The organism is Pseudothauera lacus (assembly GCF_003034845.1).
Lineage (GTDB): Bacteria > Pseudomonadota > Gammaproteobacteria > Burkholderiales > Rhodocyclaceae > Pseudothauera > Pseudothauera lacus.
Genome location: NZ_PZKC01000007.1, coordinates 1 through 55,860 on the forward strand (window position 1 = coordinate 1; position 55,860 = coordinate 55,860).

General features: G+C 66.6%; 55 protein-coding genes (1 of these 55 only partly in view). 23 read left to right on the plus strand and 32 right to left on the minus strand.

Going from position 1 to position 55,860, the window contains the following annotated elements:
* Together C8261_RS17330 and C8261_RS17475 are read left to right on the plus strand one after the other, a co-directional pair.
* Positions 1 to 410, plus strand: a 410-nt coding sequence (locus tag C8261_RS17330; RefSeq protein ID WP_181358916.1) for a hypothetical protein, incomplete at its 5' end; no start/stop codon positions are given.
* A 157-nt stretch (positions 411 to 567) separates the two neighbouring features.
* Entirely contained in the window at positions 568 to 1,491 is a 924-nt protein-coding gene (locus C8261_RS17475) for a DUF6708 domain-containing protein (RefSeq protein WP_219905178.1), read from the plus strand.
* A gap of 39 nt (positions 1,492 to 1,530) precedes the next feature.
* Here the strand turns inward: C8261_RS17475 and C8261_RS09720 are convergent, their stop codons facing one another.
* Entirely contained in the window at positions 1,531 to 2,520 is a 990-nt protein-coding gene (locus tag C8261_RS09720) for a hypothetical protein (RefSeq protein WP_181358917.1), read from the minus strand.
* Positions 2,517 to 3,101 (minus strand): CAP domain-containing protein, encoded by a 585-nt coding sequence (locus C8261_RS09725; protein WP_181358918.1) that lies wholly within the window; start codon positions 3,099 to 3,101, stop codon positions 2,517 to 2,519. Before C8261_RS09725 ends, C8261_RS09720 begins: the two co-directional genes overlap by 4 nt.
* Positions 3,102 to 3,267: 166 nt before the next feature.
* Between C8261_RS09725 and ubiB the strand changes: the two genes are divergently transcribed.
* From ubiB to dsbD, 12 genes are all read left to right on the plus strand, one after another.
* Positions 3,268 to 4,797, plus strand: a complete 1,530-nt coding sequence (gene ubiB, locus C8261_RS09730; protein ID WP_107493519.1) for a ubiquinone biosynthesis regulatory protein kinase UbiB — start codon at positions 3,268 to 3,270, stop codon at positions 4,795 to 4,797.
* 10 nt (positions 4,798 to 4,807) lie between these two features.
* Positions 4,808 to 5,710, plus strand: coding sequence for an arginase family protein (locus C8261_RS09735; protein WP_181358919.1), 903 nt, complete (start codon positions 4,808 to 4,810; stop codon positions 5,708 to 5,710).
* Positions 5,711 to 5,856: 146 nt separating this feature from the next.
* Positions 5,857 to 7,317, plus strand: coding sequence for a sodium:solute symporter family protein (locus C8261_RS09740; protein WP_107493521.1), 1,461 nt, complete (start codon positions 5,857 to 5,859; stop codon positions 7,315 to 7,317).
* A 92-nt stretch (positions 7,318 to 7,409) separates the two neighbouring features.
* Entirely contained in the window at positions 7,410 to 8,423 is a 1,014-nt protein-coding gene (ubiU, locus tag C8261_RS09745; RefSeq protein WP_107493522.1) for a ubiquinone anaerobic biosynthesis protein UbiU, read from the plus strand.
* 123 nt (positions 8,424 to 8,546) lie between these two features.
* The gene (locus C8261_RS09750; protein ID WP_107493523.1) at positions 8,547 to 9,443 is read left to right on the plus strand and encodes a U32 family peptidase; all 897 of its coding nucleotides are present in this window, start codon (positions 8,547 to 8,549) and stop codon (positions 9,441 to 9,443) included.
* Positions 9,444 to 9,469: 26 nt separating this feature from the next.
* The gene (ubiT, locus tag C8261_RS09755) at positions 9,470 to 10,015 is read left to right on the plus strand and encodes a ubiquinone anaerobic biosynthesis accessory factor UbiT (RefSeq protein WP_107493524.1); all 546 of its coding nucleotides are present in this window, start codon (positions 9,470 to 9,472) and stop codon (positions 10,013 to 10,015) included.
* Between the two features lie 54 nt (positions 10,016 to 10,069).
* Positions 10,070 to 11,152, plus strand: a complete 1,083-nt coding sequence (locus C8261_RS09760) for a VanZ family protein (RefSeq protein WP_107493525.1) — start codon at positions 10,070 to 10,072, stop codon at positions 11,150 to 11,152.
* A gap of 24 nt (positions 11,153 to 11,176) precedes the next feature.
* Positions 11,177 to 11,497, plus strand: a complete 321-nt coding sequence (locus C8261_RS09765; RefSeq protein WP_107493526.1) for a (2Fe-2S) ferredoxin domain-containing protein — start codon at positions 11,177 to 11,179, stop codon at positions 11,495 to 11,497.
* Positions 11,494 to 12,150 (plus strand): alpha/beta hydrolase, encoded by a 657-nt coding sequence (locus C8261_RS09770; protein WP_107493527.1) that lies wholly within the window; start codon positions 11,494 to 11,496, stop codon positions 12,148 to 12,150. Before C8261_RS09765 ends, C8261_RS09770 begins: the two co-directional genes overlap by 4 nt.
* A 21-nt stretch (positions 12,151 to 12,171) precedes the next feature.
* Positions 12,172 to 12,783, plus strand: a complete 612-nt coding sequence (locus C8261_RS09775; protein ID WP_107493528.1) for a glutathione S-transferase — start codon at positions 12,172 to 12,174, stop codon at positions 12,781 to 12,783.
* Positions 12,784 to 12,793: 10 nt separating this feature from the next.
* Positions 12,794 to 13,135 (plus strand): divalent-cation tolerance protein CutA, encoded by a 342-nt coding sequence (cutA, locus tag C8261_RS09780; RefSeq protein ID WP_107493529.1) that lies wholly within the window; start codon positions 12,794 to 12,796, stop codon positions 13,133 to 13,135.
* Positions 13,136 to 13,145: 10 nt separating this feature from the next.
* The gene (gene dsbD / locus C8261_RS09785; protein ID WP_107493530.1) at positions 13,146 to 15,029 is read left to right on the plus strand and encodes a protein-disulfide reductase DsbD; all 1,884 of its coding nucleotides are present in this window, start codon (positions 13,146 to 13,148) and stop codon (positions 15,027 to 15,029) included.
* An 18-nt stretch (positions 15,030 to 15,047) separates the two neighbouring features.
* Here dsbD and C8261_RS17335 read toward each other — a convergent pair whose 3' ends face one another.
* The gene (locus C8261_RS17335) at positions 15,048 to 15,233 is read right to left on the minus strand and encodes a hypothetical protein (protein ID WP_107493531.1); all 186 of its coding nucleotides are present in this window, start codon (positions 15,231 to 15,233) and stop codon (positions 15,048 to 15,050) included.
* Between the two features lie 195 nt (positions 15,234 to 15,428).
* Here C8261_RS17335 and C8261_RS09795 point away from each other — a divergent pair, with 195 nt between their 5' ends.
* From C8261_RS09795 to nusB, 4 genes are read left to right on the plus strand one after another with little or no spacing between them, the layout of a single operon-like run.
* Positions 15,429 to 16,034, plus strand: a complete 606-nt coding sequence (locus C8261_RS09795; RefSeq protein ID WP_107493532.1) for a riboflavin synthase — start codon at positions 15,429 to 15,431, stop codon at positions 16,032 to 16,034.
* Positions 16,031 to 17,122 carry a bifunctional 3,4-dihydroxy-2-butanone-4-phosphate synthase/GTP cyclohydrolase II gene (gene ribBA / locus C8261_RS09800; RefSeq protein WP_107493533.1) on the plus strand — a complete coding sequence of 364 codons (1,092 nt, stop codon included), beginning with the start codon at positions 16,031 to 16,033 and terminating at the stop codon, positions 17,120 to 17,122. Before C8261_RS09795 ends, ribBA begins: the two co-directional genes overlap by 4 nt.
* A gap of 35 nt (positions 17,123 to 17,157) precedes the next feature.
* Positions 17,158 to 17,628 carry a 6,7-dimethyl-8-ribityllumazine synthase gene (gene ribH, locus C8261_RS09805; RefSeq protein ID WP_107493534.1) on the plus strand — a complete coding sequence of 157 codons (471 nt, stop codon included), beginning with the start codon at positions 17,158 to 17,160 and terminating at the stop codon, positions 17,626 to 17,628.
* Positions 17,625 to 18,065, plus strand: a complete 441-nt coding sequence (nusB, locus tag C8261_RS09810) for a transcription antitermination factor NusB (protein ID WP_107493535.1) — start codon at positions 17,625 to 17,627, stop codon at positions 18,063 to 18,065. Before ribH ends, nusB begins: the two co-directional genes overlap by 4 nt.
* A gap of 70 nt (positions 18,066 to 18,135) precedes the next feature.
* Here nusB and C8261_RS09815 read toward each other — a convergent pair whose 3' ends face one another.
* Both C8261_RS09815 and C8261_RS09820 read right to left on the minus strand, forming a co-directional pair.
* Complete coding sequence (locus tag C8261_RS09815; RefSeq protein WP_107493536.1) at positions 18,136 to 19,482, minus strand: DEAD/DEAH box helicase; 1,347 nt, start codon at positions 19,480 to 19,482, stop codon at positions 18,136 to 18,138.
* 491 nt (positions 19,483 to 19,973) lie between these two features.
* The gene (locus C8261_RS09820; protein WP_107493537.1) at positions 19,974 to 20,252 is read right to left on the minus strand and encodes an HU family DNA-binding protein; all 279 of its coding nucleotides are present in this window, start codon (positions 20,250 to 20,252) and stop codon (positions 19,974 to 19,976) included.
* A gap of 492 nt (positions 20,253 to 20,744) precedes the next feature.
* Between C8261_RS09820 and C8261_RS09825 the strand changes: the two genes are divergently transcribed.
* Positions 20,745 to 22,790 (plus strand): LTA synthase family protein, encoded by a 2,046-nt coding sequence (locus C8261_RS09825; protein ID WP_219905179.1) that lies wholly within the window; start codon positions 20,745 to 20,747, stop codon positions 22,788 to 22,790.
* Positions 22,791 to 22,885: 95 nt separating this feature from the next.
* Here the strand turns inward: C8261_RS09825 and C8261_RS09830 are convergent, their stop codons facing one another.
* The 16 genes from C8261_RS09830 to paaG all read right to left on the minus strand — a co-directional run bounded on the left by C8261_RS09830 (position 22,886) and on the right by paaG (position 39,209).
* A complete protein-coding gene (locus C8261_RS09830; protein WP_107493539.1) occupies positions 22,886 to 23,476 on the minus strand; it encodes a hemerythrin domain-containing protein in 591 nt (196 codons plus the stop codon).
* 120 nt (positions 23,477 to 23,596) lie between these two features.
* Positions 23,597 to 24,361 (minus strand): ABC transporter ATP-binding protein, encoded by a 765-nt coding sequence (locus tag C8261_RS09835; protein ID WP_107493540.1) that lies wholly within the window; start codon positions 24,359 to 24,361, stop codon positions 23,597 to 23,599.
* Entirely contained in the window at positions 24,358 to 26,172 is a 1,815-nt protein-coding gene (locus C8261_RS09840) for a branched-chain amino acid ABC transporter ATP-binding protein/permease (RefSeq protein ID WP_107493541.1), read from the minus strand. Before C8261_RS09840 ends, C8261_RS09835 begins: the two co-directional genes overlap by 4 nt.
* Positions 26,169 to 27,206, minus strand: coding sequence for a branched-chain amino acid ABC transporter permease (locus C8261_RS09845; RefSeq protein WP_107493542.1), 1,038 nt, complete (start codon positions 27,204 to 27,206; stop codon positions 26,169 to 26,171). The genes C8261_RS09840 and C8261_RS09845 overlap by 4 nt, the downstream gene beginning before the upstream one ends.
* A gap of 125 nt (positions 27,207 to 27,331) precedes the next feature.
* Complete coding sequence (locus C8261_RS09850; RefSeq protein WP_107493543.1) at positions 27,332 to 28,480, minus strand: ABC transporter substrate-binding protein; 1,149 nt, start codon at positions 28,478 to 28,480, stop codon at positions 27,332 to 27,334.
* Positions 28,481 to 28,606: 126 nt separating this feature from the next.
* Positions 28,607 to 29,824 (minus strand): 3-oxoadipyl-CoA thiolase, encoded by a 1,218-nt coding sequence (gene pcaF / locus C8261_RS09855; RefSeq protein ID WP_107493544.1) that lies wholly within the window; start codon positions 29,822 to 29,824, stop codon positions 28,607 to 28,609.
* A 66-nt stretch (positions 29,825 to 29,890) separates the two neighbouring features.
* Complete coding sequence (locus tag C8261_RS09860) at positions 29,891 to 30,526, minus strand: TetR/AcrR family transcriptional regulator (protein ID WP_107493545.1); 636 nt, start codon at positions 30,524 to 30,526, stop codon at positions 29,891 to 29,893.
* Between the two features lie 265 nt (positions 30,527 to 30,791).
* Positions 30,792 to 31,859 (minus strand): 1,2-phenylacetyl-CoA epoxidase subunit PaaE, encoded by a 1,068-nt coding sequence (paaE, locus tag C8261_RS09865; RefSeq protein ID WP_107493546.1) that lies wholly within the window; start codon positions 31,857 to 31,859, stop codon positions 30,792 to 30,794.
* Positions 31,860 to 31,893: 34 nt separating this feature from the next.
* Positions 31,894 to 32,385 (minus strand): 1,2-phenylacetyl-CoA epoxidase subunit PaaD, encoded by a 492-nt coding sequence (gene paaD / locus C8261_RS09875; protein ID WP_107493547.1) that lies wholly within the window; start codon positions 32,383 to 32,385, stop codon positions 31,894 to 31,896.
* Between the two features lie 250 nt (positions 32,386 to 32,635).
* Entirely contained in the window at positions 32,636 to 33,406 is a 771-nt protein-coding gene (gene paaC / locus C8261_RS09880) for a 1,2-phenylacetyl-CoA epoxidase subunit PaaC (protein WP_107493548.1), read from the minus strand.
* Between the two features lie 16 nt (positions 33,407 to 33,422).
* A complete protein-coding gene (paaB, locus tag C8261_RS09885) occupies positions 33,423 to 33,710 on the minus strand; it encodes a 1,2-phenylacetyl-CoA epoxidase subunit PaaB (protein ID WP_102040662.1) in 288 nt (95 codons plus the stop codon).
* Between the two features lie 227 nt (positions 33,711 to 33,937).
* Positions 33,938 to 34,942 (minus strand): 1,2-phenylacetyl-CoA epoxidase subunit PaaA, encoded by a 1,005-nt coding sequence (paaA, locus tag C8261_RS09890; RefSeq protein ID WP_107493549.1) that lies wholly within the window; start codon positions 34,940 to 34,942, stop codon positions 33,938 to 33,940.
* Between the two features lie 52 nt (positions 34,943 to 34,994).
* Entirely contained in the window at positions 34,995 to 36,317 is a 1,323-nt protein-coding gene (paaK, locus tag C8261_RS09895) for a phenylacetate--CoA ligase PaaK (RefSeq protein ID WP_107493550.1), read from the minus strand.
* Between the two features lie 68 nt (positions 36,318 to 36,385).
* Complete coding sequence (paaI, locus tag C8261_RS09900; RefSeq protein ID WP_107493551.1) at positions 36,386 to 36,850, minus strand: hydroxyphenylacetyl-CoA thioesterase PaaI; 465 nt, start codon at positions 36,848 to 36,850, stop codon at positions 36,386 to 36,388.
* Complete coding sequence (paaH, locus tag C8261_RS09905; protein ID WP_107493666.1) at positions 36,843 to 38,324, minus strand: 3-hydroxyacyl-CoA dehydrogenase PaaH; 1,482 nt, start codon at positions 38,322 to 38,324, stop codon at positions 36,843 to 36,845. Before paaH ends, paaI begins: the two co-directional genes overlap by 8 nt.
* A gap of 57 nt (positions 38,325 to 38,381) precedes the next feature.
* Positions 38,382 to 39,209: a 2-(1,2-epoxy-1,2-dihydrophenyl)acetyl-CoA isomerase PaaG gene (gene paaG, locus C8261_RS09910; RefSeq protein ID WP_107493667.1), complete on the minus strand. Its 828-nt coding sequence runs from the start codon at positions 39,207 to 39,209 to the stop codon at positions 38,382 to 38,384.
* Between the two features lie 216 nt (positions 39,210 to 39,425).
* Between paaG and paaN the strand changes: the two genes are divergently transcribed.
* On the plus strand, positions 39,426 to 41,096 hold the full coding sequence (paaN, locus tag C8261_RS09915) for a phenylacetic acid degradation protein PaaN (protein WP_107493552.1): 1,671 nt from the start codon (positions 39,426 to 39,428) through the stop codon (positions 41,094 to 41,096).
* 405 nt (positions 41,097 to 41,501) lie between these two features.
* Positions 41,502 to 42,107, plus strand: coding sequence for a phenylacetic acid degradation protein PaaY (paaY, locus tag C8261_RS09920; RefSeq protein ID WP_107493553.1), 606 nt, complete (start codon positions 41,502 to 41,504; stop codon positions 42,105 to 42,107).
* Positions 42,108 to 42,174: 67 nt separating this feature from the next.
* Here paaY and C8261_RS09925 read toward each other — a convergent pair whose 3' ends face one another.
* Positions 42,175 to 44,061, minus strand: a complete 1,887-nt coding sequence (locus C8261_RS09925; protein WP_235864890.1) for a putative bifunctional diguanylate cyclase/phosphodiesterase — start codon at positions 44,059 to 44,061, stop codon at positions 42,175 to 42,177.
* Positions 44,062 to 44,231: 170 nt separating this feature from the next.
* The gene (locus C8261_RS09930; RefSeq protein ID WP_146161673.1) at positions 44,232 to 45,452 is read right to left on the minus strand and encodes a methyl-accepting chemotaxis protein; all 1,221 of its coding nucleotides are present in this window, start codon (positions 45,450 to 45,452) and stop codon (positions 44,232 to 44,234) included.
* Between the two features lie 662 nt (positions 45,453 to 46,114).
* On the opposite strand from C8261_RS09930, the gene C8261_RS09935 reads away from it, so the two are divergent.
* Entirely contained in the window at positions 46,115 to 46,414 is a 300-nt protein-coding gene (locus C8261_RS09935; RefSeq protein WP_219905180.1) for a hypothetical protein, read from the plus strand.
* An 81-nt stretch (positions 46,415 to 46,495) separates the two neighbouring features.
* On the opposite strand, the gene C8261_RS09940 is transcribed toward C8261_RS09935, so the two are convergent.
* Both C8261_RS09940 and C8261_RS09945 read right to left on the minus strand, forming a co-directional pair.
* Positions 46,496 to 47,941 carry an MFS transporter gene (locus C8261_RS09940; RefSeq protein ID WP_219905181.1) on the minus strand — a complete coding sequence of 482 codons (1,446 nt, stop codon included), beginning with the start codon at positions 47,939 to 47,941 and terminating at the stop codon, positions 46,496 to 46,498.
* Positions 47,938 to 48,627 (minus strand): SAM-dependent methyltransferase, encoded by a 690-nt coding sequence (locus C8261_RS09945; protein ID WP_219905182.1) that lies wholly within the window; start codon positions 48,625 to 48,627, stop codon positions 47,938 to 47,940. Before C8261_RS09945 ends, C8261_RS09940 begins: the two co-directional genes overlap by 4 nt.
* Before the next feature lie 125 nt (positions 48,628 to 48,752).
* Here C8261_RS09945 and C8261_RS09950 point away from each other — a divergent pair, with 125 nt between their 5' ends.
* On the plus strand, positions 48,753 to 49,646 hold the full coding sequence (locus C8261_RS09950) for a LysR family transcriptional regulator (RefSeq protein ID WP_107493670.1): 894 nt from the start codon (positions 48,753 to 48,755) through the stop codon (positions 49,644 to 49,646).
* Between the two features lie 440 nt (positions 49,647 to 50,086).
* Here the strand turns inward: C8261_RS09950 and C8261_RS09955 are convergent, their stop codons facing one another.
* The 7 genes from C8261_RS09955 to C8261_RS09985 all read right to left on the minus strand — a co-directional run.
* Entirely contained in the window at positions 50,087 to 51,091 is a 1,005-nt protein-coding gene (locus C8261_RS09955; protein ID WP_107493557.1) for a DUF4917 family protein, read from the minus strand.
* A gap of 19 nt (positions 51,092 to 51,110) precedes the next feature.
* Complete coding sequence (locus C8261_RS09960; RefSeq protein ID WP_235864891.1) at positions 51,111 to 51,905, minus strand: hypothetical protein; 795 nt, start codon at positions 51,903 to 51,905, stop codon at positions 51,111 to 51,113.
* Between the two features lie 123 nt (positions 51,906 to 52,028).
* Positions 52,029 to 53,750, minus strand: a complete 1,722-nt coding sequence (locus C8261_RS09965; RefSeq protein ID WP_107493558.1) for an ABC-three component system protein — start codon at positions 53,748 to 53,750, stop codon at positions 52,029 to 52,031.
* Positions 53,747 to 53,995 (minus strand): ABC-three component system middle component 6, encoded by a 249-nt coding sequence (locus tag C8261_RS09970; RefSeq protein ID WP_107493559.1) that lies wholly within the window; start codon positions 53,993 to 53,995, stop codon positions 53,747 to 53,749. Before C8261_RS09970 ends, C8261_RS09965 begins: the two co-directional genes overlap by 4 nt.
* On the minus strand, positions 53,992 to 54,912 hold the full coding sequence (locus C8261_RS09975; RefSeq protein ID WP_107493672.1) for an ABC-three component system protein: 921 nt from the start codon (positions 54,910 to 54,912) through the stop codon (positions 53,992 to 53,994). Before C8261_RS09975 ends, C8261_RS09970 begins: the two co-directional genes overlap by 4 nt.
* 23 nt (positions 54,913 to 54,935) lie before the next feature.
* The gene (locus tag C8261_RS17830; protein ID WP_328588074.1) at positions 54,936 to 55,283 is read right to left on the minus strand and encodes a type II toxin-antitoxin system RelB/DinJ family antitoxin; all 348 of its coding nucleotides are present in this window, start codon (positions 55,281 to 55,283) and stop codon (positions 54,936 to 54,938) included.
* A 144-nt stretch (positions 55,284 to 55,427) separates the two neighbouring features.
* Positions 55,428 to 55,860, minus strand: partial view of a restriction endonuclease gene (locus tag C8261_RS09985; protein ID WP_107493560.1) — the 3' end only. The gene runs 521 nt beyond the window's last position; 433 of the gene's 954 nt are visible here — the last part of the coding sequence; its start codon lies beyond the right edge, outside the window; it ends in the stop codon at positions 55,428 to 55,430.

Below are 55,860 nucleotides of genomic sequence, written 5' to 3' on the forward strand. Positions count from 1 at the left end.
AGGGCCCGGCCGCGCTGCCCCCGGTGCGCCACTACCTGAGCGTGCGCCGGCGCGGCCTGCGCGCCTTCGTCGATGTGCTGGGCATGATGCGCGCCACGCCCATCGCCACCCTCACCTCATCCGGCCGCCCTCCTCGCGAACGCACCCTGGCCGCGGCCCTGATCGCCGGCATCGGCCTGCTCGCGCCGGTGTTGATGTGTTTCCAGATCGCCCATGGCATTGCCATGCATACCTGCCGCACCCCGCACTGGCCTGCCACCCATGAAGCGCTCGCCGCCAGCGGCGGCCCCATGCGCCCGCCTCCGGGCGCGAGCCCCGACCACCAGCCCCTGCAGCGCCACGAGCAGTTCATCGGCGCCTTCTGGCTGCTGTGCGCCATCGCCGGCTGGGCATGGCTGATCGGCAGGTGAAGGGCTGATGGTCATGGGCGGGCAGGCACGCCACCGGTCAACGCAGCGCCGAGGTACTGGGGCGACCAACACCCCTGTCCGCCATGCGGCCTGGACCGAGGAGGTGACCTGGCCCTTCGCCCCCCCGGGCCGGCATTGAGAAGGCAGATACGGACTTATGGAGTTTGAAGGGCTGATCAGTTCCTACCCCGCGAATCGTCCACTCACGCGCGAGGAAATCGAGGATTACCTGCCTGTCGACCGGCGCAACGATGTCGAGCCGCAGTCGCAGCTGGCGGCCATACGTGCAAACTCGACCTTTCTGGAGCTCACCGACAAGTTCTTCGGAGCGAAGGGGCAGGCAAGCCTGGTCGCGTTACTGGTCATCGGCATTTCCATCCTGGCCATGGCTGCGGCACTGATCAGTGTCGTGGACGGCATTGAGCAGGCGAGCCAGCAAGAGATGCTTGATGGGATGGCATTCCTCGCCATGACAACGCTGATCTTCATGCCGCTCTTTGGTGCAGGCCTCTGGTTCTTGCTGAGCGAGTCCTTTTCCCTCACTCATTTCCCCATCCGTTTCAACCGCAGAAACCGCATGGTGTACGTCTTTCGAACCAACGGCAGCGTGCTTTGCGCACCGTGGGACGAGCTCTTCTTCACCCTCTGCCGGCAACCCCGGGGAGGCGGGTTGAGCCTGTGGGAGGTCAGGGCCCATGTCCTCGCCAGCGACGGCACGACGGTGCGCGAGACCTTCGCACTTCCCTTCGCTGCGAGACGCCACGAGCCGGCGCTGCTGTCACTGTGGGAGTTCGTCCGCCGCTACATGGAGGACGGTCCTCAGGACACTGTGCCGCGCATCGCACGCCTCACCCCGATCAGCCAGCAGCGGGAGCGCTTCTGGCATGGTTGCCGACGCCTGTGGTCAGAGTTGGTTGGCGGAGCACCGATGCCGGTCATGTTCGGCCTCCTGGCGCCACTCTTCACCCCTCTCGCCATCACCCGCCAGTTCGCCAAATGGACCAGCCGCATTCCGGTCTGGCCCGCGGAGGTCGAGGCCGCGTGCGAGATCGCCGCGGACGACCCGTACGTCAAGGAGTAACGTGCCTGTTCAGGGCAGCCCCATGGCGGGGCTCACCACTCACTCCGCGGGCTGCGGCACAGGCACGAGGCGGTTGAGGCGGGATTGCAGCAGGGCAGCGGCCACCGGAGGCAGGAACAGGGCCCACAGGCTGGTGCCGAGCACTGAAGGAGGGGCTGGCAGGCCGTTTTCCTGGTACTTGCGCTGCAGGACCTCGGCAAGACTGGCGACGGCGAAGAGCCACAGGAAGGGGATGAAGATGCCGCCGAGCAATGCCCCGCGCGGCGACATCAAAGCGCGCGATGGCGCCACCGCGGCGACTTCGCCATGCACGCGATACAACCAGTAGAGGCCATAGAACGGCACCAGGAAGAGCAGCGCGACCTGCAGCGGCGGCCTGCTCCGGGGGGTGAGTGCGTAACCCCGCTCCGGCGGCGGGCCGGCAAACATCTGCGCCGGCAGGGTGAGCAGCAGCGCGGCGCTGACCAGCACTGCAACTGCCGCCAGGTAAGGCACGCTGCGCATCTCCCAGAGGTCGTAGCTGACCCCTGCGAGCCCGTTGCTCAGCGTGCCGCCCGCAAACCCCAGCGTGGCGACGATGCCGAACGGGATGAGATAGGCTTCCGCGCCGCCTCGCCCGCCGGCGATGACGGCGGGCAGGATGAACACGAGCGCTCCGCCAGCGAGCCCGTGCAAAGCCCAGCCGATGGACATGCCCCAGAGCGGCAGACCTTCCTGCATCACCACCAGCAACCCGCAGAAGGTCAAGGCGGCCAGCAGCACCATTGCAAGCAGAGGCTTCCACTTGATCGCCAGCCACGCCAGCGGCAGGCACAGCAGGGCCGACACGGCGCCGACCTGCCGGGTGTTGCCGAGCTCTGCCAGGCTTAGCCCGGAGCTGATGCGCAGATCCAGCAGTACCGAGCCCCGCGCGGCGCCGGAAAACACGTCGACAAGCACATAGGCGATCAACAGCGCCCAGAAGCGCCAGCTGCTGAGCTGATCAGCCCAGGTCCAGGACGCCGGTGGCGGCGCGGCGGCGGCCATCAAGCGGCGTGGCTCGGGCCGGCGGCGGCGCGACGGCGGGCGGCGAGGCCCAGCAGACCCAGCCCGGCGAGCAGCATGGCGTAGGCGTGGGGCTCGGGAACGGGGGCGAGGGTGCCGAAGTTCTGCACCCAGTAGTGGCGGTAGTCGCTGCTGCCGAGGTAGTAGTAGCCGACGCCGATGCCCAGCCAGTCGGGGTTGAGGATGTTGGCACGGTGGCCTGCGCTGTCCATCCAGCCGGCCACCACGGCGGCCGCGGTGCTGTAGCCGGCGGCGATGTTCTCGCCGATGCCGGCCAGCGGGTAGTAACTGTAGATGCGCTCGCTCCAGACGCCGCCGTCGCAGCTGTTGTGGGAGAAGCAGCCGTTGCTGGCCATGTCGTGGGCGTGGGCGCGGGCAGCTGCCTGCAGGCGGCTGTCAAAGCTCAGCGCACCGAGGCCGGCGTTGGCACGCTCCAGATTGACCAGCTCGATGACCGCGCCTTCGAACTCGGCGGAGAAGTAGTCGGCCTGCGCGACCGCCGGCAGTGCGGCGGTGGCGGCGAGGACGGCGGCGGGGAAGGCGGCGAGAAGGCGCTGGACGGGCATGGGATGAGTCCTCCGGTTTATGGCTGCAGCATTATGAGAGCACAATGACATGCACACAAGTGTGCCGCGCAGCGCGCGGTGCGCGGCATGCCGGCGGCGCCCCTGCTCGACGGCATGGGCCTGCCTCCGATACAGTTCTGCATTTGCCCACTCCGCCCCTCCTCCCGTGCGCCTGTTCCGCCTGATCAAGATCGTTTCCGTCGGCCTGCGCTTCGGCCTCGACCGCATGGTGCTCGATGCCGACAGCAGCGGCCGTCTGGCGCGCCTGTGGAACGTGCTGTTCTTCTGGCGCCGTTTTCGCGAACCGCGCGCGGTGCGCCTGCGCCGTGCGCTGGAGTCACTGGGGCCGATCTTCGTCAAGTTCGGGCAGATGCTGTCCACCCGCCGCGATCTGCTGCCGCCGGATCTCGCTGACGAACTGGCGCTGCTGCAGGACCGCGTGCCGCCCTTCCCCACCGCACAGGCGCTGGCGCTGCTGGAGGGTTTCTACGGCCGCCCGGTGGACGAGGTGTTCCGCGATTTCGAGCGCACCCCGGTGGCCTCTGCCTCGGTGGCGCAGGTCCATTTTGCCCGCCTGCCGGATGGCACCGAGGTGGCGGTGAAGGTGCTGCGCCCGGGCATCGAACGCGTCATTGCCCATGATCTGGCGCTGCTGGAGGTGGCGGCGATGCTGCTCGACCGCCTGTGGCCGGAGGGGCGGCGGCTGAAGCCGCGCGAGGTGGTGGCGGAGTTTGCCAAGCACCTCGCCGACGAGCTCGACCTGATGCGCGAGGCCGCCAACTGCTCGCAGCTGCGGCGCAACTTCACCGAGTCGCAACTGCTGATCGTGCCCGAGGTGTATTGGGACTGGTGCGGCAAGTCGGTGATGGTGATGGAGCGCATGCACGGGGTGCCGATCTCGCAGACCCAGGCGCTGCTGGCGCAGGGCACGGATCTGTCGAAGCTGTCGCGCGCGGGGGTGGAGATCTTCTTCACCCAGGTCTTCCGCGACGGCTTCTTCCATGCCGACATGCACCCCGGCAACATCTTCGTGCATGCCGACGGGCGCTACATCGCGCTCGACTTCGGCATCATGGGCACGCTCACCGATGTCGACAAGAACTACCTGGCGACCAACTTCCTGGCCTTCTTCAAGCGCGACTACAAGCGCGTCGCGCAGGCCCACATCGACGCCGGCTGGGTACCCGCGAAGACCCGCGTGGACGAGTTCGAGAGCGCCATCCGCGCGGTGTGCGAGCCGATCTTCGACAAGCCGCTGAAGGACATCTCCTTCGGCAAGACGCTGCTGCGCCTGTTCCAGACCGCGCGCCGCTTCGAGATGGAAGTGCAGCCGCAGCTGGTGCTGCTGCAGAAGACCCTGCTCAACATCGAGGGGCTGGGCCGCCAGCTCGACCCCGAGCTGGATCTGTGGAAGACCGCCAAACCTTTCCTGGAACGCTGGATGAACGAGCAGATGGGCTGGCGCGCGGTGCTGCGCGGGGTGCGCGAAGAGGCCCCGGCATGGGCCGGCACGCTGCCGCAACTGCCCCGCCTGGTGCATCACGCGCTGACCGAACCGTCGCGCCAGCAGCTCGCCATTCGCGACGAGCTCGACCGCCTCAACACCACCCAGCGCCAGCAAAGCCGCATCCTCGCCATTGTCGGCCTGCTGCTGGCGGCACTGGTGGGACTGGAAGTGCTGCGCCTGCTCGGCTGAGCTCAGAGCCGTGGCGAGCGTTTCCCGCACCCTCGCCGTGGTCGCCGCCGCGTCCGCCGCCGGCGCACCGCGCCGCGGCCCCGAGCAGGGCCCCGGGGCGTTGCTCGGGGCCGGCCTCACCCAGGCCTTGCAGGACGCTGGCTGTGCGATGGCCGGCACCACGCTGCTGGAAGCGCAGGACGCCCCCGCCTGCGGCACGCCGATGCACCAGCGTCTGCAGGCCTGCGCCGACTATGCCCGGCGTCTGGCGGAGCGCATCGCCACGCTCCCTGCGGCGCACACCGCGCTGGTAATCGGCGGCGATCACGCGGTGGCCGCAGGCAGCTGGCGCGGCGTCGGGGTGCGCCAGGGCGATGGCGGCGCACCGGGACTGTTGTGGATCGACGCCCATCTCGACAGCCACACCGACGCCACCACCCATTCGGGCAACATCCACGGCATGCCGCTGGCGGCCCTGCTCGGCGAGGGCGCGGCGGCACTGACCGGGCTGCGCGGCCCCGCGCTCGACCCGGCGCGCACCTGCGTTCTCGGTGCGCGCGCCTGGGAGGGCGAGGAGCGCGCCCTGCTGCAGCGCCTCGGCGTACGCATCTTCGAGATGGCGGAGATCCGCCGGCGCGGCCTCGACGCGGTGTTTGCCGAGGCGCTGCGGATTGCCCGCGGCAAGGGTGGCGGCTTCGGCGTCAGCCTCGACCTCGACGCCATCGACCCGCAGCAGATGCCCGCCGTGCTGTGCCCGGAGGCCGGCGGCATCGATGCCGGCGAACTCGCCACGGCGCTGCGCACCCTGCGCGGCTGCGCCGATCTGCGCGCACTGGAAATCACCGAATACGTGCCCGCGCTGGACCCCGATGGGGGCTGCGCGCGACTGGTGATCGACCTGGCCTGCGCGGCACTGGGGCGGCGATCCGGCTGATGCACCACCGTTGTGCGCCATAAGCGGCAACTTGCGCGCAATTGGGTGCCGTTTCATCGCGTTTTACCCCCACGGCAGCGGTATTCGTTGCTACACTTCGCCCCGCTGAATTCCACCCCTCGTTGAACCGTGCGGAGAGGCCGCCCATGCTGCTCTGGCTCGTTGTCGCCTACCTCGTCATTTCCATCGGCATCGGCCTGGTGGCCGCCACCAAGGTGCACAACGCCCGCGACTACATCGTCGCCGGCCGCAACCTGCCGATGTACATCGTGCTGGCCATGGTGTTCGCCACCTGGTTCGGCGCCGAAACCGTGCTCGGCATCTCCGCGACCTTCATCGACGAGGGCTTCCGCGGACTGATCTCCGACCCCCTCGGGGCCTCGATCTGCCTGGTGCTGTTCGGCCTCATCTTCGCCCGCCCGCTGTACCGCATGAATCTGCTCACCCTGGGCGACTTCTTCCGCGTGCGCTACAACCGCAGCACCGAACTGATCCTCTCGCTGTGCATCATCGCCTCCTACCTGGGCTGGGTGGGCGCGCAGATCGCCGCGCTGGGCCTGGTCTTCAACGTACTCTCCGACGGTGTGGTGACCATGAACCAGGGCATGGTGATCGGCGCCGCGGTGGTGCTGCTGTACACCCTGTTCGGCGGCATGTGGTCGGTGGCCATCACCACCTTCGTGCAGATGATCGTCATCGTCGCCGGCCTGCTCTACGTCACCTGGCTGGCGGGCGACATGGCCGGCGGCTTCAATACCGTGATCGAACGCGCTGCGGCCGACGGCAAGTTCGAGTGGCTGCCCAGCCTCGACGCCCTCGACATGCTGGCGTGGACCGCCGCGCTGCTCACCATGGCGCTGGGCTCGATCCCGCAGCAGGACGTCTTCCAGCGCGTCAATTCGTCGAAGAACGAGCGCATCGCGGTGTGGGGGACCACGCTGGGCGGGGTGAGCTACTTCTTCTTCGCCGCGGTGCCGCTGTTCCTCGCCTACTCGGCGACGCTGATCGACCCCGGGATGGTCGAGCGCCTGATGGACGAGGACACGCAGCTGATCCTGCCGCACCTGATCGTCAACTACATGCCCTTCGCCGCCCAGGTGATCTTCTTCGGCGCCCTGCTGTCGGTGATCATGAGTACCGCCTCGGGCACCCTGCTGGCACCGTCGGTGACCTTCTCGGAGAACATCCTGCGCGGCTTCATCCCCAACATGAGCGACCGCCAGTTCCTGTGGAGCACGCGCATCACCGTGGCGGTGTTCGCCGTGCTGGTGACCATCTACGCCACCTCCACCGAAACCACCATCCACCACATGGTGGAGAACGCCTACCGCGTCACCCTGGCCGGCGCCTTCGTGCCGCTGGCCGCCGGGCTGTTCTGGAAGCGTGCCAACAACCTCGGCGCCGCGCTGGCGATCGCCTTCGGCATGGCGACCTGGCTGCTGCTCGAATTCACCGTACCGGAAGGCGACGTCGAACCGCAGCTGATCGGCCTGGTTGCGGCCATCATCGGCATGCTCATCGGCGGCTACCTCGGCCCGCAAAGCCATCACCGCCCGCACGCCGGCCACCATCGCGCCGCTGCCGCCACGCACCACGTCGCACGCTGAGCGCAGGCGCCGCGACCCGCCCTTGACCCCGGTCAACGCACGGGCGCGGCACAGCGAATAAGGTTGCGGGGCTTTTTTCGCCCCGCAACCAAATGAACCCCTCCCAACGCATCGAACTGGTCTGTCCGGCAGGCAGCCTGCCCGCGCTCAAGACCGCCATCGACCACGGCGCCGACTGCGTCTACCTCGGCTTCAAGGACGCCACCAACGCGCGCAATTTCACCGGGCTCAACTTCGACCCGGCGAGCATGCGCGAAGGCGTGCGCTACGCCCACCAGCGCGGCCGCAAGGTGCTGCTGGCGCTCAACACCTACCCGCAGGCCGGCAACTGGGGCGACTGGACCGCCGCGGTGGACCGCGCCGCCGAGATGGAACTGGACGCGGTCATCCTCGCCGACCCCGGGCTGATGGCCTACGCCGCCAAGACCCATCCGCAGCTGCGCCTGCACCTCTCGGTGCAGGGCTCGGCAACCAGCTACGAGGCGATCAATTTCTACCATGAGCGCTTCGGCATCCAGCGCGCGGTGCTGCCGCGCGTGCTCTCGCTGGCCCAGGTGGAACAGGTGATCGCCAACACCCCGGTGGAGATCGAGGTATTCGGCTTCGGCGGGCTGTGCGTGATGGTGGAAGGGCGCTGCGCGCTGTCGGCCTACGCCACCGGCGAGTCGCCCAACTGCAACGGCGCCTGCTCGCCCGGCAAGCATGTGCGCTGGGAGCAGACCCCGCAGGGCATGGAGACGCGGCTGAACGGCATCCTCATCGACCGCTTCGCCGACGGCGAGCGCGCCGGCTACCCCACGCTGTGCAAGGGCCGCTTCGACGTCAATGGCGAGACCTACTACGCCATCGAGGAGCCCACCAGCCTGAACACCCTCGAACTGCTGCCCGAGATCGCCCGCGCGGGCGTGCGCGCGATCAAGATCGAGGGCCGCCAGCGCAGCCCGGCCTACGTTACCCAGGTCACCAAGGTGTGGCGTGCGGCGCTCGACCGCGTGATGGCCGACGCCGACAACTTCACCGTGCAGCCGGCGTGGATGGCCGAGCTCAACAAGGTCTCGGAAGGCCAGAGCCACACCCTGGGCGCCTACTACCGGCCGTGGAAGTAAGCGCGCGTACGCACCGATACCACACCGTTCGGGCTGAGCGTGTCGAAGCCCGATTGCCTCCGCCGGGAATCGCCCTTCGACATGCTCAGGGCGAACGGTGGCGGAAAGACCAATGAGATTGCCATGAAACTCGCCCTCGGACCCCTGCTCTACTACTGGCCGCGCCAGGCCACACTGGATTTCTACGCCGACATTGCCGACAGCACGGTGGACATCGTCTACCTCGGCGAGACGGTGTGCTCGCGCCGCCATGAACTGCGCCTCGACGACTGGCTGGAAGTGGCCGGCGTGCTCGCCGCGGCCGGCAAGGAGGTGCTGCTGTCCACCCAGGCGCTGATCGAGTCCGAATCGGACCTCAAGGCCCTGCGCCGCATCGTCGCCCAGGGCGAGTTCGGCGTCGAAGCCAACGACATGGGCGCGGTGCGCCTGCTCGCTGCGGCCGGGCGCCGCGACTGGGTCGCCGGCCCCACCCTGAACGTCTTCAACCCCGCCACCCTCGGCCTGCTGCAGGACGCCGGTGCGCGACGCTGGGTGATGGCCCCGGAAATGTCCGGCGCAGCCCTCGCCGACCTGCTCGCCGGCATGGAGCAGACCCCGCAGACCGAGGTCTTTGCCTGGGGACGCCTGCCGCTGGCGCACTCCGCGCGCTGCTTCACCGCCCGCCACTTCAACCTGCAGAAGGACACCTGCGAGTTCCGCTGCCTGGGGATGAGCGAAGGCATCGTGCTGCGCACCCGCGAAGGCGAACCCTTCCTCACCCTCAACGGCGTGCAGACCCAGTCGGCGCGGGTCTACAATCTGCTCGGCGACCTGCCCGCCCTGCGCGCCCACGCCGGCGTGCTGCGCATCAGCCCGCAGGGCGAGCATACCCGCGCGCTGGTGGACACCTTCCGCGCCGCGCTGGCCGGCGAGCTCAGCCCGGCGGCGGCGCTGGAGCACAGCCGCCAGTGGATGAACGACGCCCCGTGCAACGGTTTCTGGCACGGACGCCCCGGTGTGGAACAATACGTCGCTGCGTAACCGCCCCCTTCCTGGATCCCCGCCCCATGCCCGCCCTGCCCGCCCTGCCCGATCTGGCCACCCTGCAGAACGCCGCCCGCCGCCTGCCCACCTTCGTGCTGCCGCCCGCGGTGGCCCGCATCGTCGCCCGCCTGCCGCAGCAGCCGCCCACCCTCGCCCTCACCGCAGCGCTCAACCTCGCCCTCGGACGCATCCTGCCGCGCGAGGACCTCGCCCCGCTGAACGGCCGCCGACTGCGCCTGCGCGTACTCGACGCCGGCCTGACACTGGACTTCGGCCTTGGCGAGAAGGGTTTCCGCACGCTGCCGGCGGGCGCTGCCCGCCCCGACCTCACCCTCAGCGCCACGGTGCGCGACTTCATCGCCCTCGCCGCCCGCGAAGAGGACGCCGACACGCTGTTCTTCAGCCGCCGCCTGGTGATGGAGGGCGACACCGATCTCGGCCTGCTGGTCAAGAACACCCTCGACGCGGTGGACTGGGAGGCCGTCGACGCCCGCTGGTCGCCCGCCGCACTGCTCGCCCGCCTGCCCCTGCCGGCGCTGTTCGCGACGCGCCCGCGCACGGCCGCCTGATGCCCGCCGTGGCGCCTCCCGCGCCCACCGCCGGCTGAGTGCACGGGCAAAGCGATGGCGCGTACCGCCTCTGCCCTGCCGGTCCACCTCGCCCTCGCCTATGCAGGGCTGGTGGCCTACGCCTGCCTGCACCCGTTCACCGGCTGGCAGGGCAGCGGCCTTGCCCCCTTCGACTTCCTGCTGGCGCCGTGGCCGAAGTACTACGAGGTGGACGACATCGTCCTCAACGTGCTCGGCTACCTGCCGCTCGGTTTCGTCACCGCGGCGGCGCTGCCGCGGCGCTGGGCCGCGCTGCTGCGCATCGTGCTGGCGACGCTGCTGTGCGCCCTTCTCAGCCTGGGGCTGGAGACCGCGCAGAACTTCCTCCCCACCCGCGTCGCCTCCAACATCGACCTCGGTGCCAACGCCGCCGGCGGTCTGCTCGGTGCCCTCCTCGGCACCCTCCTCGGCAACTGGCTGTTCGGCGAGCAAGGCTGGCTGCAGCGCTGGCGCGCGCGCCGCATCGTGGGTGGCCACATGGGCGATGCCGGGCTGATGCTGCTGGGCCTGTGGCTGCTCACCCAGCTCACCCCCGACGGCCTGCTGTTCGGCAGCGGCGACCTGCGCCAGGCCCTCAGCCTGCCCAGCCCGGTGCTGTTCCAGCCCGCCGCCTTCATCCGCCTGGAGGCCGCCCATGTCGCCGCCACCGTGCTCGCCGCCGGCCTGCTGGCACGCTGCATGATGAGCGCTCCGAGCATCTGGCCGATCCTGCTGCTCCTCGCGCTGGCCTGCGGCGCCAACACCCTGGCGACCTTCTCCTTTTTTTCCACCGACGATCCGCTGGCCTGGCTCACCCCCGGCGCACGACTGGGTCTCACCATCGGCCTCCCCCTGCTCGGCGCCAGCCTGCTGCTGCCGCGGGTGATCCAGCACGCGCTGGCCGGCGTCGCGCTGCTGGCAGCCACCCTGCTGGTCAACCTGATGCCCGCCAATCCCTACCTGCCACTCAACCCGGCAATGCTCGACTCCGGCCACTTCCTCAACTTCCACGGTCTCACCACGCTGGTGACCAGCGCCTGGCCCTTCCTCGCCCTCGCCTACCTGTCGGCCCTCGGCCTGTGGCGCGGCGAGCACCTGAACGGCGGCCGACGCTTATAATCAGCGGATTCCACGGGAGTCCGCATGAGCTATTTCAAGCACCATGTCTTCTTTTGCTGCAACCAGCGCCAGGCCGGCGAAAGCTGCTGCAACGACCATAACGCCAGCACCCTGCAGACCCACGCCAAGGAGCGCATCGCCGCGCTCGGCCTGAAGGGGCGCGGGCAGGTGCGGATCAACAAGGCCGGCTGCCTCGGGCGCTGCGACGACGGCCCGGTGCTGGTGGTGTACCCGGACAACGTCTGGTACACCTACGTCGACCAGGAAGACATCGACGAGATCATCGACAGCCACCTTGCCGGCGGGCGCATCGTCGAACGCCTGCGCCTGAAGGACGCCCCGTGAGCCGCCCCGCCCCCACCGAGAGCGTGCTGCTGCGCGGTGGCGCCGGCGCCATCGATGCGCTCATCGACAGCCCCGCGACGGTGCGCGGCATCGCCGTGGTCTGCCACCCCCATCCGCTCTACGGCGGCGCCAACACCAACAAGGTGGCGCACACGCTGGCGCGCAGCCTGCGCGATCTCGGCTACGCCGTAGTGCGGCCGAACTTCCGCGGCGTGGGCAGGAGCGAAGGCACGCACGACCACGGCAACGGCGAGACCGAGGACATCCTCGCCGTGCTCGGCTGGGCACAGTCGCGCTGGGGCAGCCTGCCGCTGGCGCTGGGCGGCTTCTCCTTCGGTGGCTTCGTGCAGTGCCGCGTGGCCAATCGCCTCGCCGGCAGCCTCACCCCGGTGCAGCGCCTGGCGTTGGTCGGCATGGCCGCCGGCAGCGCCGCCGACGGCGCCCGCCAGTACGACACCCCGGCGCTGCCCGAAGGACTCTCCAGCCTGATCGTGCATGGCGAGGCCGACGACACCGTACCGCTCGCCAACGTGCTCGACTGGGCACGCCCGCAGGAGCTGCCGGTGGTGGTGGTGCCCGGCGCCGACCACTTCTTTCACGGCAAACTGCACATCATCCGCGAACTCATCGCCCGCAACTGGACTCCACTGTAGATCGCCCCCGGGAGCCTGACCATGAAACTGTTTGCCTCGCTGACCAGCCCGTACGCCCGCAAGATCCGCATCCTGCTTGCCGAGAAGGGCCTGCCCTTCGAGCTGGTGGTGGATTCGCCGTGGGAAGCCAACACCCGCATCCCCGCGCTCAATCCGCTCGGCAAGGTGCCGGTGCTGATCACTGACGGCGGCGAAGCCTTCTTCGACTCTCCGGTCATCGCCGGCTACCTGGAAACGCTCGGTGCCGCACCGGCAATGCTCCCCGCTGACGCGCTGGGGGCCGTGCGGGTACGCCAGAGCGAGGCGCTCGCCGACGGCATCACCGACGCCGCGGTGGCAGCGCTGCTCGAATCGCGCCGCCCCGACGGCGAGCGCAGCAGCACCGAGATCGCCCGCCAGCGCGAAAAGATCGTCCGCGGCCTGGAGGCCCTCGCCGGGCGCGTCGGCACGCGGCGCTGGCTGCACGGCGAGGCCATCGGCCTCGGCGACGTCGCCGCGGCGGTGGCGCTGGCCTATCTCGACCTGCGCCACCCCGACATCGACTGGCGCAACCGCCACCCCGCGCTGCAGGCCTACGCCGAGCCGCTGTTCGCCCGTCCGGCCTTCGTCGACACCCGTCCGCCGGCCGGCTGAGCACACAGCGATGAGTGAAAGCGAGGTCCTGCTGGTGTTCACCAACGCGCCGGACGCCGACAGCGCCCGCCACATCGCACGCAGCCTCATCGACGCGCGCCTGGCAGCTTGCGTGAACGTGCTTGCACCGTGCACCTCGCTCTACCGCTGGCAGGGTGAGGTCGAGGCCAGCACCGAGGTGCCGCTGCTGATCAAGAGCACGCGCACGCACTACGCTGCACTGGAAGCGGCGATCCGCCTCGCCCACCCGTACGAACTTCCGGAGATCGTCGCAGTCCCTGTGGAGCGCGGACTGCCCGGCTACCTCGCCTGGGTGACTGCCGAAACCACGCCCCCTGCCCCGCACACCTGAGCCCCGCCCCATGCTTCGCCTCCCTGCGTCCCTGCTTGCCCGCGCCACTGCCGCGCTCTTCCTCGCCCTCGCCCTGCTGGTGCCGGCGGTCCACGCGCAGACCCACCCGATGGATCCGGAACGCGCCTTCGCGCTCAGCGCCCGCGCGCTCGACCCCGAGACCGTCGAGGTCAGCTTCCGCATCCACAAGGACTACTACCTCTACGGCGACAAGTTCGGCTTTGCCGCCGACCTCGCCGAAGTCAGCCTCGGCGCAGCGCTGATTCCCCCCGGCACGGTCAAGGACGACGACTTCTTCGGTACCGTCGAAACCCACCGCGGCGATGTGCGCATCCTGCTGCCGGTCAGCGCCCCCGACGACGCCCGGCGCTTCACCCTGACGGTCAACAGCCAGGGCTGCTGGGACGGCGGCATCTGCTACCCGCCAGCTACCCAGGCTGTCGCCATCGATCTCGACGCGCCGCCGGACAGCGGCCGCGGCAGCCTTCTCGAACGCCTGCGTGGCGGCGCCCCGGCCGCCACCACGGCGCCACCGCGTCCCGCGGAGAGCAGCCCCGGCGCGCCCGCGGCAGCCGCCGCCGCCGACGAGAGCGGACGCATCGCCGGCCTCCTCGCCGGCGCCAGCGTGCCGCTGATCCTCGCCAGCTTCTTCGGCTTCGGCCTGCTGCTGGCGTTCACGCCGTGCACCTTCCCGATGATTCCCATCCTCTCCGGCATCATCGTCGGCCACGGCCACCACATCTCGCGCATGCGCGCGCTGCTGCTGTCGCTGGCCTACGTGCTGGGGATGGCGGTGACCTACGCCCTTGCCGGCGTCGCCGCCGGGCTGTCCGGCACCCTGCTGTCGGCGGCACTGCAGAACGCCTGGGTACTCGGCGCCTTCGCACTGGTGTTCGTGGCCCTGGCGCTGTCGATGTTCGGCTTCTACGAACTGCAGATGCCTGCCGCCCTGCAGAGCAGGCTGGCCGACAGTGCCGCCCACCGCAAGGGCGGCAGCCTCGGCGGGGTAGCGGTGATGGGCGTGCTCTCGGCCCTCATCGTCGGCCCCTGCGTGGCTGCACCGCTGGCCGGCGCCCTGCTCTACATCGCCCAGACCGGCGACGCCGTGCTCGGCGGCGCTGCGCTGTTCGTCATGGCGCTGGGCATGGGCGCCCCGCTGCTGGTCGTCGGCGTCGCCGCGCGCAGCGTGCTGCCCAAGGCCGGGCCGTGGATGGAAGGGGTCAAGAAAGCCTTCGGGGTGATGCTGCTGGCCGTTGCGCTATGGCTGCTCGACCCGGTGCTGCCGGCCCTCGCCACCATGCTCGGCTGGGCCGCGCTGCTGCTCTTCTCCGCCATCTTCCTGCATGCCCTCGACCCCCTGCCGGCGCATGCGCGAGGCTGGCAGCGCTTCTGGAAGGGTTTCGGCGTGGTCCTCCTGCTCGCCGGCGCGGCCATGCTGGTCGGCGCCCTGGCCGGCTCCCGCGATCCCCTGCAGCCACTCGCGGTGCTGCGCGCGCAGGCCGCCGCACCGGCTACGGCGCTGCAGTTCGAACGCATCGACTCGCTCGCCGAACTCGACGCCCGCGTCGCCGCCGCCGGCCGCCCGGTGATGCTCGACTTCTACGCCGACTGGTGCGTCTCCTGCAAGGAAATGGAGCGCTACACCTTCAGCGACCCCGCCGTCGCCGCACGCATGGGGCGAATGCTGCTGCTGAAGGCCGACGTCACCGCCAACAGCGACGACCACAAGGCCCTGCTGCGCCGCTTCGGCCTCTTTGGCCCGCCCGGCATCATCTTCTTTGACGCCGCCGGCACCCAGCACGAGGAACTGCGCGTGGTCGGCTTCATGCGCGCCGCGCCGTTTGCGGAGATTCTCGACCGTGCGCTGCGCCAGGATCCCGCAATCCGGGGGTGAGTCCCCACCCGCCGGCCCTCAGTTCTTCCCTGGCGTCTTCCCGGCAAGCTTCCTCCAGCCGCCATCGACGCGCTCGTACAGATCGGCCGTCAGGCTGCAGGCACCCGTGGCATGGATCTCCCTGACGGTGTCCCCGAGGCGCTGGAGTGCGTCCCGGTTGGCCGAGTCCGCAACCAGCAGCACGTCACGGCTGGGGATGCCCATCCAGTCGATAAGAGGGCGCCGATGCCCACACGCTGCGGACGGGCCCGGCGGGCCCAGCGCCATGCCCCTCACTCACCGCAGGACGAACCGACCGCGGTCGCCCAAGGCGCAGTGCCTGTGGATCACCGGATCGAACTGCCCCGACGCCGCGCTTTGCCCTACAATGGCGCCTTCCCCATCCGTACGGTCCCCCCAATGTTTTCCGGAATCGTGGCCGCCTGCGGCCGTATCGAACATATCGAGCCGCTCGAAGACGGCGTGCGCCTGAGCGTTGACGTCGCCGGGCTGGATCTGGGCGACGTCGCCATCGGCGACAGCATCGCCAACAGCGGCGTGTGCCTGACCGTGGTGGCCATCGATGGCACGCGGGTCAATTTCGACGTCTCCCGCGAGACCCTCAACTGTACCGTCGGCCTCGACGGCGTCGGCAACGAGGTCAACCTGGAGAAGGCCCTGCAGCTCAACGACCGTCTTGGCGGCCATATGGTCACCGGCCACGTGGACGGCGTCGGCGAGGTGCTGCGCTTCGAGCCCGTGGGCGAAAGCCACGAGCTGGTCGTCCGCGCGCCGGCGGCGCTCGCCGGCTACATTGCGCGCAAGGGTTCAATCACCGTCAACGGCGTGAGCCTGACGGTGAATCGCGTCGACGGCACCGATTTCTCCATCAATCTCATCCCCCACACCGTGGCGGTGACCAATCTCAAGCATCTGCGCGCCGGCAGCCGGGTGAACCTGGAGATCGATCTCATCGCCCGCTACGTCGAGCGCATGCTGGCCTGGCGCGAGGAGGCCGTGCAATGACCGCGCTGTCGCCGATCAGCGAGATCGTCGAGGACATCCGTGCCGGGCGCATGGTGATCCTGGTCGACGAGGAAGACCGCGAGAACGAAGGCGATCTGGTGATGGCCGCCGAGTTCGTCACCCCCGAGGCGATCAACTTCATGGCCAAGCATGGCCGCGGCCTGATCTGCCTGACCCTCACCGAGGAGCGCTGCCGCCAGCTCGGCCTGCAGCAGATGGTGCGCGACAACCGCACCCCGCACGGCACCGCGTTCACCGTCTCGATCGAGGCCGCCACCGGGGTGACCACCGGCATTTCCGCCCACGACCGCGCCCGCACCGTGCAGGCCGCGGTGGCCCGCCATGCGCGCCCGGACGATATCGTCACCCCAGGGCACATCTTCCCGCTCACGGCGCAGAAGGGCGGCGTGCTGATCCGCGCCGGGCACACCGAGGCCGGCTGCGACCTCGCCCAGCTTGCCGGGCTGGAACCCGCAGCGGTGATCTGCGAGATCCTCAAGGACGACGGCACCATGGCCCGCCTGCCCGACCTGGTCGAGTTCGGCAAGGCGCACGGCCTGAAGATCGGCGCCATCCGCGACCTCATCGAGTACCGTGCCGCCAACGAGCACCTCGTCGAGCAGGTCTGCGAGAAGGAAGTGGACACCCCCCACGGCCGCTTCCGCCTCTCCGCCTTCGAGGACAAGACCTCCGGCGACGTGCATTTCGCCCTCAGCCGCGGCGACATCGACCCGGCGCGCGAAACCCTGGTGCGCGTGCATGAACCGATCGCGGTGGTGGACTTCCTCGACCCGGAGAGCGGTCGCCACAGCTACGGCGTCAATGCGGCAATGGCCGCCATCGCCGCTGCCGAGGCCGGCGTCATCGTCCTGCTCTACCGCCCGCAGAGCGGGCGCGAGCTGCTCGCCAGCCTGACCGGTACCGCGGATCGCCCGGCGCGCTGGGATCCGCGCCTGTTCGGCGTCGGCGCGCAGATCCTGCGTGCCCTCAAGGTCGGGCGCATGCGGCTGATGTCGAGCCCGCGCAAGATTCCCAGCATGGCCGGCTTCGGCCTCGAAATCACCGGCTTCCACGGCGACGCGGACTGAGCCGCCGCGCCCGCCCCGCAATTCACGGAGTTCCCATGCCCCGCTTTGACCTCATCAACGAGTACGAAACCGACCTCAACGGCCAGGGCCTGCGCGTCGGCATCGTCATGAGCCGCTTCAACCAGGATGTCTGCGAAGGCCTGCTGTCGGCCTGCGTGGACGAACTGCAGCGCCTCGGCGTGTCGCCCGAGCTGATGCGCATCGCCACCGTGCCCGGCGCGCTGGAGATTCCCCTCACCCTGCAGACCATGGCGCGCAGCGGCCGCTTCGACGCCCTGGTGGCGCTGGGCGCGGTGATCCGCGGCGAGACCTACCACTTCGAGCTGGTGTCCAACGAGATGGGCGCCGGCATCACCCGCGTCACCCTCGATACCGGCGTGCCGGTGGCCAACGGCGTGCTCACCACAGAAGACGACGACCAGGCGCTGGCCCGCATGCAGGAGAAGGGTAGCGACTGCGCCCGCGCCGCAGTTGAGATGGCCAACCTGCTGAAGGCCCTGCAATGAGCAGCGCCAAGTCCCCGCGCCGGCGTGCGCGCGAGTTCGCCCTGCAGGGCATCTACCAGTGGCTGCTCTCCGGCAACAGCGTGCCGGTGATCGAAGACCACATGAGCCAGGTGTCGGGCTTCGACAAGGCCGACCGCGAGCTCTTCGTCGAGCTGCTGCGCGGCACCCTCGACAACGTCGCCGACCTGCAGTACGACTTCGCGCCCTACATCGACCGCCCGCTCGCCGAACTGTCGCCGGTCGAGCGCGCCATCCTGCTGCTCGCCACCCATGAGCTCAAGTGCCGCCTGGAAACGCCCTACCGCGTGGTGATCAACGAGGCCATCGAGCTCGCCAAGGGCTACGGCGCCACCGACGGCCACCGCTTCATCAACGGCGTGCTCGACAAGCTCGCCGCACAGCTGCGTGCGGCGGAGATCGAAGCGCTGAAGAAGTAAGCGCCGGCACGACCCGGCAGACGAAAAAATACCCGCCGCGGCGGGTATTTTCTTTTCCCCCCGGAGAGGCTCAGGGGCGCGGACGGCGGGCACCCTGCGGGCGCTCGCTGCTGAAGCGGCCCTCGCCACCGGCGTTGCGCCCGAAGCCACCGCTGCTGCTGCGGCGCGGCTGCTCGGACGGCCACGGGCTGTTGGCGCCGCGACCGCCGAAGCCGCCCGGCTTGCCGCCGCTGCCGAAGCGCGGCTTGTTGCCCGCCGGGCGCGGATTGGCTGCGCGCGGGCTGGGCTCCAGACCTTCGATGGTGTGCACTTCGATGCGGTCACCGGTGTAGCGCTCGATGGCACGGATGATGCCGGTCTCGCGCGGGCCGGAGAGGGTGATGGCGATGCCGGTGCGGCCGGCACGGCCGGTGCGGCCGATGCGGTGCACATAGTCTTCGGCCTGACGCGGGGGATCGAAGTTCACCACGTGGCTGATGCCGGCGACGTCGATGCCGCGGGCGGCCACGTCGGTCGCCACCAGCACGTTGATGCGACCCTGGCGCAGCTGCTGCAGGGTGCGGTTGCGCGCGCCCTGGTGCATGTCGCCGTGCAGCGCGGCGGCGGCAAAGCCCTTTTCCTGCAGCTGCAGGGAGATTTCCTCGGCGCCGCGCTTGGTGGAGGTGAACACCACCGCCTGATTCAGCGTGGTGCAACCCAGCACCGCTTCGAGGAGCTTGTTCTTGTGGCCAAGGCCATCGGCGTAGAGCAGGCGCTGTTCGATATTGCCACGGCTCTCGTCGGTGCCGGCGATCTCGATGCGCTGCGGGTCGCGGGTGAGCTGGCGGGCCAGGTTGCCGACCACGCCGTCAAGGGTGGCGGAGAACAGCAGGGTCTGGCGGCTCGCCGGAGTGGCGCGAACGATGGTCTCGATGTCTTCGAGGAAGCCCATGTCAAGCATGCGGTCGGCTTCGTCGAGAATCAGCACTTCGATGTCGGAGAGCTTGAGCTTGCGGCGTTCGAGGTGGTCGATGAGACGGCCCGGGGTCGCCACGATGACGTCCGGATTGCGGGCAAGCTGCTTGACCTGGGCGAAGAAGGGGGCGCCGCCGACGAGGCAGGCGGTGTTCAGCCAGCGCAGCGCGCGGCCATAGGTGTTGACCGCCTTCTCGACCTGCAGGGCGAGCTCGCGGGTCGGCGTGAGCACCAGCACACGCGGGCCGGCACCGGGCGCCGGACGGCGGCCGATGAGGCGTTGCAGGGTGGGGAGGGTAAAGGCTGCGGTCTTGCCGCTGCCGGTGTGCGAGGACACCAGCAGGTCGCCACCGGCGATCGCTGCGGGAATGGCCTGCAGCTGCACGGGGGTGGGTACGGTATAGCCGGAGCTCTGGATGGCCTTCAGCAGTTCGGCGTCGAGGCCAAGTTGATCGAACGTCATTCGTAATCTTCCTTGCATGGCTGGCCGGCAGGGTATGGGCCGGAACAGCCGGATCAGGCCCGCAAAAACGGGCCGCATGACATCGCACCGCCCGCAGACCATGGGTAATGGTCGCGGACGCGAGGCCACCGGAAACGGGGGCGCACGATGAGCGTGGGCCGGTCGCCGGCACGCCGGAAGGCATGGCTCGGACGACCGCGCATCGGCACCAACCGGTTATCTCGATGCCAGACGATCGCAGGAACGAATGGAGTTCGACTGAAGGGAGGTCGGGGGCGATGGGGCTGTGGTTACAGTCCCTGGGGCCGGGTCAGGAAGGGCGTCACCGACGGTGACGGAACGCTTCGAGTACCACGATGGCCCTGCTGCTGCATTGCACAACGAGGCGCAGTGTACCCTAAAGGGCATAGCCGTGGGGAAAAATCCACCGCCGGACGTAAAAACGGCCCGGGCGGTGAAGCGCCGGGCCGCATGCAGCGAAGCAGGCAGGCTTACTTGCCGTTCACGGCAGCCTTGAGGGTGGCGCCAGCGGTGAACTTGGGCACGCTGGAAGCGGCGATCTTGATGGTCGCGCCGGTCTGCGGGTTGCGGCCGGTACGGGCAGCACGCTTGGAGACCTCGAAGGAGCCAAAGCCGGTGAAGGCGACCTTTTCGCCCTTGGAGAGCTGCTCGGCGATGATTTCGAGCACGCCGGAAAGGGCACGGTCGGCTTGCGCGCGGGAAACATCCAGGCGGTCGGCCAGGGCTTCGACGAATTCACCTTTGTTCATGCTTTATCCTCGATTGGTGTGAGTAGGACAGGAATACGGTTCTGCGCTCAGGATTCTAGCACTGTCGCGGCTTGCAGGAAGCAAACAATGCGATTTGCGAGGTCGGCGACGTAGATATTTTGTTCAAGGCGGGCGCTTCGTCATTAACCCGGCAGTCGGATACCGTTCGGGCCGAGCGCAGCAAGCCCCGCCGTGGGCGCGGCCAAACGAATCATTGAGTCAGCCACAGCAGTTTGCCCTGCAGTAGGGCGTTTATCGGCAGTGCCTCCGGGCCGGCTTAATCAGCTTCAGGGCGAACGGCGGGGCGCAGGGCCTTAACCCGCATTCTCACACCATCCCTGCTGCGGGTGCCGGTGCACTCGCCCTGGCACGCCGTACTCCCTCACGCCGCCTCGACCCCCTCGCGACGTGAGGGGATGAGAAATGCGGGTTAAGCCGGTCTTAAGTTTGCCATGCTGAACTGCGCCCGTCTCAACATCGGGCACATTGCGCGTGATCCAGCCAGACTCATCCCTCCGCCTCATCGACCGTTGGTGGTCCACCCTGAACCGCCTCGGCCCCTATGCACCATTGGCGATGATGGTGCTTGCCGGCCTTGCGGTGCTGACCGCCTCCCGCCTCGGGCTGATGCTCTGGCAGTGGGAGCGCGTCGCCGCCACCGGCATTGCCGGCACCATGCTGCTGCAGGGCCTGCGCGTGGATCTGATCCAGCTCGGCCTGCTGGTGCTGCCAGCGCTGCTGCTCGCCCCGCTGCTGGCCACCGCGCCGGGCTGGCGTCTGTGGCGCCGGCTGACCTGGCTATGGGCGGTGGCCGGGGTGACCGTGCTGGTGTTCATGGAACTGGCCACTCCGGCCTTCATCGGCGAATACGACACCCGCCCGAACCGCCTCTTCGTCGAGTACCTGAGGTACCCGCAGGAAGTGCTCTCCATGGTCTGGCTGGGATTTCGCGCCCACCTGCTCGCCGGCCTGGCGGCGACCGCGCTGGCGGCCTGGGCCATGCTGCGCCTGATGCGCCCCTGGCTGGCTGTCGAGCGCCGCGGCAGGCACTGGCAGCTGTGGCTGTCGTGGCCCTTCGTGTTCCTGCTGGCAGCCATCACCATCCGCTCCACCACCGATCACCGCCCGGCCAACCCGGCGCTGTTTGCGCTGACCACCGACCCGATGGTGAACAGCCTGATCCTCAACTCCACCTGGTCGGTGGCCCACGCCATCTACAACCTCAAGCATGAATCCGGCTCCAGCGAGATCTACGGCAAGATGCCGGTCGAGGAGATGCTGGCACTGACGCTGGGCGGACGCGGCCAGGCGGATGCAGGCCTGCGGCCCGTCACCCTGCCCGAAGCCGGACTGCCCACCCTGACCCGCCTTGAGCCAACCCGCCCGCGCGTACGCCCGCTGAACCTGGTGATCGTGCTGGAAGAGAGCCTGGGCGCGACCTTCGCGGCCTCGCTCGGCGGCCTGCCGGTAACCCCGGAACTGGAGAAGCTCAAGGAACAGGGCTGGTGGTTCGAGCAGATGTACGCCACCGGCACGCGCTCGGTACGCGGCATCGAGGCGGTCGTCACCGGCTTCCTGCCCACCCCGGCGCAGAGCGTGGTGAAGCTGTCGCTGTCGCAGACCGGCTTCTTCTCGCTCGCCGAACTGCTCGCCCGCCAGGGTTACCACACCGAGTTCATCTACGGTGGCGAGTCGCACTTCGACAACATGCGCAGCTTCTTCAAGGGCAACGGCTTTCAGCGCATCGTGGACCAGAACGACTACCCGGCACCGGTGTTCAAGGGCAGCTGGGGGGTGTCCGACGAGGATCTGTTCGCCCGCACCCACGAAGAGCTCAGCCGCCACCACGCCGCCGGCAAGCCCTTCTTCACCCTGGTGTTCACCTCGTCCAACCATTCGCCCTTCGAATTTCCGGACGGCCGCATCGCGTTGCACGACGCCGACAAGGCCACCGAAAACAACGCGGTCAAGTACGCCGACTACGCGCTGGGGCGCTTCTTCGAGCAGGCGCGCGCCAGCGACTACTGGCAGGACACCGTGTTCCTGGTGGTCGCCGACCACGACATCCGGGTGCGCGGCGACAGCCTGGTGCCGGTCGAGCGCTTCCACATCCCGGCGCTGATCCTGGGCGGCGACATCGAGCCGCGCCGCATCCGCACGGTGGCCAGCCAGGTGGACCTGCCGGTGACCCTGCTGTCGCTGATGGGGATTGCCGCCGAACACCCGATGATCGGCCGCGACCTCACGCGCGCCGCCGCGGACGAGCCCGGCCGCGCGATGATGCAGTACGAACAGAACTATGCCTGGATGGAAGGCGAGCGGGTGGTGGTGCTGCGCCCCGACCAGGCGCCCGCCCACGGCCGCTACGATCCGCAGCGCAAGCGCCTGGAGAACGGCGCCGCGCCGGACGACGGCGATGAGCTGGCGCGCCGCGCGCTCGCCCATGCGCTGCTGCCGGCCTGGCTGTACCGCGAACAGCGCTACCGGCTGCCGGAAACCACGGCCGCGGCGCGCCTGGCGCAGGCGGCGAACGACTGAAACGCCAGCGCAGCACGGCCATACAAACGGGCCACCGCGGCAAGCCGCCGATGGCCCGTTGCACTTATGGCGCCCGCTGACACGGGCGCAAGGACTCAATCGTCCTTGTACGGCCCCGCCCCGAGGCCGATCGGCGGTGGCGCGGCGGCAACCAGCTTCGAGAAGATGCGCTGGAAGTCCTCGGTTTCGCGGGTGCCGCCCATCGGATCGTTGTTCTCGCGGAATCCCGCCGCCACCGCCTCCCAGTCCTCGTCGGTGAAGTGCTTGCGGCACAGCGGCAGCACTTCGCGTTCTTCCAGCAGCATGTGGTTGCGGTAGAAGTCGGCGAAGTTCTCGAAGGCGCGGTTGAAGGCGTCGAAACCGTCGCGGTCGCCGCTGGCGTACAGGTGCAGCGCAGTCTCCAGTGCCTTGATGCGCGCCTCGCCGCCGGCGTGCTCCTGCTCCAGGCGCGCCATCGCCTCGGCACCTTCGTCGGTGCGCTGCTTGAGAAGGGCGAAGAGGTACTGGTCTTCCTTGGGGTGGTGGCGCTGCTCGGGATAGGCATCCAGGTAATGCACCATGGCGCGCAGCAGGCGGAAGTCCGGCGCAAGCTTGCCCTTGCCGATCTCCTTCAGCATGTAGCGCACCGCGTGCAGGATGGCGGCTAGCGACTGGTGTTCGTCCTCGATGATGCGTATGGCTTCCATGTTCTCTCGTCCTTGTGGGGCCGCCGCAGACTCCGACCGTTCGGGCTGAGCTGGTCGAAGCCCACTTGGCACACTCGCCCTTCGACTGGTTCGGGGCGAACGGTTATTGGTATCTGTCCGTCAGTGGCCAGCCAGCTTGTCCTGATGTTTTCCGCCCAGGCCCAGATAGGCCTCGATCACGCGCGGATCGTCGGCCAGCTTGTGCGCCGGACCTTCCATGGCGACCTCGCCGGTTTCCAGCACATAGGCGTAATCGGCGACCTGCAGTGCGGCGCGCGCGTTCTGCTCCACCAGCAGGATGGACACCCCGCGGCGGCGCAGCTCGGCGATGATGCGGAAGATCTCGCGCACGATCAGCGGCGCCAGCCCGAGGCTGGGTTCGTCGAGCATCAGCAGCTTCGGCTTGGCCATCAGCGCGCGCCCCACCGCCAGCATCTGGCGCTCGCCGCCGGACAGCGTGCCGGCGAGCTGGGTGCGGCGCTCCTTGAGGCGCGGGAAGATGTCGTAGACCTCGTCCATGGTCTGCGCGTGGTCGCGCTTGCCCATGCGGTAGCGCTGGAAGGCCCCCAGCACGAGGTTGTCCTCGACGCTCATCTCGCCGAACAGTTCGCGCTTTTCGGGCACCAGGTTCATGCCGCGCGCCACCATGCGCTCGACCTCGGGCACGCCCTCGATGCTGCCGTCGAAGTTCACCTGCCCGCGTGAGCCCAGCACCCCCATGATGGCCGACAGCATGGTGGTCTTGCCGGCGCCGTTGGGGCCGATGACGGTGACGATCTGCCCTTCGCCAACGCTGATGTTGGCGTTGTGCAGGGCCTCGACCTTGCCGTAGGACACGCACAGGTCGCGCACTTCCAGAACGTTGTTGACGGTCGCGGTGCTCATTCCACCCCTCCCAGATAGGCTTCCAGCACCGCCGGATCCTGTTGCACTTCTTCCGGCAGGCCCTCGGCGATCTTCTCGCCGAATTCCATCACCACCACGCGGTCGACCAGGCCCATGACGAAGTCCATGTCGTGCTCGACCAGCAGGATGCCCATGCCCTCGCCGCGCAGCTTCTTCAGCAGGCTGGCGAGCGCCTCCTTTTCCTTCAGGCGCAGGCCGGCGGCCGGCTCGTCGAGCAGCAGCAGGCAGGGGTCGGAGCACAGCGCACGGGCGATCTCCAGGATGCGCTGCTGGCCCAGGGCCAGCGCACCGGCCTCGTCGAACATGTGCTCGGCCAGGCCGACGCGCTCGATCTGGCGCGCCGCCTCGGCCAGCAGGCGGGCCTCCTCGGCGCGATCGAAGCGCCAGGCGGAACTGACCACGCCCTTGGAGCCGCGCAGATGGGCGCCGATGGCGACGTTCTCCAACACGCTCATGGTCGGCAGCAGCTTGACGTGCTGGAAGGTACGGCTCATGCCCATCGCCGCGATGGCGCGCGCACCGAGGCCAAGCACCGATTCACCGCGGAACAGCACCTCGCCCGAAGTCGGCGTATCCACCCCGGAGACCTGGTTGAACATGGTGCTCTTGCCGGCGCCGTTGGGGCCGATCAGCGCGAGGATCTCGCCGGCGCGCACCGAGAGGCTCATGTTGTTGTTGGCGACCAGGCCGCCAAAGCGGCGGGTGACATCCCTGGCCTCCAGCAGCACCTCGCCGGGCTGGGGCAGTTCGCGCCGCGGCAGTGGCTCGGCGGCCGCGTCGATGCGGCGCTGGGTGGCCTGCACCGGCACCACGCGACCGACCAGGCTGACCAGGATGGGCCACAGACCGCCGCGCGCCTTGTGCAGGATGAGGACCATCAGGGCGCCGAAGAAGATCACCTCGAAGTTGCCGCTGTGGCCAAAGAGCTTGGGCAGGATGTCCTGCAACCACTGCTTGAGGACGGTGATCACCCCGGCACCGACCAGCGCCCCCCAGACATGGCCGGCACCACCGACCACCGCCATGAAGAGGTATTCGATGCCGATGTGCAGACCGAACGGCGTCGGGTTCACGAAGCGCTGCATGTGCGCGTACAACCAGCCCGAGGCGCACGCCAGCAGCGCGGCAATGACGAAGATCACCATGCGCGAGCGCGCGGTATTCACCCCCATCGCCTCGGCCATCACCATGCCGCCCTTGAGCGCACGGATGGCACGACCCTCGCGCGAGTCGAGCAGGTTGCTCACCGTATACACACCGATCAGCAGGAAGGCCCAGATCAGATAATAGATCTCGTGGCCCTGTGACAGCTTGTAGCCGAACACGCTGATCGGCGGGATGCCGGTCAGCCCGGTGTGGCCGCCCAGCATCGCCATGGTGCCGAACAGGAAGTACAGGCTGATGCCCCAGGCGATGGTGCCCAGCGGCAGGTAGTGGCCGGAGAGCTTGAGGGTCAGCGAACCGAGCACGATGGCCACCGCCGCGGTGATCACCAGACCGGCGATCAGCGACAGCCACGGCGACCAGCCCAGCCAGGCCAGCCAGCCCGGCAGTTCAGTGGCGGTGGACAGCACCGCAGTGGTGTAGGCGCCGATGCCGACGAAGGCCGCCTGGCCAAAGCTGGTCAGCCCGCCGACGCCGGTGAGCAGCACCAGGCCCAGGGCGACCATGGCGTACAGGCCGATGTAGTTGAGCAGGGTGACGTAGAAGGGCGACAGGGTGAGCGGGGCGACCAGCAGCAAGGCCATGAACACCCCGAGCACCACGCGGGGAGAGAGCGTGAATTTCATTCTTCCTCCTCCAGGTGATGGCTCTTCAGCGAGCGCCACAGCAGTACCGGGATGATCAGCGTGAACACGATGACTTCCTTGTAGGCACTGGCCCAGAACGAACTGAAGGCCTCCAGCACGCCAACCAGCAGCGCGCCGGCCGCGGCGATCGGGTAGCTCGCCAGGCCGCCGATGATGGCGCCGACGAAGCCCTTCAGGCCGATCAGGAAACCGGTGTCGTAGTAGATGGTGGTGATCGGCGAGATCAGCACGCCGGAGAGCACGCCGATCAGCGCCGCCAGGAAGAAGGTCAGCTTGCCCGCCAGCGCCGGCGAGATGCCCATCAGGCGCGCGCCGGTGCGGTTGATGGCGGTGGCGCGCAGCGCCTTGCCGTAAAGCGTGCGACCGAAGAACAGCGCCAGGGCGACGATCAGCACCAGCGAGGAGAGCACCACCCAGATGGTCTGGCCGGTGATCATCATCGGGCCGACCTCGAAGCGCGCCTCGGAGAACGGCGGGGTGCGATAGCCTTCGGCGCCGAAGAACAGCAGGCCGAGGCCGACCATGGCGACGTGCGCGGCCACCGAGACGATCAGCAGGATCAGCACCGGGGCTTCGGCAATCGGCTGATACACCAGGCGGTACATCATCGGTCCCAGCGGCACCACGATCAGCAGCGTCGCCAGCACCTGCAGCGGCAGCGCCAGGTCGCCCAGCGGCAGCGCGGAGAGCACCCCCAGCAGGGCCAGTGGGTAGATGAGGTTGATGCCGGCGATGGCGCCCAGCCTGCGCACCTGCCCGGCACGCAGCGCAGCGATGCCATCGAGCACGGTCACCGCGATGCCGGCGAGGATGAGCAGCCAGATGGTGCCCGGCACGTTGCCGTTTTCCATCATCGCCAGCGTCAACGCGCCGTAGGCAACGAACTCACCCTGCGGAATGAAGATCACCCGGGTCACCGCGAACACCAGCACCAGGGCCAGCGCCAGCAGCGCATAGATGGACCCGTTGGTGATCCCGTCCTGCCCCAGGATAAGGGCAATTTGCAAATCCATGGACGAACCCTCCCGCCCCACCCGCGGCCTGTGCCCCGTGGTGCGGTCTAATTCCCTGCAAACACAGAAACTTGTCGGAGCGCAGGCGGCAGCACGGTGGCCGCCGCCCGCGGTTCAGGCCGGTATTACTGCACCAGCTTCCAGGCGCCGTTCTGGATCTGCACCATCACGCGTGCGCGCTGGTCCAGGCCCAGGTGGTCGGTCGGGCTCATGCTGAAGATGCCATGAGCGGCGGGCGCTTCCTTGACGTTCTCGAGCGCATCGCGCAGCGCCGCGCGGAACTCGGCGGTGCCCGGCTGGGCGGTCTTCAGCGCCACCGGAATGGCAGCCTGCAGCAGCACGCCGGAGTCCCAGGCATGGGCGCCGAAGGTCGACACGCTGCCCTTGCCGTGCACGGCCTCATAGGCGTTGATGTAGGTCAGCGCGCTGGCCTTCACCGGGTTGCTGTCGGGCAGTTGCCCGGCTACCAGCACCGGGCCGGCGGGCAGGAAGGTGCCTTCACAGTCGCGCCCGCAGACACGCAGGAAGTCGTTGTTGGCGACACCGTGGGTCTGGTAGATCTTGCCGGTGAAGCCACGCTCCTTGAGCGCCTTCTGCGGCAGCGCGGCCGGCGTGCCGGAACCGGCGATGAACATCGCGTCCGGGCGGGCGGAGATCATCTTCAGTACCTGGCCGGTGACCGAGGTGTCGGTACGGTTGAAGCGCTCATTGGCGACGATGCGGATGCCGCGCGCTTCGGCGATGGCCTTGAACTGCTCGAACCAGCCTTCGCCGTAAGCGTCGGCGAAACCGATGAAGCCCACCGTCCTGACGTTGTTGTTGGTCATGTGTTCGACGATGGCGGTGGCCATCTGGGCGTCGTTCTGCGGCGTCTTGAAGACCCAGCGCTTCTTGTCGTCCACGGGCTCGACGATGCGGCTCGATGCCGCCCAGGAGATCATCGGCGTGCGCGTCTCGGCGGCAACGTCGATCATCGCCAGCGAGTTCGGCGTGGTCGTGGAGCCGAGCACCACGTCGACGCGGTCTTCGGAGACCAGCTTGCGGATGTTCTTGACCGCCGACGAGGTGTCCGAGGCGTCGTCGAGGATGATGTAGTTGATGCGCTGGCCGGCGATCTCCTGCGGCATCAGGGCAACGGTGTTGCGCTCGGGGATGCCCAGCGAGGCGGCCGGGCCGGTGGCCGACACGGTAACGCCGACGGTGATCTGGGCGTGCGCCGCGGAAGCGGCAAAGGCAAGGCCAAGGGCGGCCAGCAGGGTCTTCTTCAGCTTCATGGTGTCTCCTCCTCGTGGTTATGTGCAGTAGTCGGGATCGAGGCTGCCCGGCTACTGGTGGCGAAAAATTATCACATTACTAATTCGTTTGAACATGACGAATTGTGAAGATCGCGCAGGTGTCGTTCACACCCGTTCGATGATCATCGCGATGCCCTGACCGACGCCAATGCACATGGTGCACAAGCCATAGCGCCCACCACTGGCTTCGAGCTGACGCATGGCGGTGAGCACCAGCCGCGCCCCGGACGCACCCAGCGGATGGCCCAGCGCGATGGCCCCGCCATTGGGATTCACCTGCGCGGCATCGTCGGGCAGGCCGAGCTGGCGCATCACCGCCAGCGCCTGCGCGGCAAAGGCTTCGTTGAGCTCGATGACATCCATCTGCGCCAGGCTGAGGCCGGCTTTTTCCAGCACCTTGCGCGAGGCCGGCGCCGGACCGATGCCCATGATGCGCGGCGCCACTCCGGCGGTGGCCATGGCGACGATACGCGCGCGCGGCCTCAGGCCATGGCGCGCGGCGGCCGCCTCGCTGGCGAGCAGCAGGGCCACCGCGCCGTCATTGACGCCGGAGGCATTGCCGGCGGTAACGCTGCCGTCCGCGCGCACCACGCCCTTGAGCCTGGCCAGCGCCTCCAGCGTGGTGGCGCGCGGGTGCTCGTCGGTGTCCACCACCACGGGATCGCCCTTCTTCTGTGCGATGCTCACCGGCACGATCTCACCGCTGAAGAAGCCGCGCTGTGCAGCGGCGGCATAGCGCAACTGGCTCCTCAGCGCGAAGGCGTCCTGGTCGGCGCGCGCGATGACGAAGTCGCCGGCGACGTTCTCGGCGGTCTCTGGCATCGAGTCGATGCCGTACTGCGCCTTCATCAGCGGATTGACGAAGCGCCAGCCGATGGTGGTGTCCTCGATCTTCGCAGTGCGCGAGAAGGCACTGTCGGCCTTGCCCATGACGAAGGGTGCGCGGCTCATCGACTCCACCCCGCCGGCGATCATCAGCTCGGCCTCGCCGGCACGGATGGCGCGTGCAGCGGTGCCGGTGGCATCCATGCCGGAGCCGCACAGGCGGTTCAGCGTCGAGCCCGGCACGTCGATCGGCAGACCGGCGAGCAGGCCGGCCATGCGCGCAACGTCGCGGTTGTCCTCGCCGGCCTGGTTGGCGCAGCCGTAGTAGATGTCGTCCACCGCCGCCCAATCGACCCCGGCATTGCGCTCGATCAACGCGCGGATGGGGATGGCGGCAAGGTCGTCGGCGCGCACGCCGGCGAGCGCGCCGCCGTAGCGACCGATCGGGGTGCGGATGCCGTCGCAGATGTAGGCGTCCCTGAGGCTCTTGTCACTCACGTCTCACTCCTCCTTGCGGGCGCGGCAGTCTTCTCCGCCGCCTGCGCCCCGTTTCACGGCACGGCGCTAATGCGCCGGACTCTTTTCCTTGTGCTTCATCACATCCTTGTCCACCAGCCCCCTGATGCCTTCGAGCACGATGCGGCAGACCACCGGTGCCATGTCGGCATGGGTAAAGCGGCCGTCGGCGCGCAGCCAGGTGAAGGTCCAGTTGATCATCCCGAAGAGGATCATTGCCACCGGCTTGTCGAGGTGGCGGCGCCGGAGCCCGGGCTCGACACGCTCCACCGCCTCGGCAAAGGCCGCCACCACGCGGCGCTGCTTGGCCGTGACCTGCTCCGCCTGCTCGGCCTGAAGGAACTTGACGTCCTGCACCAGCACCATGTGGCGGTGCTGGGAGTGCCCGTACTCGTCCATGAAGCGGGTCAGCAGTGCTTCGAGGTGGGGTTGCGGCGCCAGCGCGGCGGCCTTCACCCCGGCGACGATGTCGAGCAGCTGGTCCATGTAGCTGTCGGCGATGTCGAAGAGGATGTGCTCCTTGTCGCGGTAATAGTGATAGAGCAGCGGCTTGGAGACGCCGCAGGCCTTGGCCAGCTCGGCCATCGACGCATTGGGGAAGCTGCGCATGGCAAACAGGCGTGCGGCCTCGGCCAGGATGGTGGCGCGCTGCACTTCGAAGGTGGGGGCTTTTCCTCGGGCCATGATGTTCAGACGGATTTCGAGCGTTGCGGGAAAGGGGACGCGCCAACGGCCCGGCAATCAAACACCGTTCGGGCTGAGCCTGCCGAAGCCCGGTCGACACCAACGCCCTTCGACAAGGCTCTCCTGAGCACAGCCGAAGGGCTCAGGGCGAACGGTTTCAGATGCCTCGCCGCCGGGCGCACGAACCGCGCGTCGTGGCGGAATTCTCCGCCACGCCCGCGACCATACACGCTCGAAGCCCTCAGCTCCACTGTGGTCTTTCCCCTCAGCGCTCGTCGAAACTGATCACCACCCGCTCGGTGAGCGGGTGGGCCTGGCAGGTCAGCACATAACCTGCGTCCACGTCGGGCTGCTCCAGCGTGTAGTTCTTGTCCATGCGCACCTTGCCTTCCACCACCTTGGCGCGGCAGGTGCAGCACACCCCGCCCTTGCACGAGTACGGCAGGTCCATGCCGGCGCGCAGCGCCACGTCGAGGATGGAGGGATCGCTGGCATGGAACTCCATCTCGCGGCGCAGGCCGTCGGCCACCACCACGATGGTGGCCTGCGGTGCATCGCCCGCCTCGACGTGATGCGCGGGGGCGGCATCGGGCACGCCGAAACGCTCCAGGTGGATGTGCTCGGCGCTCAGGCCGGCGCCCAGCAGCGCGGCTTCCACCTCGTCGATCATCGCGCCGGGGCCGCAGATGAAAGCTTCGTCGATGGTATCCGCCGGCAGCAGGGTGTCCATGAAGGCCGCCACCTTGGCGGCATCCAGGCGGCCGTTGAACAGCGGCACTTCCTGCTCCTCGCGGGAGAACAGGTTGTACAGCGTGAAGCGCGCCAGATAGCGGTTCTTGAGGTCTTCCAGGGCCTCGGCGAACATCACGCTGGCCTGGCGGCGGTTGCCGTACACCAGGGTGAAGCGGCTCTGCGGCTCGGCCGCCAGCGTCGTCTTGATCAGCGACAGGATGGGGGTGATGCCGCTACCGGCGGCAAAGGCCACGTAGTGCCGGGCCTGCGCCGGGTCGAGCGGGGTGTGGAAGCGCCCCTCCGGGGTCATCACCTCCAGCACGTCGCCCACCTTGATGCCGCCGTTGGCCCAGGTGGAAAAACGCCCGCCGGCTACCTTCTTGATCGCCACGCGCAGTTCGCCATCGTTCACGCCGGCGCAGATGGAATAGGAGCGGCGCAGCTCCTCGTCACCCACACGGGCCTTCAGGGTGAGGTGCTGGCCCTGCACGAAGCGGTAGTCCTCGGCCAGTGCGGCCGGCACCTCGAAACGCAGGCTCACCGCGTCGGCGGTCTCGCGCCGCAGCTCGGCAATTTTCAGGGAGTGGAATTTCGGCGTCATGGGTTGTCTCCGGCAAGCGTCTGCGCGCTCTCGCTCAAATGGGTTTGAAGTATTCGAAGGGTTCGCGGCAGGCGCGGCAGCGGTACAGCGCCTTGCAGGCCGTGGCGCCGAATTCGGACAGGCGTTCGGTGTCGGTGGAGCCGCAACGCGGGCAGGTCTGCGCCTTGGCCACAAAACGGATCGGTTGCGCGCCGCCCACCGCGGCCTTGCCCGAGGGTGGCGCGATGCCGTAGGCGCGCAGCTTGTCGCGTGCGGTCTCGCCGATCCAGTCGGTGGTCCATGCCGGATCGAGGCGGGTTTCGATGTCCACCTCCCCTGCCCCGGCCGCCTGCAGCGCGGCGCGGATGCTCTCGGCGATCACCTCGGTGGCCGGGCAGCCGGAGTAAGTGGGCGTCACCACCACGCGCAGGCCGTCCTCGCCACAGGCGAGCTCGCGCACGATGCCGAGCTCGACCACCGAGACCACCGGGATCTCGGGATCGGGCACGCCTTCGAGCACCTGCCAGGCCTGGGTTTCGCTCAGCATTCTTGCTCTCCAAGACGCTTGGAGAAGCCGTAGCGAGCGGGCCGCGGCCGACGCGAGAAGCGCAGCCGTACAAGAGGTACGGCGAGCATCGCAGGGGCGGCCCCGCTTCGCGCAATAGGCCTATTAACCCGGCAGTCAAATACCGTTCGGGCTGAGCCTGTCGAAGCCCAGTCGACACGAACGCCCTTCGACAGGCTCAGGGCGAACGGGGTAGCGCATTTCGTTGCCGGGCTAATATCCATGCGTCGGCTCACCATTGCGCGCCGGGGTAGGTCCGCTGCATGTACTGCATGGTCGCCAGCAAGTGGCCCATGTGCTCGGAGTGGCGGCCGAACTTGCCGTAGGTCCTGAACGGCGTGCGTGCCGGCACGGTGAGCGTGGCCTCATTGAGCACCGGCACCACCAGGGCCTCCCACTCGGGCTCCAGGCTGGCCCAGGCCGGGCCGATGCCGGCGGCTGCCACCGCATCGTCAGCCGGGTTGGCGGCGAAGAACTCGGCGGTGTAGGGCCACAGGTAATCGAGCGCGGCTTGCGCCCTGGCGTGCGAGAGCTCGGTGCCGTCGCCCAGGCGGATCACCCATTCGCCGGCGTGGCTCAGGTGGTAGCGCGCCTCCTTCAGGCTCTTGGCGGCAATGGCGGCCAGTTCCGCGTCGCTGCTGGTCGCCAGACGCTGGTAAAGCAGCACCTGGAAGGCGGCGAAGAGGAAGTTGCGCACCACGGTACGGCCGAAATCCTCGTTGGGCAGCTCGGTGAGCGTGACGTTGCGGTAGTCGCGCTCCACGCGCAGGAAGGCGAGCTGGTCCTCGTCGCGGCCCTGGCCTTCCAGCTTGCCGGCGTGGGTCAGCAGCAGGCGCGCCTGACCGATGAGGTCGAGCGCGGTATTGGCCAGCGCCATGTCCTCTTCCAGCACCGGCGCGTGCCCGCACCACTCGGACAGGCGCTGGCCGAGAATGAGCGCGTTGTCGCCCATGCGCAGCACGTATTCAATGTGCTCCGGCGTTGCGATGTTCTGTTGGGTCATCGGTCTCTCCCCCGCTTCACATGTGATTGACTTCGTCGGGCAGGGTGTAGAAGGTCGGGTGGCGGTAGATCTTGTCTTCCGCCGGGTCGAAGAGCTCGGGCTTGGCGTCCGGGTCGGAGGCGACGATGTCGCTCGCGCGCACCACCCAGATCGACACGCCTTCCTGGCGGCGGGTATAGACGTCACGCGCCACCTGCAGCGCGAGCCTGGCATCGGGCGCGTGCACGCTGCCGCAATGCTTGTGATCGAGGCCGTTCTTGCTGCGGACGAAGACTTCCCACAGCGGCCATTCCTTGCGTTCCATTCAAATCTCCTAGCCGCCAAAGGCGGCGCTGTAAGCTCCTCCCCCCTTCAAGGGGGGAGGCCGGGAGGGGGGATGGGTTTCGGTTCAGGCTGTGCCGGACCTCAAGAAACCCATCCCCACCCTGTCCCGTCCAGTGCCGGCTTTGCACAGCCGGCCCGTTCAGCCGGCGCGAAGCAGTGCTTCGCGAAACCCCGGCTTCACCCCCTTGAAGGGGAGGGAGAAAACCCTCAAGCCGCGACTTTCTCCCGCGCCGCCTGCTTCCGCGCATGCTCCAGCGCCGCCTCGCGCACCCATGCCCCTTCCTCCCAGGCTTTGCGCCGTGCCGCGATGCGGTCCACGTTGCACTGCCCGTGGCCATTCACCGTGGACCAGAACTCCTCCCAGTCGATGGCGCCGAAGTCGTAGTGGCCGCGTGCCTCGTTCCATTTCAGGTCCGGGTCCGGCAGGGTAATGCCCAGCACTTCGGCCTGCTTCACCGTGGCGTCGACGAACTTCTGCCGCAGGTCGTCGTTGGAGATGCGCTTGATGCCCCAGCGCATCGAGGTTTCCGAATGCTGGCTGTCCTTGTCGTGGGGGCCGAACATCATGATCGACGGCCACCACCAGCGATTCACCGCGTCCTGCACCATCTCGCGCTGCTCGGGCGTGCCCTTCATCATCTGCAGCAGCAGGTCGTAGCCCTGGCGCTGGTGGAAGGACTCTTCCTTGCAGATGCGCACCATGGCGCGCGAGTAGGGGCCGTAGCTGCACTTGCACAGCGGGATCTGGTTCATGATCGCCGCACCGTCGACCAGCCAGCCGATCACGCCGATGTCCGCCCAGGTCAGCGTCGGGTAGTTGAAGATCGAGCTGTACTTGGCGCGACCGTCGAGCAGGGCTTCGTAGAGTTCGTCGCGCGACACGCCCAGGGTTTCGGCGGCGGCGTACAGGTAGAGGCCGTGGCCGCCCTCGTCCTGCACCTTGGCGAGCAGGATGGCCTTGCGCTTGAGGCTGGGCGCGCGGGTGATCCAGTTGCCCTCAGGCAGCATGCCGACGATTTCGGAATGCGCGTGCTGGCTGATCTGGCGCACCAGGGTCTTGCGGTAGGCCTCGGGCATCCAGTCCTTGGCCTCGATGAAGCCGCCGGCGTCGATCTTGGCGTCGAACTCGGCCTGGTAGTCGGCGTTCTCGACCACGCGCGGGCCTTTCGGCTCGCCCTTGGGCTGGGGAATGTCCAGAGCTTGTGTATACATGTATGTGCTCCTTCTCTGTGGGGGGGCGCCGGCCATGCCGGCGCATGCAATGTCAGCCCTTCGGCCGGCGATCGACGACCCGCTTGGCCTTGCCGATGGTGACCCGCTCGATGCTGAAGGGCTCGCCGACCTGCACCTTGGCAGACACGCCGATGAGGCTCTTGATGTGGTGGGTGAGCTCCTTGGCGAGCGCTTCCTTCTGCTCCGGGTGGCGGCCGACGCCGGCTTCCGGGTTGATCTCCACCTTCACGGTGAGGGTGTCCATGTGACCCTGCTTGTCCACTTCCAGCAGGTAGTGCGGGGCCAGCTTGGGGATCTTGCAGATCAGTTCCTCGATCTGCGTGGGGAACACGTTCACCCCGCGGATGATCAGCATGTCGTCCGAGCGCCCGGTGATCTTGGCCATGCGCCGCATGCTGCGCGCGGTGGGCGGCAGCAGGCGGGTGAGGTCGCGGGTGCGGTAGCGGATCACCGGCATTGCTTCCTTGCTGAGCGAGGTGAACACCAGCTCGCCCTCCTCGCCGTCGGCCACCACTTCGCCGGTTTCCGGATTGATGATCTCGGGGTAGAAGTGGTCTTCCCAGATGGTCGGACCGTCCTTGGTTTCGACGCACTCGTTGGCTACCCCCGGGCCGATCACTTCGGAGAGGCCGTAGATGTCCACCGCATCCATGCCGGAGCGCTCCTCCATCGCCAGGCGCATCGCCGGGGTCCAGGGTTCGGCGCCGAAGATGCCGATCTTCAGCGAAGTGCTCTTCGGGTCGATCCCCAGGCGCTCCATCTCGTCGAGGATGGTGAGCATGTAGGACGGCGTCACCATGATGATCTTGGGCTTGAAGTCCTGGATGATCTGGATCTGCTTCTCGGTCTGCCCGCCGGACATCGGCACCACGGTACAGCCCAGCTTCTCGGCGCCGTAGTGCGCGCCCAGGCCGCCGGTGAACAGCCCGTAGCCGTAGGACACATGCACCATGTCGCCCGGCCGCCCGCCGGAGGCGCGGATGGAGCGCGCCACCACGGTGGCCCAGGTGTCGATGTCGCGCAAGGTGTAGCCCACCACCGTCGGCTTGCCGGTGGTGCCGGAGGACGCATGCACGCGGGCGATCTTCTCCATCGGCACCGCGAACATGCCGAAGGGGTAGTTGTCGCGCAGGTCGTGCTTGGTGGTGAACGGGAACTTGGCCAGATCCGCCAGCGACTTCAGGTCGTCCGGGTGCACGCCCTTGTCGTCGAACTTCTTGCGGTAGTGCGGCACGTTGTCGTAGGCGTGGCGCAGGCTCCACTTCAGGCGTTCGAGCTGCAGCGCGCGCAACTCGTCGATACTGGCCTTCTCGATCTGGTCGAGCTGCGGCGGGGCAAAGCTGTTGATCGGCATCCTCACATCCTCCTCGTTGTCGTCAATGCGGCAGTTCTGCGTCCGCCGTCATAATACTCTTGGCATAACTACAACTCGACCACCGGCCGCCCCTTGAGGCGGTAGGACTTGCCGCGCATCACCGCGATCAGCTCGCCCTTCTGGTTGCTCACGGTAATGTCGTACACCCCGGTGCGCCCGGCCACGAAGACCTCGCGCGCGGCAGCGGTGAGCAGGTCACCCGGACGACCCGGGGCCATGAAGTCCACGCTGACGCCGGAGGCCACCGTCTGCTCGTTGCCACTGTTGCAGGCATAGGCGAAGGCGGTATCGGCGAGGGTGGTGATGAAGCCGCCGTGGCAGATCTGAAAACCGTTGAGCATGTCGCCACGCACTTCCATGGTCATCGTCGCCCGGCCCGGACCGACATCCACGAAGGCCATGCCCAGGCCGCGCGCCGCATGATCGCGCTCGAACATGCCGTCGCGCACGCGCTCGGCCAGGGTCTGCGGATCTAGCCCGCCGCTGATGTCCCGAAAAGTTGCCTCACTCATGAAAGCTCGCTCCGGTGATGGCCTTGCGTTGCAGCAAGGGCGAGGTACGGTAACGGGTATCGAAGTAGTGTGCGGCCAGATTGGCAAGCACGCGGGCCACGCTGGCCACGCCGATCTCGTCGGCCCATGCCAGGGGCCCCTTCGGATAGTTGGTGCCGAAGCGCATCGCGGTGTCGATGTCCGCCGCCGAGCCGATGCCGGCGAGCACCGCATCGGCGGCCTCGTTGGCCAGCATCGCCACCGTGCGCAGGCCCACCAGGCCGGCCACGTCGTCCACGCGGGTCACCGCCAGGCCGGCGGCCTGCAAGGTGCCGGCCACCGCACGCCAGGCCCCGGTGCCGCACTGCTCGGCCACCGCCAGCGTCAGGCGCGGCGTGGTGGCGTAGTCCAGGCAGAGGTCGAACAACACCAGATTGGGCACGCCCTCTTCCGCCGCGCGCCGGGTGGCGGTACGGCCGTCGGAGAGCACCAGCCGGGCGCCGCCAATTTCCAGCCAGCCGGCGCCGTGCGCGGAACTTCCCGGCTTGCGCTGCACGGCGATGCCTGCCGCCTCCAGGCGGGCGATCAGCGCCCCGGCAACGCCCAGGTCGCCGACCACGGCCACCATGGTTTCGCCCTGCTGCGCCGCCTCGGTCGCCGGCAGGGGGCGCGCGGCGCCTTCCGCGTAGTCGTAGAAACCGCGTCCGCTCTTGCGCCCCAGCCGCCCGGCGAGCACCAGTTCCTGCTGGATCAGGCTGGGAGTGAAGCGCTTGTCCTGGAAGTACGCGTCGAACACCGAGGAGGTCACGGCGAAGTTCACGTCGTGACCGATGAGGTCCATCAGTTCGAAGGGCCCCATCGGGAAGCCGCAGCCTTCGCGCAGCACCGCGTCCAGCGTGGCGACATCGGCCGCGCCTTCGCCGAGCACGCGCAGCGCTTCGGCGTAATAGGGGCGGGCGACGCGGTTCACGATGAAGCCCGGGGTCGATTTCGCATGCACGGCCACCTTGCCCCAGGCGCGCGCGGTGGCATGCAGGGCGTCGGCAACCTCCGTGTCGGTGGCGAGGCCGGAGACCACCTCCACCAGCTTCATGACCGGTGCCGGGTTGAAGAAGTGCAGACCGGCGACCCGCCCCGGGCGGGCCAGCGGAGCGGCGAGCGCGGTGATCGACAGCGAGGAGGTGTTGCTGGCGAGGATGGCGTCGGCCCCCAGCAGACCTTCCAACTCGGCGAACAGCGCACGCTTGACCGCCAGATCCTCGACGATGGCTTCCACCACCAGCCCGGCGTCGCGCGCCGCGCCCAGTTCACTCACCGGCAGCACGCGGGCGGCGGCGGCCTGTGCGGCTTCGGCGCTCATGCGGCCCTTGGCGGCCAGCTTGTCGAGTGCCGCGACGATGCCGGCACGGCCCTGGTCGGCCGCCTCGGCACGGCTGTCATACAGGTAAACGGTGTGGCCGGCCGCGGCCGCCACCTGGGCGATGCCGCTGCCCATGGCGCCGGCGCCGACCACCAGCACCTTCAGGTCGGGGGAGAGTGCTGCACTCACCGTTCAGTCCCCCTTGAAGCGCGGCGCGCGCTTTTCCATGAAGGCGGCCACGCCTTCGCGGTAGTCGTGCGAGCGGCCGCACACAGTCATGGCGTCGCGTTCGCGGTTCAACTGGGATTCGAAATCCTCACCATCGCTGGTCCAGATCAGGCGCTTGGTCTGCGCATAGCCGAAGGTCGGCCCCTGCGCCAGCGTGGCGGCGACCTGCTGCACGGTAGGCAGCAATGCCTCGTCGTCCACGCACTTCCAGATCAGGCCCCATTGCTCGGCCTGTTCGGCCCCCAGCTTGTCGCCCAGCAGGGCCAGGCCCATGGCGCGCGCCGGGCCGAGCAGGCGCGGCAGGATCCAGGTGCCGCCGGTATCCGGGATCAGGCCGAGCTTGGCGAAGGACTGGATGAAGCTCGCCGAGCGCGCGGCGAACACCAGGTCGCAGGCCAGCGCGAGGTTGGCGCCGGCACCTGCGGCAACGCCGTTCACCGCAGCGATCACCGGCAGGTCGAGCGCACGCAGCGCGAGCACCAGCGGCTTGTAGTTGCGTTCGACGGAGGCGCCGAGGTCGGGGGCCTCGTCGCCGGCCGCCACGGCGCGGTCGGAGAGATCCTGGCCGGCGCAGAAACCCCGCCCGGCGCCGGTCAGCACCAGCACGCGGACGCTACCGTCGGCACGCCCGGCGCGCACCGCGGCGAGCGCCGCACGCACTTCGGCGTGCATCTGATCGTTGAAGCTGTTGAGCCGCTCGGGGCGGTTCAGGGTCAGCGTCGCCACGCCTTCGGCCACCGTCAGGGCGATGGTCTCGAAAGGCTGGGCCGCGGCACTGTGGGCAGTGCTCATGAGGGTCTCCTCCATCCTTGTTCTTTTACGCGCCGTGGGGCACGCTGTCTCTTCCATGCCGGGGCTTGATGCCCTCTGTCCGGTCTCTGCAAAGTCGTTTGACCGACCGGTCAATCAATAGTAGTCTTGATCCAGATCAAAAAACAAGCACTATTTTTCGCACCCCGCGAAGACCCTTTTTCACGGCGCACAGACGCCGTCAATGGAGGAGACGCCATGACCCACCCGCTGTTCGACAAGCACCGCGCCACCCTGGACGCGGCCCTCGACGCCATCCACAGCCGCGGCTACTGGACCCCCTACCCCGAGATGCCCAGCCCCAAGGTGTATGGCGAAACCGCCATGGCCGACGGCAAGGCCGCGGTGGAGGCACTCGCCGGCCAGGACTTCGTTCTCGACCAGCCCGGCGCCAGCGCCTGGGCCGCGCCGGAGAAAAGCCCCTACGGCGTGAAGCTGGACGTGCGCTATCCGGTGTGTGACGTGGACGCGCTGATCGCCGCCGCCCAGGCCGCCATGCCGGGCTGGCGCAAGATCGGCGCCGAAGGCCGCGTCGGCGTGTGCCTGGAGATCCTCGACCGCCTCAACAAGAAGAGCTTCGAGATCGCCCACGCGGTGATGTACACCACCGGCCAGGGCTGGATGATGGCCTTCCAGGCCGGCGGCCCGCACGCGCAGGACCGCGGTCTGGAAGCCGTGGCCTACGCCTGGGACGAGATGAGCCGCATCCCTGCGACCACCATCTGGGAAAAGCCGCAGGGCAAGAACCCGGCGCTGAAGATGCAGAAGCACTACGAGATCGTCGGCCGCGGCGTGGCGCTGGTGATCGGCTGCGGCACCTTCCCGACCTGGAACACCTATCCGGGCCTGTTTGCGGCGCTCGCCACCGGCAACCCGGTGATCGTCAAGCCGCACAGCAACGCCATCCTGCCCGCCGCCATCACCGTGCGCATCATCCGCGAAGTGCTCGCCGAAGCCGGTCTCGACCCCAACCTGGTTAGCCTCGCAGTGGTGGAAAAGCGCGCCGCCACCCAGGCGCTGGCCACCCACCCGGCGGTGAAATCCATCGACTTCACCGGCGGTAACGTCTTCGGCCAGTGGCTGCTCGACAACGCCCGCCAGGCCCAGGTGTATGCCGAGCTGGCCGGGGTAAACAACGTGGTGATCGAGTCCACCGACAGCTACAAGGCCATGCTGAGGAACCTCGCGTTCACGCTCAGCCTTTACTCCGGGCAGATGTGCACCACCACCCAGGCGATCATGGTGCCCGCCGGCGGCATCGAGACCGACCAGGGCCACAAGAGTTTCGACGAAGTCGCCGCCGACCTCGGCGCGGCGATCAGCAAGTTCCTCGCCGATCCCGCAGTGGCCACCGCGGTGCTCGGTGCCATCCAGTCCGAAGCCACGCTGGCGCGCATCGAGGAATGCCAGTCCGGCGCCTTCGGCAAGGTGGTGCTCGGCTCCAGCAAGATCGAGCACCCCGAATTCCCCGGCGCCGAAGTGCGCACCCCGGTGCTGCTGGCCTGCGACGCCGCCGACGAGTCGAACTACATGGAAGAACGCTTCGGCCCCATTGCCTTCGTCGTCAAGGTCGCCGACGGCGCCGCCGCGGTGGCGCTCTCCGAACGCATCGTGCGCAAGCACGGCGCGCTCACCGTGGGCGTGTATTCGACCCGCGCGGAGATCCTCGACGCCATGACCGAAGCCACCCTCAACGCCGGCGTCGCGCTGTCGATCAACCTCACCGGCGGGGTGTTCGTGAACCAGTCCGCGGCCTTCTCCGACTACCACGGCGTAGGCATGAACCCGGCCGCCAACGCCTCGTATTCGGACGCTGCCTTCGTCGCCAACCGCTTCCGCGTGGTGCAGCGGCGTTACCACGTCGAGTAAGCTGGTTAGCAGGTCCCTTCCCCATCAGGAGAGGACGCAGGCAGGTTTGCTCCGCAGCCCATGACCTGCGTCCCTCCCCCTTCAAGGGGGGCGAAGCCGGGGTTTCGCGAAGCACAGCTTCGCGCCGGCTGAGCGGGCCGGCTGTGCAAAGCCGGCCCTGGACGGACAGGAGGGGGATGGGTTTCCAGCGAGCAAGATACGCATGCGACGGAATTCAGCCCGCAACCCATCCCCACCCCCACCCGGTAGTCTCCGCTACGCTACGCCGCTACGCAGGCGGCGAGCGGTGCTCGCCGAAACCCCTGCTCCGCCCCCTTGAAGGGGAGGGAGTTTCATTGTGGCGATGAAGTGCAGGGACCATTCAGCACGCAGCACTGCACCAACATCTACCCCCAGGAGCCCCCCATGCCCTGCTACGAAATCGACGGCCTGCGCCCGGTCATCCACCCCGACGCCTTCGTCCACCCCGACGCCGTGCTGATCGGCGACGTCATCGTCGGCCCGCGCTGCTACGTCGCCCCGCTCGCCTCCCTGCGCGGCGACTTCGGCCGCATCGTGCTGGAAGAAGGCAGCAACATCCAGGACACCTGCGTGATGCACGGCTTCCCCGGTACCGACACCGTCATCGAACAGGACGGCCACGTCGGCCACGGCGCCGTGCTGCACGGCTGCCGGGTCGGCAGGAATGCGCTGATCGGCATGAACGCGGTGATCATGGACAACGCCATCGTCGGCGAATCGGCCATCGTCGGCGCCTGCGCCTTCGTCAAGGCCGGCATGGAAATCCCCCCGCGCATGCTCGCCGCCGGCATGCCGGCGAAGGTCATGCGCGCGCTCTCCGAAGAGGAAATGGCCTGGAAGGTCGACGGCACGCGCTGCTACCAGGACCTCACCGTGCGCAGCCTGTCCACGCTGAAGGCCTGCGCCCCGCTCACCGAGATGGAGCCGGGGCGCAAGCGCTTCGAGTTTCCGGGGGTGGTGCCGCTGGTGGATGTGAAGAAGGGCGAATGACGCAGAACGTACCCAGAGTGGGAAACTTCTGCGCGGAACCGCCGCTGCGCCCTGATGAAGCACCGCTTCAGTAGGGCTCCCCCCTCAGCCACGCGTCCAACTCGCGAGCGGGGAACGGCGGGGAGAACAGATAGCCTTGGCATGAACTGCAACCCGCGGCGAGAAGGAAATCCCGTTGTTCCGCCGTTTCCACCCCCTCGGCAACGACCTCACGGTCGAGTCCGTGGCCAAGCTGGATGATGGTCGCAACGATGCGGGAGCTGGCCTGATCACGGCCGATGTCTCCAACAAAGCTCTTGTCTATCTTGATTACGTCAAAGGGAATGCTCTTGAGATAGGCAAACGACGAGTAGCCCGTACCAAAATCATCAATGGCGATACGCACCCCAATGCTGGCCAACTGCCCGAGCTTCTCCATCGCGCCTGCCACATCCATCAACACGCTCTCGGTAATCTCCAGCTCAAGAAGCGTAGGCCTCAGTCCATTGCCGTCAAGCATGGCCCGTATCCGCTCGACGAGATCAGGCTGCCTGAACTGGCGCGCTGACAGGTTCACCGCCAGTCGGGTCAATGGCACACCCTCATCCAACCAGGCACGGGCCTGCGCACATGCATCGCGCAGCACCCAATCCCCAAGCGCAACGATGAATCCGCTTTCTTCGGCAAGCGGAATGAACCTTGACGGTGACACCAGGCCACGCTGCGAGCTCCGCCACCTCACCAGCGCCTCGACCCCGATCAGGCTGCCATCGCGCGCATCCACCTGCGGCTGGTAGTACAGGACAAACTCATCATGATCGAGCGCCCTGCGCAACGCCACCTCCATGGCCAAACGCTCGTCAGCCGCCCTTGTCTGCGCCTCGGCATAGAACCGGTAAGCGTTGCTTCCACACGATTTAGCGTTGTAAAGCGCTGAATCCGCGTGCTGGATCAAGGCATCGGGACTATCGCCATCCCTTGGATACAACGCGATGCCTATGCTTGCCCCAACGATCACCTCGTTGCCTCCGCACACCAGGAAGGACCTTGCCAGGCCTTGCAACAGCTTTTCAGCAACGGTCGCGGCACCGTTCGCGCTCGCGACCCCCTCCAGAAGGACGACGAACTCATCGCCGCCAAAGCGTGCCAGGAGATCCGTCTCGCGCAGGCACTCGCCAAACCGAACGGCGACCTGGCACAGAAGTTCGTCCCCGGCGGGGTGTCCCAGGCTGTCGTTGACATGCTTGAAACGGTCCAGATCGATGAACAGCAGCGCGCCCCCCTGCTCCGGCTGGCGGGACTGGCGGAGGACCTTCTGCAGGCGCGTCAGCAACATCAGTCGATTCGCCAGACCCGTCAGGACATCATGATGGGCCAGATAGTCCAGTTGCCGCTCCGACTGCTTGAGGGGAGACACGTCGAGCAGCACGCCGACATAGCTGTAGGGCGCGCCGCTCGCGTCCGGAACCGTACTGATGGTCAGCCAGATCGCGTAGAGATCACCATTCTTGCGCCGATTCCAGATCTCACCCTGCCAGAACCCATCCCGTGCCAAGCTGCTCCACATCTCGCTGTAAAAGGTACTGGGATGACGGCCAGACTTGAGCATGCTGAGCTTGTGACCAAGCAGCTCCTCTTCCGCATAGCCCGAAATGGAGCGGAAAGCGGAGTTGACCACCCTGACTCGTCCTTCCAGGTCGGTCACCACCACGCCTTCGCGCATGGAAGCGAACACTGCGGACACCAGGCGCTGACGCTGCCCGTGACTCCCAAGGTGGCGCATCGCCATCCGCGACCGGTACCCAGCCAACCAAGCGGCAAACAGAACGCTCGCCAACAGCATCAGCATCACCTCACCCTTGCCGCCGGCACCTCCGTCAGGAAACACCGCAGCCAGAGCATCGCTGCCACCGAACACCCAGGCCAACCCGCACGCAAAGTACACCAGCAGTGCCAGTGCAATGGTGCGCCCCACCTTCTCAGGATGGGGCGAGCCAACGCCATCCACGCGACTGACGAAGCACTCGCTGCAGGTCTCCCGGCAAATCTCACGGGCATCTCCCGATGGAGCCACCTCGTCAGCGCAAGATGGGGCAGTGCCCACAACATCCTTGGGAGCCTCCTCAACCACCTCCGCGGGGCCACTCAAAACAGCTCAACCGCCACGACGCCAGGGGCTGAACGACCATGTCCGTCATAAATACCGACAGCGGCTTCGTTCACCGCCCCCCTGCCGGGCACGGGCGAACCGGGCTTGGAAGTCAGTTCGGCCAACAAGCCGATGTGCGCCTCCATCCGCATGACGACATCCTGGATGCGCTCGATCTGTTGACGGGCAATGTCCTGAAACTGGATGCAGCTCATCGCCCGGCAAATGCCATCGTCAAGCAACTGCGCAGCGTCGTTGATTCGTTGAAGGGTATCGGCCTCACCCTCGATGACCTGCTGGATTCCCTGGGTGAGGCTCTCCAGCTGCTCCGCGATGGCCTGCAGGGAGCGCCGTTCCGCAACCACGCCATCGTCATTGAGCCGAGCTTCGAACTGGGAGGCAATCGTCTCCGCCACTGTGGCAATGCCCGTCTGGATACTGCCCGCCGCCTCGCCCACGACCGTGGAAAGCTTGCGAACCTCGTCCGCCACCACAGAAAAACCCCGCCCTGCCTGCCCCGCCCTGGCTGCCTCGATTGCAGCATTCAACGCCAGCAGGTTGGTTTGACTGGCGATGCCACGGATCGCATCCGCCAACTTGCCCAGATCGCGGCTCTCATCCACTACTCGTGCAATGCGCTGGCGCTCTCGCTCAGATTCGGCCAGGCGCTCCTCCATGTAATGCCCGAGCCTCACCACCACGTCATGGTTGCTCTGCATCCTTGCCCTGGCGTCGCTCATCAGCCGGGCACTCAGCTCCGTCGCACGCGATACCCCACCCTTCAGGTCGCGCATCGACACATCGAGCAACTGCAGCTCGCCGACGATATCGACCGCGGCCGTCTCGGTAAGCTCAACGAGTTGCCCCAACTGCTCGCGCGTCAGCCGACCCACCTGCCGCAACTCCGACAAGCTCTCCAGCACCTCGTGCTGATGCCGCGTCAGGGCATGCTGGCGGTCTCGAAGGTGACCCGCATTCACTCCGAGACCGAGGACAAGATCCCGATAAAACAGCCTGGAGTACAAGGCATAGACGCCATAGGCAACACCGACGATGATCAGGGTCCCAGCGGTGTCTGCAAGCCGGTTGGACAACCCGAGGCTCTCGGCGGAAACGACATGGTAGTAATCGTGGCCGAGATATACTACGAGGCAAGCGACCAGCGCGATGCAGAGGAAGGCCAGCGTTCCTCGCCGCACCAAGGGAAGTGCAGTCATGAGAATAACGCCCCCGGCGCTTTGGAGATCTCCGAACGACACTGCGTGACAGGCCACTCAACCCACCCCAAACTACCCGGAGTGGGCAAAGAGGCCTTACCGTTCCCCTCAGAAAGCCGTTTCTGCGTTGTATTACTTTTCCTTGGCGTTACACTGACCATACCACCCCCAGGAGGTCCAAGGACACCACAGAGACTCCCCCGAACGGGCACGGACATCGACCCGGATAGGCAGTGCACCTACTTGCGCCCAGAGCGATGCCGTCGCCACGGAGTCCCAAAAGACGACAACACGCCCGTGGACTGCAGCGCCTTACCAAGCGTTTAAGCACCCATTGAAGAGAGTGGGCGGCTGCACGCGCTCACAGCCCCCAAGATAGGATCACGCTTGTCATACGACGAAATTACTCCTTATCTGGTTACAGGTCAACACAGAAAACTCCTTATTTGGATCACATAGGCCCCCAAGAAGAGCACTGCCCCCACATGCGTGCCCAGCCCACAGCACCTGCCGCTCCCCCGCAAACCACTGTACCGCGAGCGACGGTCAAGGCCGGCAGCCTCGGATCGCGCTTGAAGGCCTGGCGCGAGACGAAGGGACTCAGGCAGGCTGACGCGTCATCCTTATTTGGAGTCCCATACAGTTCGTATCAGAAGTATGAGATGAACCTCAGCCTGCCCGGCGCTGACGCCATCGAGCGTTTTGTGCGCGCGGGCGTCGATGCCAACTGGCTGCTAACGGGCGAAGGTCCCATGACTGCACCTGCAGTGGAACCAACGGCGCCTTGCGCGAAACGTCTGCAAGCGGCACTGGAGACTGTCGAAACCAGCTTGAGCCGGGCCGGTCATCCCACCGTTTCTGCTGAGAAAAAGGCAGCGCTCGTGCTGAGGGTATACGACCTGCTACAGGAACCCGCTGCCTCGAAGGAAAAGGTCCTGAAGCTCCTTGAACTCGTGCTTTGAGTTCACGGCAGTGTCGTACTGCACGACTGCGGGGCCTCCATGGCGTTGTCGCCCTTTGACGGGAGATAGACCGGCTGTGGATCACTCCGCGCGCCGGAGCACCGCACGCCGCGTTGCGACGGTTGTCCGCACGGCAATCAACAGCGCAACCAGCATTAGGCCGCCACCGACGGCAAAGGCAGCCGCAAGGCCGGAGGAGGCCGCCTGCTGAGCGAGCGAGGTGAAATCGGCCGCACCCGCGCCCGAAGCAAAGACGGCGCCCATGAAGGACGCGCCGGTGATCAGACCGAGGTTGCGCGACAGGTTGAGCAGGCCGGAGACGAGCCCGTGCTGGTCGGCACTGCTGCGGATCATCACCGCGGTGTTGTTCGCCGCCTGAAACAGCGCATAGCCTGAGGTGATGACCGCCAGCATGCCGACATAACCCGGCAGCCCCACCGTAGCGGCCAACGCGGGCAGCGCAAAGGCGCCCAGTGCCATCGCCCCCAGACCGACGATGGTCATCCACTGTGCCCCCAAGCGATCCACCAGTCGCCCGGCGGGCATGCCAGCGAACGCGGCCACCAGCGGACCGCTCGACATCACCAGCCCCACCCGTGTCGAATCCAGGGCAAAAACACTGGCAAGGTAGAACGGCCCCACGACCAGCGTCGCCATGACCACGGCGTTGACCAGGACGCTCATCGCCAACCCGGCACCAAGCACGCCCTCCTGACCCAACAGACCCGGCCGCAGCAGCGGCGCCTGCGCCCGCGCTTCGACCCACAGGAAGAGCACGGCTCCAATGATGGCCGCGAGCAGCAGCGCACCGTTGACGACGCCGAAGCGCCCATTCCCAAGCGTCATCGCCAGCGCATAGGCCGCGAGCGTCATCGCCAGGACGACTACGCCAGCCTTGTCGAACGGCGGGCGCGCATCTCCGGTCGAACTGCCAGCGGCCGGCAGGCCAAGCAGCGCCAGGAGCAGCGCCACCACCGCGAGCTGGAACTTGATCAGGAAGATTGCCTGCCAGCCGCCAACGGCGATGAGCATGCCGCCCAGCGTCGGCCCCAGCGCCGTGCCCGCCGCGGACAGGGTGCCCAGCAGGCCCATGGCGCGGCCGGTACGCGCCTTGGGTATGGCCTCGCCTACCAGCGCCATGGTGAGCGCCATCATGATCGCCGCCCCCACGCCCTGCAGCGCGCGCGCCGCGATCAGCCACCCCAGGCCGGGCGCCACGCTGCACAGTACGGAGGCCGCAGCAAACACGGCAAGGCCGACGAGCAGCAGTCGGCGCCTGCCGATGACGTCGCCCAGGCGGCCGACGCCGACGATCGTGCAAGTAACGGCGAGGAGGTAGGCCAGCACCACCCACTGGACCGCCTGAAAGGATGCATCGAAGGACTGTGCCAGCGTTGGCAGAGCCACGTTGGCGATGCTGGTGCCCAGCGAGGACAGCAGCATGGACAGCGACAGGCTCGTCATCGCCCAGCGCGAGGCAGCATTCCGCGGCGCGTTTGCGCCAATCGGATGATCAAGCTTGCTCATGGCAACCTCCAGCCACGCACGAGGCAATCGATGGCCACCCGGGGGCCGTCGTCGGTGCCGACGATACGCTCTACGGTGTGCGCCTTCTCGATGACCAGTTCGTGCCCGACGGCGGTCACCACCTGCTCCGCCGTGTAGAGCACCGCAGGGTCCTGCGGACCGCCGAAGCCGTCGGCCCGGTTCGATGTATCGTGAGCGACGAGCAGGAAGGTGCCACCCGGCGCCACGGCCTGCGCGGCCTTCAGCAGGATCGGTTGCAGCTCCGCTTGAGGAACCTGCAGATAGATCAGCGTGACCAGATCGAAGCCGCCGGGCTCGGGCCGATAGCTGCGCAGATCCGCGGCCTCGAGGCTCACGCGCCCCGCCACGCCGCGTGCACCCGCCAGCCGCCGGGCTTTCTGCAAGCCCAGCTCGGCGAAATCAACGGCACACACATCCCAGCCCTGCTCGGCCAGCCAGACGGCGTTGCGTCCTTCGCCGGTGGCCAGGTCCAACGCCCGCCCGGGCGGCAAACCTGCCACCTCCGCGACCAGAAAGCGGTTGGCGTCGACGGTCCACAGGAACTCGCTCACCGCGTAGCGCCGGTTCCATTCCTCGCGCCCCATGGCGCGCGCAGCGCCGTCGGGCGCGGCACCCCCGGCGACATCCCCGTTGTTTGCCCGACCAGGCACAGCTCTCGACGCCATTTTTCGACTCCTCGACCACGATGTCCGGATGGTAGAAAGGTCGCTCGCAAGGCGGAAGGCGCACCGTTTGCAGTTAATCAGTGCATGAAACGCCATGCCCTCAAATGCCGTGCTATGGTGCGCGCATGTCAAGGCCCGATTTCAACCTGCTCCTCACGCTGGACGTGCTGTTGGCCGAAGGCAACGTGGCACGCGCGGCCGAGCGCCTGCGGCTCAGCCCTTCGGCCATGAGCCGCGCACTGGCGCGACTGCGCGAGACAACGGGCGACCCGCTGCTGGTCCGCGCCGGACGCGGGCTCGTGCCCACGCCGCGCGCACTGGAGCTGCGTGAGAAGGTGAGCGAGTTGGTGCAGGACGTGGAAGCCGCGTTGCGTCCAGTGGAAGCCCCCAACCTGGCAACGCTGGAACGCAGCTTCACCCTGCGCACCGGCGAAGGCTTCGTAGAAAACTTCGGACCGTCGCTGCTGGCCCGCGTAGCCCAGGCGGCGCCGGGCATCCGCCTGGGCTTCGTGCCCAAGCTCGACCGCGACAGCAACGCGCTGCGCGACGGCACGGTCGATCTGGAAACCGGCGTACTCGGCAGCGGCATGGGCCCCGAGCTTCGTGTTCAGGCGCTGTTTCGCGACCGTTTCATCGGCGTGGTACGCGCAGGACACCCGCTCTGCGGCGAAGAGATCACCCCTTCCTCATTCGCCGCGGGCCGGCATATCGGCCTCTCGCGGCGCGGCGTGCCACACGGCCCGGTCGATGACGCACTGGCTGCCCTGGGTCTGCAGCGCAAGGTCGTCACCACCGTCGGCGGCTTCTCGACTGCCGTAGCGCTGGCGCGGGTCTCGGGCTTGATCGCAAGCGTACCCGAACGCCACACCGGAAACCTCCGCGACGGCATGTACTCGTTTGCCCTGCCCTTTGCCGTTGGAGAAATTACCGTATCGCTGCTCTGGCACCCGAGGCTCCACAGGGATCCGGTGCATCGCTGGCTTCGCGGGGTGATACAGGACGTCTGCGCGCCCCCTTGATGATCTTGGCGGAACACACACGACGCCTCACCAATGGAGCCGGGGCGCAAGCGCTTCGAGCTTCCTGGGGTGGTGCCGTTGGTGGAACAGAAGACGGTTTCAGCCACCTGACCGTGGTCTCAGGAAGACGGGGCGGGCGGAAGGTTCGAGCACAGGACAGCCAAAACGGCTCACCGACAGCTATCGACCCGTTGCTGCCTTTCGTCGCTGCAACTATCCAACGGCAGTCAGTTGATTGCAGCGGTCATTCGAGCGACTTGGCGACCGAGTGCTCGTCGGCCGGAGCTGCCATTCAGTTGCGTTGAATGAAACGGCTGGTTTGCCAAGGACAACGGCCACACGTGCCGCCGAACGCGTCAATGAGCACGAATTCAAGGTATGCCCCCCACGTCTTACTGCGGGTCTAGCCCAGCTTCGCGCTACACGACACGGCGTATTATTTAGTGGATTGGGTGGATCCAGCAACCGGGACTCTCGCTGTCGAAGAACTCCACTTCGACGTGCGCTCCCAATACATCATGGATTATCTGGACGACCCGATTGCAGTACGCCTGTTCGCCTCGGAATACTGACACCGCTACACGATTGATGCCCGTGTCTTTCATGCGTTGCAGGAGGTGAATGTCTTGCTCGGCGAAGCCCCAGCCATAGACCACCAGAGTATCCCGCTGCGATTTCAGAACCTCTCTGTAGACGGTGGAGAGGTAGTAGCTGTTCTGGATGGATGCAACTTTTTGCGGCCACGTTCCCTCGCTCACGAACAAAGGCACGACCTCTCCGTTTTGCCAGCGTTGCAGGACCGCCTCCAGCAACCCGTCCCGAAGGTTGTGGATCTTGCGCTCTTGCTCTACCAAGTTTCGGCACAACACCAGACTGCCATGCGCATAGAACACCAGCGAGACTGAACGGTCTCCTCGGATCGGCTGCCTGAATCGCCGCCAGTCATCGTCGAAGGCGCCGCCTCCCACAAAGCAGTCTTTGAATGCATGCTGGTCGTCGATGTCCAACCCGTAGGTCATAGCCCAGTACACCACCAGGTCGTAGTTAAGCGAGATGACGGTTCCGAACCGTTTCAGGAATTGATAGATGCTCGGCAGGTGGACGCTTACCGTGCCGTGCTCCGGGTGAATGTCGCGGACTGTTTGGATGAGGCAGTCCCTAAGGCCGACATAGGCGGCATGGGTCTGCGCATCCGGTATTCGTAGCGAACGATTGACGTTTGATGCCTGCCAGACGATCCGAAGAACCAACTCGAAGTCGTTGGTCTGAAAGAACTCAAACAACCGCTGAGCATCCTCGCGAAGCAGGTTCTGCTCGGCGGCATGTTGCAGCAGCGAGCCGTAGGAAAAGCTCGGACTGACGGAAATGCTGGCACCATTGCCGAGGAGAATTGTGCAGCCGTAGTTTTCCGCAATCGCTTCCCAAGGCCTGATCTCAAACGGCATGTTGTTGGTCCTTGCGCATTCAAGTCGGGGGGCAAGGCTGTGAAATTCGCATGAGATGGTTCTTGAGCAGGAACCAGCACATATTGAGCGCGAATGAACGGCCACGCCGTGTCATCTGATCTTCAGGGATTCCCACCGGGCGGTGTGCGCCAGGACTGAGAAAGCCGAAAACACCGGCTAGGCCTTTTTCCTCCTCTGTGGTCATCTCGCCGCTGCTGCGCAGGAACGCAAGCACCTCGCCCCATTTCGATGGGTTGTAAGCGGCGGGTGTCTGCCGTTGCGAGGCGACATGGGCGGCTATGTCGCCGGCCAAAGTTTCCAGCGCCACGCGGGCGTTCACAAGCGATGCGTTGTAGTCGGGCGGAATTGCCCGGAACGCGCCAGCCGAATCGTTGATCTTGGCGATGATCTCCTCCGCACGAGGTGCGCCAGAGCTCTGTAGCGCAGTGATCAGGGCATCCTCCAAGGGCGCAGCATCAGAGATCGACGGATCTGTCTGGATCAGCTTCTTGTCCTGGATGATGTAGCCGTCCAGCAGGAGGCATTGCGCCAGATCATGCTGGCGCTCGTCGAACCGATACTTCGGATTGACTCTGGCCCGCAGATCGCCCGAAGTTGCAACGACCTCAGCCAGCGCCAGCATTAGTGTGCGGTCATCCAGATCGCGCAACGTATTGAGTAGACCGTACAGCAGTTGCCCATGCGACAACGGCAGATGCTGCACGCCGTACTTGCTCAGAAGCACGATCGAAGTCATCGGCTCCTGCAGCCCGAGGAACTGGGCGAACGAATGGCGGGTTCTTTGTCCGATCATGCTTGCGATCTTTCATAGGCTTCAGGACAGGGGCGTTGCCTTCCCTCTGTGCTTGCTTCCGATGGTCCGAAACTCCCGGCAGACGAGCGCACCCTCGGGACTCAATTTCCATAAATTCGGCATCTATCCAAATCTGATGCCAAACAAGCCACCGTCTTCCGTGGCATCGGTCAAGCGCGTGGGAAGCACATAGTCGTTGAGATCGAATCCTTCAATAGTTTCCTTGAAGGCGTCATCCTCATTCATCGTCACGATGTACTGAAAGCCAAGTTCCTGAGCAATTTCTGAGCCAAGACGCAACGCACTGATGACCTGGCGCCCGTCAACGCCATCGAAGAGATGGCTGTCATGGATCAGGAATCCAGGCCCCATCTGCCGCTTTGTGCACAAGCGCATAAGCATCATGTCGAAGCAGAAAATCTGCATGTTCTTGATGCCCTTGCTGCGTTCGCCCTGCATCGGAAACTTGAAAATCGGTCCGTTGGAGGTCTCGTCGACCGTCATGCTGCCGGCCGATTCATACAAGCGTTGCGAGGTTTCCTCGAAGGCGACGATTGCCTCCGCCAGTCTATCCTTCTGCTCGGTGAAGTCACGCCTTAGGCGGATCGTGAGGCGGTTCCGCTCAATCTCCAACTCGTTCTTGGTGCCTTCGAGCTGCTCGGCTGCTTCGAAGCGTTGCCGCAATGATTCCACTTCGGATTCCAGTCGCCCTAGTTCGCCTTGCAGCTTGAGGAACTGTTCAAGTGCGCCGTGGCTCTTGAGAATGCCCAGGATTTCAACGCGCCGATGGTCGAGTTGCGCCTTCTTGCTATCGCGCAGCTCGATACGCAGCTTCGCCGCTTCGAGTTCGCTGGACAGATAGTCCTTGCGATTGCGAACCACCGATTCGTGAAAGCTCTTTACGTCCTCGTAGCGGCGCTTGACCAAGCCCGGTAGCACGACGCCTGCTTCTTGATAGACCGCCTGAAGGTCTTCATGGTTGGGAGGAACCTCAGAGGCGAGTGCGCTTTCCAGATCACGAATGGCCGAGAAGTCGATGGTGTTGGCGTTGGCCAACTCGTTGAGCTGCCGTGTCAGCGTGGCGCTTTCGATTTCCAGTTCCCGGTATTCCGGCAAGACCTGGAAAGTCTCAACTTCCGCATGGAGCTTCTTGAGGCGGGCTTCTTGAATGGTCAGCTCAGTGCGCAGGTCGGCGGCCTTGCCGATGATTGAACCGAACGCGCCGTTCCCAGCCGCCTTCTTCAGCTCATCCAGGGTTTTTTCGCGATCACGCACAGCTTGCCAATCTCGGGCGATTTGCCAGTCCAATCCGAGCAGGAACATCAGCGCCATTTGCATGTCGCCAGTGCCCTGCATCGTGGCCTGCTTCTCCGGTGTCATGAACGCACCACTCGCCTGTCGGCGCACAAAGTAGGCAAACAGTGACCGGAACGAAGGCGGCTTGCTGCCTGCAGCTTCAAGGCTGCTCAGACCGAACATTTGCTCGCCGAGGAACGTACACCACTCGGTGGCCGAGAACTTGACCTTCGCGGCAGGCGGGACGGTCACGAAGATTTTGGCTTTGGAACTACCGCTGCGCTCTACCACCGTCCGTTCTGACTTCAGATCGAAGTCCATGCCAAAGGTATGTTCTGCCAGCTCCGGGGTACGGAAAATTGAGTCCGGCCCGGCGTCGGCGCCCAGCAGAAAATGCACCAGCTCAACGAAACTGGTTTTGCCGGCGCGATTGCGTGTTTGTTTGGTGGTCGCCCCTTCGGTTTTTTGGGCGAGCAGCACATTCAGGCCGGGCTTCAGATCGCCAAGATTCTTGAAGCTAGGCAGCGTGCTGAAGATGTGATGGATCACGCTGTCCTCCGTGCCACAAGGCCGCTTTCGAGTTCTATGGTTCCAAGGGCGTACAGGAGGTCTAGGGCGAGCAGGAACCAGTCATAGGTAACGCGCCGGGGCGTCGCCGCCAAGCCAGCGTCATTTCTGTTCAATTCCTCCCAAAGCGCGGAGACAGTCTTGGGGTGAGCGAGGAACGTCAAAACATGCGCACCAACGGTCAGCAGCGCACGATCCTGCGGCAGATGCTTGGATGGAAGGATCATGCCGCCACCACCGCTTGAGCATCTTCAAAGATTTCGCACTTGTCGAACAGGTAGGCCATCACGGCCAACACGGCGGCCTTGTGCGCGGGCGTGGTGTTCGCCGTGCCCCCGGCCCATGCTTCGAGACGGCCGAATATCTCATCAGGATGGAGCTGAGGAACTCCATCCCGTAGCCCCACGTATTCGTTCTTGAACGCCTGCGCGATCTGCTCGCCGTAGGTAGGGTTCTTCCAGCTATTGAAGAACTGTGCAACGAGCGGCGACTTCTGCATGCCGATCTTCAGAAAGTCGGCGACAGCCTGAGACAGAAGATTGGCCTCGATCTTTCCGCGCGATACGTCCTTCACCTCGCTCGTCGTGGGTATGGGCGTGGTACTGATATGCGTGAGCACAGCAGCCAGGTCGCTGAAGCCCAAATTGACGTTCGCTTCCATTGTCAGCGAGGGGCCAAACCAGGATTCAAGATCCTGAAGGCTCAACTGGCGGAACTTCTCCAACATTTCCTCATATCCGCAATGTCCGATTCTGATCTCCGGATTGTCTTGCCTGAGTTTGGCCAGCGCTTCGATGATGTGGGGGCCCAGACGCCCGTCGGGTGCGTTGTGGACGAAGGTCCACTCATCGAAGTATTTTTCCCAGTGCTCTTTGGCCCCCTCGAAGTCCTCGTTGATCTTCTTGGTGGCCTCGGCGGCGTTCATTTCATTCGGCGCGTAACTCTGGAACAGGATTCGCGCAGAAGGCAAATAGCCATCGTTCTTCCGGTCTCCAACGTTGCCCCAGGGCCGGCAAGCCATGAAATCGTTGGGGTGCGCCTTCGACATCAGTTTCTCGAACAGGCGTTGAAACCCGTCCCCCTTGGATTCCAAGAAGGCGATGCGGAAGTCCTTTTCATAGTTGAGCTGCTGTACTCGATCCATGGGTTCTAGCTCGTGAATCAATGTTATTGGAATATCACAGAGTGCGCCTCATTGTCTGTTGGTATCCGACTGAGGCTGAGCAGAATTGAATCTAATGGAGGGGTTCTGTCGGCTGAAATGCGAGTGAGAAACATCCTAATGGCATCCGAAACAAACAGGCCCATTCCGGCTAACACGTCAGTGGCTACCACTTTGATGTGCCTGTCAATCCGAGTGCGACCAACATTACTGGTCCACATTCTCAGTCTCAAGGTATCGTTTAGCTGCATTGTGCCTCGGACGCGCCTGAATGTCATTTGTCTATTGCTAGGCATCCCAAGAATCATCGCATCGTCATATCTGGAGGCCGCCGTTCTTTGCGTCTCAGCCATGAGCGACCAGTAAGCGCCACATTGCTGCCTGATTCCGTGCTCAGGAGCAACGACCGCAAAGGCCGAGTAGCCGAAGTAGATCCTCGGACAGGTTTCGACGTGGACCTGACGCTCGAATGAGCATGGCTTCCTGGGTTGACCGAATCAAGCCCTGGGGGCGGCAGACTTGGTGCGCATGCCCAGTTTTGCGTGGCATTTTGGGTAGCTCACACACCCCCAGAACGGCCCCCACTTGCCTTGCCGTGCGGTCATGCGGTCGCCGCAACTGGGGCAGGTGGGCGTGGTCCAGTCGCCTTCGGTGGCGAAGTCCAGCAGGCGCTTGCTGGTTTCTTCGGGCAGGCGCTGCAGCATGGCGAGGAAGAGCTTGCCGTCGAGCAGGGTGATGCGGTTTTCGGTGGCGAAGGCGCGGGCTTCGTCGGTGTAGCCGTTGGGGGCCATGAAGAAGGCCTTGTCGACCTTCTCGTGGGCCATTACGCCACGCAGTTCGCGCATTTCGCGGACGCCCACCGGCTTGCTCCATGCCTTGCACTGGACGATGGAAGTGGCGCGGGCGGGGTCGGCTTCGTCCTGAAAGAGG

What these genes read in the sequence shown, in the direction of transcription:
- C8261_RS09795 (WP_107493532.1), top strand. Translation starts at nt 15,429, where the DNA reads ATGTTTTCCGGAATCGTGGCCGCCTGCGGCCGTATCGAACATATCGAG.
- C8261_RS09950 (WP_107493670.1), top strand. Translation starts at nt 48,753, where the DNA reads ATGTCAAGGCCCGATTTCAACCTGCTCCTCACGCTGGACGTGCTGTTG.
- C8261_RS09970 (WP_107493559.1), bottom strand. Translation starts at nt 53,995, where the DNA reads ATGATCCTTCCATCCAAGCATCTGCCGCAGGATCGTGCGCTGCTGACC.
- C8261_RS09930 (WP_146161673.1), bottom strand. Translation starts at nt 45,452, where the DNA reads ATGACTGCACTTCCCTTGGTGCGGCGAGGAACGCTGGCCTTCCTCTGC.
- paaD (WP_107493547.1), bottom strand. Translation starts at nt 32,385, where the DNA reads ATGCTGAGCGAAACCCAGGCCTGGCAGGTGCTCGAAGGCGTGCCCGAT.
- C8261_RS17475 (WP_219905178.1), top strand. Translation starts at nt 568, where the DNA reads ATGGAGTTTGAAGGGCTGATCAGTTCCTACCCCGCGAATCGTCCACTC.
- C8261_RS09815 (WP_107493536.1), bottom strand. Translation starts at nt 19,482, where the DNA reads ATGACGTTCGATCAACTTGGCCTCGACGCCGAACTGCTGAAGGCCATC.
- paaN (WP_107493552.1), top strand. Translation starts at nt 39,426, where the DNA reads ATGACCCACCCGCTGTTCGACAAGCACCGCGCCACCCTGGACGCGGCC.
- C8261_RS09740 (WP_107493521.1), top strand. Translation starts at nt 5,857, where the DNA reads ATGCTGCTCTGGCTCGTTGTCGCCTACCTCGTCATTTCCATCGGCATC.
- C8261_RS09945 (WP_219905182.1), bottom strand. Translation starts at nt 48,627, where the DNA reads ATGGCGTCGAGAGCTGTGCCTGGTCGGGCAAACAACGGGGATGTCGCC.
- cutA (WP_107493529.1), top strand. Translation starts at nt 12,794, where the DNA reads ATGAGTGAAAGCGAGGTCCTGCTGGTGTTCACCAACGCGCCGGACGCC.
- nusB (WP_107493535.1), top strand. Translation starts at nt 17,625, where the DNA reads ATGAGCAGCGCCAAGTCCCCGCGCCGGCGTGCGCGCGAGTTCGCCCTG.
- C8261_RS09765 (WP_107493526.1), top strand. Translation starts at nt 11,177, where the DNA reads ATGAGCTATTTCAAGCACCATGTCTTCTTTTGCTGCAACCAGCGCCAG.
- ribH (WP_107493534.1), top strand. Translation starts at nt 17,158, where the DNA reads ATGCCCCGCTTTGACCTCATCAACGAGTACGAAACCGACCTCAACGGC.
- C8261_RS09955 (WP_107493557.1), bottom strand. Translation starts at nt 51,091, where the DNA reads ATGCCGTTTGAGATCAGGCCTTGGGAAGCGATTGCGGAAAACTACGGC.
- C8261_RS09840 (WP_107493541.1), bottom strand. Translation starts at nt 26,172, where the DNA reads ATGAAATTCACGCTCTCTCCCCGCGTGGTGCTCGGGGTGTTCATGGCC.
- C8261_RS09830 (WP_107493539.1), bottom strand. Translation starts at nt 23,476, where the DNA reads ATGGAAGCCATACGCATCATCGAGGACGAACACCAGTCGCTAGCCGCC.
- C8261_RS09750 (WP_107493523.1), top strand. Translation starts at nt 8,547, where the DNA reads ATGAAACTCGCCCTCGGACCCCTGCTCTACTACTGGCCGCGCCAGGCC.
- C8261_RS09860 (WP_107493545.1), bottom strand. Translation starts at nt 30,526, where the DNA reads ATGGCCCGAGGAAAAGCCCCCACCTTCGAAGTGCAGCGCGCCACCATC.
- C8261_RS09760 (WP_107493525.1), top strand. Translation starts at nt 10,070, where the DNA reads ATGGCGCGTACCGCCTCTGCCCTGCCGGTCCACCTCGCCCTCGCCTAT.
- C8261_RS09940 (WP_219905181.1), bottom strand. Translation starts at nt 47,941, where the DNA reads ATGAGCAAGCTTGATCATCCGATTGGCGCAAACGCGCCGCGGAATGCT.
- C8261_RS09850 (WP_107493543.1), bottom strand. Translation starts at nt 28,480, where the DNA reads ATGAAGCTGAAGAAGACCCTGCTGGCCGCCCTTGGCCTTGCCTTTGCC.
- C8261_RS09725 (WP_181358918.1), bottom strand. Translation starts at nt 3,101, where the DNA reads ATGCCCGTCCAGCGCCTTCTCGCCGCCTTCCCCGCCGCCGTCCTCGCC.
- paaG (WP_107493667.1), bottom strand. Translation starts at nt 39,209, where the DNA reads ATGAGCACTGCCCACAGTGCCGCGGCCCAGCCTTTCGAGACCATCGCC.
- paaE (WP_107493546.1), bottom strand. Translation starts at nt 31,859, where the DNA reads ATGACGCCGAAATTCCACTCCCTGAAAATTGCCGAGCTGCGGCGCGAG.
- ubiU (WP_107493522.1), top strand. Translation starts at nt 7,410, where the DNA reads ATGAACCCCTCCCAACGCATCGAACTGGTCTGTCCGGCAGGCAGCCTG.
- paaC (WP_107493548.1), bottom strand. Translation starts at nt 33,406, where the DNA reads ATGACCCAACAGAACATCGCAACGCCGGAGCACATTGAATACGTGCTG.
- C8261_RS09820 (WP_107493537.1), bottom strand. Translation starts at nt 20,252, where the DNA reads ATGAACAAAGGTGAATTCGTCGAAGCCCTGGCCGACCGCCTGGATGTT.
- paaK (WP_107493550.1), bottom strand. Translation starts at nt 36,317, where the DNA reads ATGCCGATCAACAGCTTTGCCCCGCCGCAGCTCGACCAGATCGAGAAG.
- ribBA (WP_107493533.1), top strand. Translation starts at nt 16,031, where the DNA reads ATGACCGCGCTGTCGCCGATCAGCGAGATCGTCGAGGACATCCGTGCC.
- C8261_RS09775 (WP_107493528.1), top strand. Translation starts at nt 12,172, where the DNA reads ATGAAACTGTTTGCCTCGCTGACCAGCCCGTACGCCCGCAAGATCCGC.
- dsbD (WP_107493530.1), top strand. Translation starts at nt 13,146, where the DNA reads ATGCTTCGCCTCCCTGCGTCCCTGCTTGCCCGCGCCACTGCCGCGCTC.
- paaA (WP_107493549.1), bottom strand. Translation starts at nt 34,942, where the DNA reads ATGTATACACAAGCTCTGGACATTCCCCAGCCCAAGGGCGAGCCGAAA.
- paaI (WP_107493551.1), bottom strand. Translation starts at nt 36,850, where the DNA reads ATGAGTGAGGCAACTTTTCGGGACATCAGCGGCGGGCTAGATCCGCAG.
- C8261_RS17830 (WP_328588074.1), bottom strand. Translation starts at nt 55,283, where the DNA reads ATGGCTGAGACGCAAAGAACGGCGGCCTCCAGATATGACGATGCGATG.
- C8261_RS09960 (WP_235864891.1), bottom strand. Translation starts at nt 51,905, where the DNA reads ATGATCGGACAAAGAACCCGCCATTCGTTCGCCCAGTTCCTCGGGCTG.
- C8261_RS09935 (WP_219905180.1), top strand. Translation starts at nt 46,115, where the DNA reads ATGAACCTCAGCCTGCCCGGCGCTGACGCCATCGAGCGTTTTGTGCGC.
- paaY (WP_107493553.1), top strand. Translation starts at nt 41,502, where the DNA reads ATGCCCTGCTACGAAATCGACGGCCTGCGCCCGGTCATCCACCCCGAC.
- C8261_RS09975 (WP_107493672.1), bottom strand. Translation starts at nt 54,912, where the DNA reads ATGGATCGAGTACAGCAGCTCAACTATGAAAAGGACTTCCGCATCGCC.
- C8261_RS17335 (WP_107493531.1), bottom strand. Translation starts at nt 15,233, where the DNA reads ATGGGCATCCCCAGCCGTGACGTGCTGCTGGTTGCGGACTCGGCCAAC.
- paaB (WP_102040662.1), bottom strand. Translation starts at nt 33,710, where the DNA reads ATGGAACGCAAGGAATGGCCGCTGTGGGAAGTCTTCGTCCGCAGCAAG.
- C8261_RS09835 (WP_107493540.1), bottom strand. Translation starts at nt 24,361, where the DNA reads ATGAGCACCGCGACCGTCAACAACGTTCTGGAAGTGCGCGACCTGTGC.
- paaH (WP_107493666.1), bottom strand. Translation starts at nt 38,324, where the DNA reads ATGGGCAGCGGCATCGCCCAGGTGGCGGCCGCGGCCGGCCACACCGTT.
- ubiT (WP_107493524.1), top strand. Translation starts at nt 9,470, where the DNA reads ATGCCCGCCCTGCCCGCCCTGCCCGATCTGGCCACCCTGCAGAACGCC.
- C8261_RS09845 (WP_107493542.1), bottom strand. Translation starts at nt 27,206, where the DNA reads ATGGATTTGCAAATTGCCCTTATCCTGGGGCAGGACGGGATCACCAAC.